General features: G+C 56.9%; 39 protein-coding genes (1 of these 39 cut by a window edge). 13 read left to right on the top strand and 26 right to left on the bottom strand.

Annotated features, from left to right (window positions below):
- Positions 1-318: 318 nt before the first annotated feature.
- Positions 319-1,506: an MFS transporter gene (locus UR504_RS14295; RefSeq protein ID WP_115875869.1), complete on the bottom strand. Its 1,188-nt coding sequence runs from the start codon at positions 1,504-1,506 to the stop codon at positions 319-321.
- 125 nt (positions 1,507-1,631) lie between these two features.
- Complete coding sequence (locus UR504_RS14290) at positions 1,632-1,892, bottom strand: DUF2534 family protein (protein WP_010433451.1); 261 nt, start codon at positions 1,890-1,892, stop codon at positions 1,632-1,634.
- A 209-nt stretch (positions 1,893-2,101) separates the two neighbouring features.
- Here UR504_RS14290 and eco point away from each other — a divergent pair, with 209 nt between their 5' ends.
- On the top strand, positions 2,102-2,605 hold the full coding sequence (gene eco, locus UR504_RS14285; protein WP_302235889.1) for a serine protease inhibitor ecotin: 504 nt from the start codon (positions 2,102-2,104) through the stop codon (positions 2,603-2,605).
- A gap of 93 nt (positions 2,606-2,698) precedes the next feature.
- On the opposite strand, the gene mqo is transcribed toward eco, so the two are convergent.
- Positions 2,699-4,348 carry a malate dehydrogenase (quinone) gene (gene mqo / locus UR504_RS14280; RefSeq protein ID WP_047652540.1) on the bottom strand — a complete coding sequence of 550 codons (1,650 nt, stop codon included), beginning with the start codon at positions 4,346-4,348 and terminating at the stop codon, positions 2,699-2,701.
- Between the two features lie 187 nt (positions 4,349-4,535).
- Between mqo and UR504_RS14275 the strand changes: the two genes are divergently transcribed.
- The gene (locus UR504_RS14275) at positions 4,536-5,825 is read left to right on the top strand and encodes a SulP family inorganic anion transporter (protein ID WP_302235891.1); all 1,290 of its coding nucleotides are present in this window, start codon (positions 4,536-4,538) and stop codon (positions 5,823-5,825) included.
- On the opposite strand, the gene mgtE is transcribed toward UR504_RS14275, so the two are convergent.
- The 6 genes from mgtE to UR504_RS14245 form a co-directional block, all read right to left on the bottom strand.
- Positions 5,788-7,224, bottom strand: coding sequence for a magnesium transporter (mgtE, locus tag UR504_RS14270; protein ID WP_069303099.1), 1,437 nt, complete (start codon positions 7,222-7,224; stop codon positions 5,788-5,790). The genes UR504_RS14275 and mgtE overlap by 38 nt on opposite strands.
- A gap of 148 nt (positions 7,225-7,372) precedes the next feature.
- Positions 7,373-9,016, bottom strand: a complete 1,644-nt coding sequence (locus UR504_RS14265) for a multidrug ABC transporter permease/ATP-binding protein (RefSeq protein WP_302235896.1) — start codon at positions 9,014-9,016, stop codon at positions 7,373-7,375.
- Positions 9,017-9,085: 69 nt separating this feature from the next.
- Positions 9,086-9,742, bottom strand: a complete 657-nt coding sequence (alkB, locus tag UR504_RS14260) for a DNA oxidative demethylase AlkB (protein WP_302235898.1) — start codon at positions 9,740-9,742, stop codon at positions 9,086-9,088.
- A complete protein-coding gene (gene ada / locus UR504_RS14255; RefSeq protein WP_320739825.1) occupies positions 9,742-10,800 on the bottom strand; it encodes a bifunctional DNA-binding transcriptional regulator/O6-methylguanine-DNA methyltransferase Ada in 1,059 nt (352 codons plus the stop codon). The genes alkB and ada overlap by 1 nt, the downstream gene beginning before the upstream one ends.
- A gap of 72 nt (positions 10,801-10,872) precedes the next feature.
- The gene (gene apbE / locus UR504_RS14250; RefSeq protein ID WP_115875874.1) at positions 10,873-11,928 is read right to left on the bottom strand and encodes an FAD:protein FMN transferase ApbE; all 1,056 of its coding nucleotides are present in this window, start codon (positions 11,926-11,928) and stop codon (positions 10,873-10,875) included.
- Between the two features lie 114 nt (positions 11,929-12,042).
- Positions 12,043-13,155 (bottom strand): porin OmpC, encoded by a 1,113-nt coding sequence (locus tag UR504_RS14245; protein ID WP_033146057.1) that lies wholly within the window; start codon positions 13,153-13,155, stop codon positions 12,043-12,045.
- A gap of 743 nt (positions 13,156-13,898) precedes the next feature.
- Between UR504_RS14245 and rcsD the strand changes: the two genes are divergently transcribed.
- Both rcsD and rcsB read left to right on the top strand, forming a co-directional pair.
- Positions 13,899-16,571 carry a phosphotransferase RcsD gene (gene rcsD, locus UR504_RS14240; RefSeq protein WP_111965291.1) on the top strand — a complete coding sequence of 891 codons (2,673 nt, stop codon included), beginning with the start codon at positions 13,899-13,901 and terminating at the stop codon, positions 16,569-16,571.
- Between the two features lie 16 nt (positions 16,572-16,587).
- Complete coding sequence (gene rcsB / locus UR504_RS14235) at positions 16,588-17,238, top strand: response regulator transcription factor RcsB (RefSeq protein WP_003859405.1); 651 nt, start codon at positions 16,588-16,590, stop codon at positions 17,236-17,238.
- A gap of 88 nt (positions 17,239-17,326) precedes the next feature.
- Here rcsB and rcsC read toward each other — a convergent pair whose 3' ends face one another.
- Together rcsC and gyrA are read right to left on the bottom strand one after the other, a co-directional pair.
- Entirely contained in the window at positions 17,327-20,173 is a 2,847-nt protein-coding gene (gene rcsC / locus UR504_RS14230) for a two-component system sensor histidine kinase RcsC (RefSeq protein ID WP_115875876.1), read from the bottom strand.
- A 135-nt stretch (positions 20,174-20,308) separates the two neighbouring features.
- Positions 20,309-22,945, bottom strand: coding sequence for a DNA topoisomerase (ATP-hydrolyzing) subunit A (gyrA, locus tag UR504_RS14225; RefSeq protein ID WP_111965289.1), 2,637 nt, complete (start codon positions 22,943-22,945; stop codon positions 20,309-20,311).
- Between the two features lie 146 nt (positions 22,946-23,091).
- On the opposite strand from gyrA, the gene ubiG reads away from it, so the two are divergent.
- The 4 genes from ubiG (at position 23,092) to yfaE (ending at position 27,887) form a co-directional block, all read left to right on the top strand.
- A complete protein-coding gene (gene ubiG, locus UR504_RS14220; RefSeq protein ID WP_133294841.1) occupies positions 23,092-23,820 on the top strand; it encodes a bifunctional 2-polyprenyl-6-hydroxyphenol methylase/3-demethylubiquinol 3-O-methyltransferase UbiG in 729 nt (242 codons plus the stop codon).
- A 347-nt stretch (positions 23,821-24,167) separates the two neighbouring features.
- A complete protein-coding gene (gene nrdA, locus UR504_RS14215) occupies positions 24,168-26,453 on the top strand; it encodes a class 1a ribonucleoside-diphosphate reductase subunit alpha (RefSeq protein ID WP_045908710.1) in 2,286 nt (761 codons plus the stop codon).
- A gap of 49 nt (positions 26,454-26,502) precedes the next feature.
- On the top strand, positions 26,503-27,633 hold the full coding sequence (nrdB, locus tag UR504_RS14210; protein WP_047074992.1) for a class Ia ribonucleoside-diphosphate reductase subunit beta: 1,131 nt from the start codon (positions 26,503-26,505) through the stop codon (positions 27,631-27,633).
- Complete coding sequence (gene yfaE, locus UR504_RS14205; RefSeq protein WP_008500234.1) at positions 27,633-27,887, top strand: class I ribonucleotide reductase maintenance protein YfaE; 255 nt, start codon at positions 27,633-27,635, stop codon at positions 27,885-27,887. The genes nrdB and yfaE overlap by 1 nt, the downstream gene beginning before the upstream one ends.
- A 24-nt stretch (positions 27,888-27,911) precedes the next feature.
- Here yfaE and glpQ read toward each other — a convergent pair whose 3' ends face one another.
- Both glpQ and glpT read right to left on the bottom strand, forming a co-directional pair.
- Complete coding sequence (gene glpQ, locus UR504_RS14200; RefSeq protein WP_302235908.1) at positions 27,912-28,964, bottom strand: glycerophosphodiester phosphodiesterase; 1,053 nt, start codon at positions 28,962-28,964, stop codon at positions 27,912-27,914.
- Between the two features lie 11 nt (positions 28,965-28,975).
- Entirely contained in the window at positions 28,976-30,328 is a 1,353-nt protein-coding gene (glpT, locus tag UR504_RS14195) for a glycerol-3-phosphate transporter (RefSeq protein WP_045354273.1), read from the bottom strand.
- Between the two features lie 252 nt (positions 30,329-30,580).
- On the opposite strand from glpT, the gene glpA reads away from it, so the two are divergent.
- From glpA to glpC, 3 genes are read left to right on the top strand one after another with little or no spacing between them, the layout of a single operon-like run.
- Positions 30,581-32,209 carry an anaerobic glycerol-3-phosphate dehydrogenase subunit A gene (gene glpA, locus UR504_RS14190; RefSeq protein WP_302235910.1) on the top strand — a complete coding sequence of 543 codons (1,629 nt, stop codon included), beginning with the start codon at positions 30,581-30,583 and terminating at the stop codon, positions 32,207-32,209.
- Positions 32,199-33,416, top strand: coding sequence for a glycerol-3-phosphate dehydrogenase subunit GlpB (gene glpB, locus UR504_RS14185; RefSeq protein WP_302235912.1), 1,218 nt, complete (start codon positions 32,199-32,201; stop codon positions 33,414-33,416). Before glpA ends, glpB begins: the two co-directional genes overlap by 11 nt.
- Entirely contained in the window at positions 33,413-34,603 is a 1,191-nt protein-coding gene (gene glpC / locus UR504_RS14180) for an anaerobic glycerol-3-phosphate dehydrogenase subunit GlpC (RefSeq protein ID WP_302235913.1), read from the top strand. The genes glpB and glpC overlap by 4 nt, the downstream gene beginning before the upstream one ends.
- 33 nt (positions 34,604-34,636) lie before the next feature.
- Here the strand turns inward: glpC and UR504_RS14175 are convergent, their stop codons facing one another.
- The 10 genes from UR504_RS14175 to UR504_RS14130 form a co-directional block, all read right to left on the bottom strand.
- On the bottom strand, positions 34,637-35,836 hold the full coding sequence (locus UR504_RS14175; protein WP_115875882.1) for a nicotinamide mononucleotide deamidase-related protein YfaY: 1,200 nt from the start codon (positions 35,834-35,836) through the stop codon (positions 34,637-34,639).
- Between the two features lie 93 nt (positions 35,837-35,929).
- Positions 35,930-36,469 carry a YfaZ family protein gene (locus tag UR504_RS14170; RefSeq protein WP_257260627.1) on the bottom strand — a complete coding sequence of 180 codons (540 nt, stop codon included), beginning with the start codon at positions 36,467-36,469 and terminating at the stop codon, positions 35,930-35,932.
- A gap of 124 nt (positions 36,470-36,593) precedes the next feature.
- Positions 36,594-37,955: an o-succinylbenzoate--CoA ligase gene (menE, locus tag UR504_RS14165; RefSeq protein WP_302235917.1), complete on the bottom strand. Its 1,362-nt coding sequence runs from the start codon at positions 37,953-37,955 to the stop codon at positions 36,594-36,596.
- Positions 37,952-38,917, bottom strand: coding sequence for an o-succinylbenzoate synthase (menC, locus tag UR504_RS14160; RefSeq protein ID WP_302235919.1), 966 nt, complete (start codon positions 38,915-38,917; stop codon positions 37,952-37,954). Before menC ends, menE begins: the two co-directional genes overlap by 4 nt.
- The gene (gene menB / locus UR504_RS14155; protein ID WP_045402731.1) at positions 38,917-39,774 is read right to left on the bottom strand and encodes a 1,4-dihydroxy-2-naphthoyl-CoA synthase; all 858 of its coding nucleotides are present in this window, start codon (positions 39,772-39,774) and stop codon (positions 38,917-38,919) included. Before menB ends, menC begins: the two co-directional genes overlap by 1 nt.
- On the bottom strand, positions 39,771-40,547 hold the full coding sequence (gene menH, locus UR504_RS14150; protein ID WP_302235921.1) for a 2-succinyl-6-hydroxy-2,4-cyclohexadiene-1-carboxylate synthase: 777 nt from the start codon (positions 40,545-40,547) through the stop codon (positions 39,771-39,773). The genes menB and menH overlap by 4 nt, the downstream gene beginning before the upstream one ends.
- Positions 40,544-42,214 (bottom strand): 2-succinyl-5-enolpyruvyl-6-hydroxy-3-cyclohexene-1-carboxylic-acid synthase, encoded by a 1,671-nt coding sequence (gene menD / locus UR504_RS14145; protein WP_223580040.1) that lies wholly within the window; start codon positions 42,212-42,214, stop codon positions 40,544-40,546. Before menD ends, menH begins: the two co-directional genes overlap by 4 nt.
- A gap of 88 nt (positions 42,215-42,302) precedes the next feature.
- Positions 42,303-43,598 carry an isochorismate synthase MenF gene (menF, locus tag UR504_RS14140; protein WP_320739819.1) on the bottom strand — a complete coding sequence of 432 codons (1,296 nt, stop codon included), beginning with the start codon at positions 43,596-43,598 and terminating at the stop codon, positions 42,303-42,305.
- A gap of 86 nt (positions 43,599-43,684) precedes the next feature.
- Positions 43,685-43,990 carry a stress response protein ElaB gene (gene elaB / locus UR504_RS14135; protein WP_008500219.1) on the bottom strand — a complete coding sequence of 102 codons (306 nt, stop codon included), beginning with the start codon at positions 43,988-43,990 and terminating at the stop codon, positions 43,685-43,687.
- Positions 43,991-44,043: 53 nt separating this feature from the next.
- Positions 44,044-44,505 (bottom strand): GNAT family N-acetyltransferase, encoded by a 462-nt coding sequence (locus UR504_RS14130; RefSeq protein WP_115875889.1) that lies wholly within the window; start codon positions 44,503-44,505, stop codon positions 44,044-44,046.
- Between the two features lie 71 nt (positions 44,506-44,576).
- On the opposite strand from UR504_RS14130, the gene rbn reads away from it, so the two are divergent.
- Complete coding sequence (gene rbn, locus UR504_RS14125; RefSeq protein ID WP_274240389.1) at positions 44,577-45,494, top strand: ribonuclease BN; 918 nt, start codon at positions 44,577-44,579, stop codon at positions 45,492-45,494.
- A 64-nt stretch (positions 45,495-45,558) separates the two neighbouring features.
- Positions 45,559-46,563, top strand: coding sequence for a chemotaxis protein (locus tag UR504_RS14120; protein ID WP_032652809.1), 1,005 nt, complete (start codon positions 45,559-45,561; stop codon positions 46,561-46,563).
- A 104-nt stretch (positions 46,564-46,667) separates the two neighbouring features.
- On the opposite strand, the gene nuoN is transcribed toward UR504_RS14120, so the two are convergent.
- From nuoN to nuoL, 3 genes are all read right to left on the bottom strand, one after another.
- Entirely contained in the window at positions 46,668-48,125 is a 1,458-nt protein-coding gene (gene nuoN, locus UR504_RS14115) for an NADH-quinone oxidoreductase subunit NuoN (protein WP_023312531.1), read from the bottom strand.
- A gap of 6 nt (positions 48,126-48,131) precedes the next feature.
- Entirely contained in the window at positions 48,132-49,661 is a 1,530-nt protein-coding gene (gene nuoM, locus UR504_RS14110; RefSeq protein ID WP_023312532.1) for an NADH-quinone oxidoreductase subunit M, read from the bottom strand.
- A gap of 76 nt (positions 49,662-49,737) precedes the next feature.
- Positions 49,738-51,245: the 3' portion of an NADH-quinone oxidoreductase subunit L gene (gene nuoL, locus UR504_RS14105; RefSeq protein WP_023325763.1), read on the bottom strand. It continues 334 nt past the right edge of the window; the window shows 1,508 of its 1,842 coding nt (coding positions 335-1,842); its start codon lies off the right edge, out of view — the gene reads right to left on this strand; it ends in the stop codon at positions 49,738-49,740.

The following is a 51,245-nucleotide window of genomic DNA, read 5'->3' as shown; positions in this document are numbered from 1 at the left end:
TTTGACTGCTTCAATTTTAAACTCTTCAGGATAACGCTTACCGCTCATGGGCACCTCTCTTTAAGTCATCTTAAATGACTCTGAGGTGTCTGTTAAACCCGTGGCGATTCATACTGCAATCCTTCAGTCAGGTGAAATTTTAGAGTAGCAGTGTTTTTCCTCTATCTAAGATGACTTTACCTTTTAGGCATACGCTTAGGCATACACTGATACAGTGCAATTAAAAAAATCAATTATAATCAATATATTATATTGCTTTATTTAATCCTCTCGTGCCGACCAAAAACATACTGAAAACCAGCCTGATGGCTGGTTTTTTTATTTCGCCTCGTCCGGGGTTTTGCGCAGATACACCAGCGTAGCCAGACAAATCACCGCTCCGGCATAAAACGTATATTCCGCGCCAAACGTTTCCCATATCGCGCCGGCTCCCACGCTGGCGATTAATAATCCCACGCCGCTGACCAGACTAAAAATACCGAAAGCAGTGCCGCGCAGATCGGGCGGTGCGGTTTTAGCGATCATTGCCGCCAGTAATCCCTGGGTCATACCCATATGTACTCCCCAAAACGCGACGCCCAGAAGCATTCCAGCCCAGTGGGTGCTCAGCGCCAGCACAATATCTGCCCCAATCAGCATCACCAGACCCCACTGCAGTAATCGGGTGTGGCTCATCCCGTCCGATAACTTGCCAAACGGATAGGCAGAGAGGAAATAGAGCAGATTCATGGCCACCATCACCAGCGGGATCAGCGCCAGCGGCACCCCCGACTGCTGTGCGCGCAGCACAAGAAATGCTTCACTGAAACGTGCGAGCGTGAAGATGGCCCCCAGGCCAATGACCCACCAGCAGCCTTTCCCGAGACGCCTGAGGTTCTCTTTTTTGATGGGGTTCGTGCGTTTATGTTCGACGGGCGTTTTCGGCTCATGCAGGCCGAAGAAAAGCAGCGCCACGGCGAGCACGCCGGGGATCACCGCGATCCAGAAAATCGTGCGGAAGTCATCGTTCCACAGCAGCATTAATCCTACGGCCAGCAGCGGCCCGAGAAATGCGCCGACGGTGTCCATCGACTGACGCAGCCCAAAGGCCGCGCCGCGAAGTTCCGGCGGCGTAACATCAGCAACCAGCGCATCGCGCGGCGCTCCCCGTATCCCCTTCCCGACCCGGTCGATTAAGCGCGCCCCAAGGATCATGCCGGAAGAAGAGGCGATAGCGAACAACGGTTTACTCAATGCGCCAAGACCGTAGCCCAGAACCGCCAGTCCTTTACGCTTGCCCAGATAGTCACTGATGGCGCCGGAAAACACCTTGATAAACAGCGCCGTAGCTTCAGCCAGACCTTCAATCAAACCAATGAAAATAACGCTGGCGCCCAGCGTCGTCACCATAAACAGCGGCAGCAGGCTGTGGATAATCTCCGAGGAGATATCCATTAACATACTGACGCCGCCCACCACCCAGACTCCTTTCGGGATCCGGCTGAGCGTTGCAAACCGGGATAACATTGCGCATCTCCTGCTTCATGTTGAAATGTCTTGTCTGAAACAGAATATCCTGGAAATGCGAATAAAAATTATTAGACATAAAAAAAGCCACCCCGCAGGATGGCTTCGATATCGCAAATCGGCGTCTAGTGTTTATCACGTCCGCCCAGGAAGAAAATGCCCAGCGGGATGGCCAGCAGAACGGTGAACACCAGGCTGTAGACAAAGATCATCGCCGACTGCAGGACATACATGCTGGTTGTCCAGGCAGAGAGAGGAATGTTGTACTGTTCGATAACGCCAACAATCGTGGCCCGCCCCACGCACGCGGCAGCAATCATAAACACAACCAGCAGCGCCAGGAGGAACTTGCGGCCTTCAGGCGTTTTCAGTTTTGCACGAACCATCTCTCTTCCCTTTTACAGATGAATAACATTATAGAGGGTCTAAAATAACACAAACGCCTGCCGGACTCCACGCCAGTACAAATCTCTACTTAAATGGCAAATATGTGGTTTATTGAGCTATTAATATTGAAAATGTAAGTAAATAACACCAATCATGCATAACTGATATGTTAACCTGTGCAGGATCGTTTTGACATAAAGGAATGACAATGAAAAACGCACCTAAATTTGCCATCGCACTCATCGCCGCCGCATGTGTCAGCACCAGTGCTTTCGCCAGCGAAACACCTAAAGAGCAGCCGCTGGAAAAAGTCGCCCCGTACCCGAAAGCGGATAAAGGGATGAAGCGTCAGGTGATCCAGCTACCGGCACATCAGGATGAAGCGAATTTCAAAGTGGAACTGTTGATTGGCAAGACGCTGGAAGTGGATTGCAACCAGCATCGTCTGGGCGGTCAGCTGGAAAGCAAAACGCTGGAAGGCTGGGGTTATGACTACTACGTCTTTGATAAAGTGACCTCTCCGGTCTCCACCATGATGGCCTGCCCGGACGGCAAGAAAGAGAAGAAATTTGTGACCGCTTATCTGGGCGACAATAGCCTGCTGCGCTACAACAGCAAGTTGCCGATCGTGGTTTATACGCCTGAAAACGTGGAAGTGAAGTATCGCGTGTGGAAGGCTGAAGAGAAGATTGAGCAGGCTGTCGTACGTTGAAATTAAGTCGGGTGGCGGCTTCGCCTTACCCGACCTACAAAACAACACCGAATATAGGCCGGGTAGGCGTCAGCGCCACCCGGCTTTTTTACCTTACAGCGCGATATCCGCAACCGGTTTGTTTTCCGGCTGAGGCTTCAGCTCCGCTTTTGGCGCAGCATCCGCAGCCTGCGGTTTGATGTACTGCAGCTGCAGTACGCGGCTGGTGTATTCCAGCTCCTGCTCCGTCGCGTCCACGTTACCGTTCAGCTTCGTGCCGTAGGATGGAATAATGGTTTTCAGCTTCGCCTGCCATTCCGGACTGGCGACTTTATCTTTAAACACTTTTTCCATCAGGTGCAGCATGATTGGCGCAGCGGTAGACGCACCCGGTGACGCGCCCAGCAGCGCGGCGATTGTGCCATCCTTATCGCTCACCACTTCGGTACCCAGACGCAGCACGCCGCCCTCTTTCGGATCGCGCTTGATAATCTGCACGCGCTGACCCGCCTGCCACAGACGCCAGTCTTCTTTCTTCGCCTGAGGATAGTACTCTTTCAGCGCTTCGAAACGATCGTCGTCAGAGAGCATCACCTGGCTAATCAGGTATTTCACCAGATCGAAGTTATCCAGACCCACGTCCATCATCGGCTTGACGTTAGAGGTGGTGGTTGCGCTCAGCAGATCCCACAGGGAGCCGTTTTTCAGGAATTTAGTGGAGAAGGTCGCGAACGGTCCAAACAGCACCACGCGTTTGCCGTCAAGCATACGGGTGTCGATGTGTGGAACGGACATTGGCGGCGCGCCCACGGAAGCCTGACCATACACTTTTGCCAGATGACGATTCACCACTTCCGGGTTATCGGACACCAGGAACTGACCGCCGACCGGGAAGCCCGCGTAGTCGTCAGCTTCCGGAATACCGGACTCCTGCAGCAGCTTCAGCGCCGCGCCGCCCGCACCGATGAAGACAAACTTCGCCTTGATGACGTGTTCAGCTTCATTGTTTTTCAGATCGGCAACGGTCACGCTCCAGCTATTATCCGCGTTGCGCTTGAAACCGCGCACTTCGGTGCTGAGCTGCAGATTGAAGTTCTCTTTTTTCTTCAGAGACGTCACCAGCTGACGGGTAATTTCACCGTAGTTAACGTCAGTACCAATTTCGGTACGGGTCGCCGCCACTTTCTGGTTCGGGTCACGACCTTCCATGACCAGCGGAGCCCACTCTTTAATCTGCGCGTGGTCTTCAGAGTATTTCATCCCGCGGAACAGCGTGCTCTGCTGCAGAGCGGCGTAGCGCGCGCGCAGGAAGTTGACGTTCTGCTCGCCCCACACAAAGCTCATGTGCGGCACGGTGTTGATGAAGGAGTGCGGGTCGTGCAGCACGCCGCTGTTGACCTGATGAGACCAGAACTGGCGAGAAACCTGGAATGCTTCGTTGATTTCTACTGCCTTCTCGATACTAATGGAACCGTCCTTTTTCTGCGGCGTATAGTTCAGTTCCATGAGTGCCGAATGGCCGGTACCGGCGTTATTCCAGCCGTTCGAACTCTCCTGCGCCACGCCATCAAGGCGCTCGACCATGGTCATAGACCAGTCCGGCTGCAGTTCTTGCAGATAGGTTCCCAGCGTGGCGCTCATGATCCCGCCACCGATTAAAAGGACGTCCGTTTCCTGCTCTTTTGGTGCGTCAGCTTTCGCCGCCATGGAGACGGTGTTAAGCCCCACGGCCAGAGAAAAGAGCATGGCAGTCATTTTTTTCATAATTTATGCCTTAGTGTAAAAGTGCTTGATGCGTGGAAATTGCAGGTGAAAAAAGCTGCGGGGGCACGGTAACAACTTTTAAATATTGTTTAAAGGTTACGAAATTATTGTAATTGTGAAATTTCATGATGGATTGTTTGTGAGGAATTAGCGATGCGTCTGGTAAAGCGCGGTTTTACTGGCTAGTATGTTGCGTTTTGTGATCGCGCGCACGGAAGCCTGCCCTAACCAGCGAACTGTTATGTCCTTACCCCATTCTGCTGTATCCCCCGAAAACCGCGTAGCCAACGTGCTGCGTTCCCCTAAGCAGCTGACGCGCGAAACGCTGGCAGGCGTGATTACCGCCCTGGCGCTGATCCCCGAGGTCATCTCATTTTCGGTGGTGGCGGGCGTTGACCCGAAGGTCAGCCTGATCGCCTCCGTGGTGCTGTGTCTTGCCCTGTCCGTACTCGGTGGTCGTCCGGCGATGGTCACGGCAGCGGCCGGTTCCGTGGCGCTGGTCATTGGCCCGATGGTGCATCAGCACGGCGTGCAGTACATTCTTCCCGCCGTGCTCATGGCTGGCGTGATTCAGATTCTGTTTGGCGTGCTGGGCATGGCAAGGCTAATGCGCTTTATTCCCCAGTCGGTCATGACCGGGTTTGTTAACGCCCTGGGCATTTTGATCTTCTTAGCTCAGGTGCCGCATTTCTGGAGCCGAAGCCCGCTGATTGTGGGCCTGTTCGTGCTGACGCTACTGATCGTGCTGTGGGTGCCGCGCTATATCAAAAACATCCCTTCCCCGCTGATTGCGATTGTGCTGTTAACCTTGTTTACCGTTTCAACCGGGCAAAGCCTGCCGACCGTGGGCGATGAAGGCTCAATGAGCGGCGGTTTGCCGGGACTTAGTGAACTTCTGGTTCCCCTCAATTTACAGACGCTGAGCATTATCTGGCCGTGCGCGTTGAGCATCGCCTTTGTCGGCCTGCTGGAGTCCCTGCTCACGGCAAAGCTGGTGGATGAGCTGACCGCGACACCGTCAAGTAAACGCCGCGAAAGCATTGGATTAGGCGTCGGCAATATTCTGGCCGGATTTTACGGTGGTATTGCAGGCTGCGCGATGATAGGACAAACCATCGTTAACGTGGAGATGGGGAAAGGCCGAAGCCGCATTTCAACCTTCGCTGCGGGCATCGTGCTGCTGATCCTGGTGACGGCACTTAGCGAGGTGATGGCCAACATCCCGATGGCGGTGCTGGCGGGCATTATGGCGATCGTCGCCGTCAAAACCTTCAGCTGGCACAGCCTTCAGCCCGCCACGCTGAAAACGGCCCCGATAGCGGAAACGGTCGTCATGCTGGTCACCGTTGCCGCCACGGTATCAACCGGCAATCTGGCAATTGGCGTGCTGGGCGGGATTCTCGTCATGGCACTCCTCCCCGCCCACATTAAGCGTCGGCTTAAAGAAGAAAAATCGTCGCCAGTCCAAGAAAAATAAAGAAACCGCCGGTATCGGTGATGGCGGTGATCATCACGCTCGACCCCACCGCGGGGTCGCGCCCCAGTTTGGTCATGGTCAACGGGATAATGACGCCCATCATCGATGCCACCAGCAAATTCAGCACCATCGCCAGCATCATCACTCCGCCTAACGCCATATCGTCATACAGCCACCAGGTGATGCCGCCCATAATGCCGCCCCATACCAGGCCGTTGATCAACGCCACACCCATCTCTCTGAAGATCAGAAAGGCGAAGTTGCCGGGCTGAATATTTTCCAGCGCCAGCGCGCGGACAATCATGGTGATGGTCTGGTTTCCGGTGTTGCCGCCAATCCCGGCCACAATCGGCATCAGCGAGGCCAGCGCCACCAGCTGCGAAATAGTGTGTTCAAAGCCGTCAATCACGCGGGAGGCGATAAACGCGGTACACAAGTTAATGGCCAGCCACGCCCAGCGCGTTTTCACCGCCTTGCCGACGGAGGCATGGACGTCATCTTCTGCGCTGATCCCTCCGAGCGCACGCAGATCGTTATCGGTTTCTTCGTAGACCACGTCAACGATCTCGTCGATGGTCAGACGCCCCATCAGTTTGCCGACGGAATCCACGACGGCAGCACTCACGAGGTCGTCACGTTCGAAGGTTCGCGCCGCTTTCTCCGCATCGTCTTCAGGGGAGAAGACCATCGGCTCGTTTTCCATCACCTCGCTCACCTTCCGCTGGGTGCTGTTGAGCAGGATGGTTTTCAGCTCCAGCTCGCCGAGCAGGGTTTTGTCCCGGGAGGTGACAAACAGCTTATCGGTGTTGTCCGGCATTTTGCCCAGGCGACGCAGATAGCGCTGCACGGTACCGAGCGTCACGTCCGGTCGCACCGTGATAACGCCGAACTCCATGATCGCGCCGACGCTGTTTTTCTCGTAGTGCATCACCTGACGCACGCGCGCCCGCTCCTCCGCAGGCAGTGACGCCAGCAGGCGACCGGTCAGGTTTCGCGGCAGGTGCTGAACGAGGTAAATCTGCTCGTCGATATCCAGCGTTTGCAGAGCGTCAAGAATATCCCGGTCGCTCATCTCGTCGATCAGGTCGTCCCAGACGTTTTCGGAGGCCTCAAGCAGAACCTGTCCGCGCTCGTGATCCTGTACCAGACGCCAGAGGGCGTGACGTTCTTCCGAGGGAAGCGCTTCAAGGGTGTCAGCCAGATCCGGCGGGGGTAAGTGAGCAACCAGCGCACCTACCTCAGCAATATCGTCGGCCAGGGTGCCGACATCATATTGCTCAGCCAGGGTGAGTTTGCCTAATAGCGTAGAAGTGACCGCTTTATCGGTCGTGAGAAGCCAGATGAGTCGCGCGCGCTCCTGGTCACGCTGTCTGGCGCTGTTTTTCTTTAATACCGACATCAATCATAAATCCATTAAATGAGTTGGGGTTAAGCATAGCGCGGGGATATGTAAATAAGAATAAACAACGGGCCGGGATGGAGAAAAAAGCGGCATTACGGCCACGATCTCTCCCCTCTCCCTGTGGGAGAGGGTTTGGGTGAGGGCATCAGGCCGTACGCGCCACCGCGTCACGCGATGCCGCATCGCGCTCTTCACCGGTCAGCTCGCTCAGCCTGCCGTCGCGCATCTCCAGCAGGCGGTCAGCATGAATGAAGTAGTGATCGTCGTGGCTGATGGCGAAAATGGTTTTGCCCATCTCCTGCATCAGCGGCAGCAGCACCTGATAAAATTCGCGGCGGAAATGCGGGTCCTGATCCGCTGCCCACTCGTCGAGCAGGATGATGTCACGCTCTTCCGCCAGCGCCAGCAGCAGCGCCACACGCTTTTTCTGCCCTTTGGAAAGCTTCAGGTTGAGGATCTTCCCGTCTTGTAACTCCAGCTTGTGCGACATCTGCAGCTGCGCCAGCCATTTTTCCACCAGCGCCGGATTAGCCTGCTGCCCATCCGGCCCCAGCAGCCGATCGAACAGCCAAACGTCGGTGAATACCGCTGAGAAAAGCTTGCGGTAATCTTCGGGTTTCTCCGCGCTCAGCGCCCTGCCATCCAGCAAAATCTCGCCCGACTGCGGCTGATAAAGCCCGGTGAGCAGCATAGCCAGCGTCGATTTACCGCTGCCGTTGCCGCCAATCAGGAACAACAGCTCGCCGCGTCGGATCGTCAGGTTGACCGGCCCCACGGAGAAGGCGCTGTCCTGATAGCGGAACGTGACGTTACGTAGCTCGAGCGTCTGCCAGTTCGGGAAGGCCTGCGGGCGCGGAAATTCTGCCTGGAACGGCGCGAGATCGAATTTTTTGAGCTTATTAAAGGCCACCTGCGCACTCAGCAAGGTGGGCAACGCGCCGACCGCCGAGAGCAGCGGCGTGCGCAAAAACAGCAGCGTCAGTGAGTATGTTGCCGCTACGTTGGTGTCCGCCCAGCCCAGGCTGTTCGCCATCCAGAATACCAGGCCAATGGCACCCAGCATCATAATGTTTGACCAGTTCACCGCGCTCAGGTGGAAGGTATCGGCGCGAATAATGTGATGCCGATATTCGCGCGCGTCCGGAATATAGAGATTGTTAAAGATATACTCGGCGCGCTCGCGGTTCAGGGTGAGTTCTTTACGCCCTTCCAGTACCGTCTGGTAATCGTTATAGAGCTTATCTTCGGTTTCGCGCAGCACCGCCATGTGTTTATAGACGCGCGACACCAGCATAAAACCGCCCCAGATGGTGATGGCGATCCACAGTGCAGTCACCGCCAGCATTTTGGTGGAGAGCCAGGCGAGATAGGCCGCCGAGCCAAAGGTCAGAATGATCCCCTGCACCAGCTCCGGCAGACGAACGAACGCGATGGTGATGGCGCGCACGTCGCTGGTCAGCCCCGCCAGCAGGGAGGCGCTGCCGAGCTGCTCAACGCGCTCTATTTGGGTGTCCAGGATCCGCTTGATAAACTCACTGCGCAAACGAAAAACGAAATGGTGGCCAAGCGCGGTCAGCGCCAGCTGTGAGCCGAGCGTAACCGCCATCAACAGCAGCAGAAGGCCAAGAAACTCCGGCAATACGGAGAGCGAGGTGTCGACCATTTCTATCAACCGCACGTTAATAAATGCGATCAGGCCAATACCCAGCGCGGCGCTGGCAAGGCTTAACGCCATAACGGCGATGAAGGGCCAGCGATACTGACGCCAGACGAGGAGAAGTAGTTGCATGCAGGCAATCCGGACAATAAAAATCAGCCAGCAGTGTAAACTGCCCTGCGCGGACATCAAGAATAATTCTTATTTTAGTTTATTCATCCCCGCCTGACGGAAGGTCAGATTAAAGCGGTACTCACCCGTGAGGAGGTGGACGCCGGGTTTTAACGGCTGAATGCCGTGATAATAAAGCCGCGATTCCCTGCCCCACACCACCACATCGCCATGTTCCAGCATGATGCGTTTGAGCGGATCGTTGCGGCGTAATCCCCCAAACTGGAAGACGGCGGGCAGACCTAACGATACCGAGACGATAGGCGCGCGCAGATCGGGTTCATCCTTATCCTGATGCAGCGAGAGCTTTGCGCCAACGGCATAGCGGTTAATGAGGCAGGCATCGGGCCGAAAGTCAGGATACTCGGCTGCCACGGCGGCCTCACGGCAAAGCGCCTGAAAAACCGCAGGCATCGGAGGCCAGGGCTGGCCGGTCGCAGGATCGTTCGGGGCATACAGATAGCCCCGCTCGTTCGTCGCCCAGCCCAGTTCGCCGCAGTTGGCCATGGCCACCGACATGGTGTAGCCGCCCGGCGTTACCATATGACGAAACCGTGAAACCGCTGTGACTTCTTCAATTCCGGCAAGCAACGCCTCCGCACGGGAGAGAGCAAAGCGACGCAGGATAACCGCCCCCGGCGCAAGCGGCTCCTGCCAGGGTTCAGCATCCGCAAAAAGATCGAGCATTATCCCTCCTGACGTTTCGCCTCACGTTTCAGTAATAGCGCTTTTCGCGCCGTCCCCCAACGGTAACCCGACAGCGCGCCGTCGTTGCGAACCACGCGATGACAGGGGATCACAATTGCCAGCGTGTTTGCCGCACAGGCTCCGGCAACGGCGCGTACCGCCCTGGGCTGGCCAATCGCCTGCGCCACCTGCTGGTAACTTGCCGTTTCGCCGCAGGGAATGTTGCGAAGTGCCTGCCAGACGCGCTGCTGGAAAGCGGTTCCACGGATATCCAGCGGCAGCGCAAGCGGTACGTCGCGGTTATCAATACTGGCAATAACCAGGCGGATCCGCTGCACAAAGGCGTCGTCCAGCGGCGCGTGCGTAGCTTTTGGAAATTGCGTGGCAAGCTCTGCGGTTACTTCAGCATCGGTGTCACCCAGCAGAATAGCGCAGATCCCCCGCTCGCTTTCGGCGACCAGACAGCGTCCCAACGAACAGTCATCGATGGCATACCGCACGGCCACCTCTCCTTTACGGTACTGCCTCGCCGTCATGCCTAATGCATCGTTGGCTTTACGATAATAGCTACTGCTGTCGGGAAATCCCGCCGCCAGCACGGCGTCGGTAATTTTGTCTCCCTGCGCAAGCGCGGTGCGCAGGCGCTGACCCCGCGCAGCCTGCTGCCAGGCTTTTGGCGTCATGCCCGTCACCGACTTAAACAGGCGGTGGAAATGGAAAGGACTCATGGCTACCTGCTCCGCCAGCTTCTCCAGGGTTAACGCAGGATCCTGCTCCAGAAGCCGGCAGGCATGTTCCACTTTTGCCAGCTTCTGCGCCTGCGGATCGCGTTTATCCGGCATGCAGCGCTTACATGGGCGAAACCCTGCCTGAGCGGCATGCCGGGCATCAGGATAAAAACGAACATTTTTACGCAGCGCGTGGCGGGCGCGACATGACGGACGGCAGAAAATACCCGTTGTCTGCACGGCGAAGACAAACTGATCGTCAGCGAGCGGATCGCGGGCCAGCACGGCCTGCCAGCGATCCTCATCGGTAATTAAGGTTGGGTTTTTCATGATCGGCTCCTCGTATAAGCATATATAGAGCGTGCCTGAGCGCCACCGATAAAAAACCCGCAACCTTGCTTTTTAATTTTTGTCGCTGACCAGGAAACTGTTGAACTGCGGCGAGCTCCAGGTTTTAAACCCGTCGCCCTCTTTAACAATCATATAAACCGCCAGCCCTTCCTGACGGACCACCTCTTTAGCTTTTTCCGGGCCGAGAACCATTAACCCGGTATCCCAGGCATCCGCTTCCAGCGCGGTGGGGGCAATGACCGTCACTGAGACCAGATTATGCATGATGGGGCGCCCGGTCTGCGGATCGATAACATGTGAAATACGCTTCCCGTCAAGCTCGTAATAGTTACGATAGCTTCCGGATGTACTGATGCCATGTCCGTTGATATCCACTATCGCCTGCACGGCATTTTGCCGATCGGTTGGTTTTTGAATCGCTACGCGCCACGGCTTATCGCTGGCGTTCATGCCCCGGCTGACCAACGCGCCGCCAACCGAGACCAGATAACGGGAAATGCCTTCCTGCGCCATCAGTGCAGCAAGATGATCCGCCGCATAGCCTTCCCCGACCGTTGACAGATCGACAAACAGATCGGGAATATCTTTTTGCAGGTACTGCTGCCCGTACTGGTTGATCACCGTCAGATGCTGCAGCCCCGTTCGGGCGCGGGCGTCATCAATGGCCGCCTGTTCAGGCGTCTTCACCGGCTGTTTATTCGGGCCAAATCCCCAGAGGTTCACCAGAGGGCCGACGGTCACATCCATCGCCCCGTTAGTTTTGTAACCCACGCGTATGGATTCAGTCACGATATCGGCCATCGCCTCGCTCACCGGCCACAGAGAGGTACTGGTGGAGAGATTAAAGCGCATCAGCGCCGAGTCATTTTTATAGGTTGAGAGCAGCTGATCGTCGGCGTCCAGCTGCGCCTGAATTTTGCCGTGAAGCTCATCCGTGCGAGTTTTATCGAGGTTCATCACACTGACGCGCCAGAAGGTTCCCATCGTTTTGCCTTCGAGCACCGTCGCGGCGGGTGCGTCGGTTTTCGCCACGGGCGCGGGATCGTCACACGCGGTCAGGAAAAAAAGCATAGCCAGAAAGCTGGCGCGTAAAAAAGTCATGTCCATTCATTATTATCCTCATGCCAGGGCGGCAAGAGTACACCAAAACGGGTGAGTAGTGAGAATCGGGGAAGCACAAAAAAGGGGCCATCAGGCCCCTTACGTCACACGATAAAGCGATTAGAACTGGTAAACCAGGCCCAGCGCTACGATATCGTCAGTACCGATACCCGCCTGACGGGTGAATTCATTTTCATCAACCAGGTTGATTTTGTAATCCACATAGGTGGACATGTTTTTGTTGAAGTAGTAAGTCGCACCAACGTCAACATATTTCAGCAGATCCTGATCGCCGTAACCTTCGATGTCTTTGCCTTTAGACTGCAGGTAGGCCACGGATGGACGCAGACCGAAGTCGAACTGGTACTGAGCAACCACTTCGAAGTTCTGCGCTTTGTTAGCAAAACCGTAAGCGGTAGTCGGGCTGTCGCCATTAGAGGTACCGAAACGGGTTGCGTTGTAGGTCTGGGAGTACTGCGCTGCCAGATAGATGTTGTTGGCATCGTATTTCAGGCCACCAGAATAGACTTCTGCGTTATCGCCATGACCGTAAACGCTTGCACCGTTCTGATCGGCAGTACGTTTGGAGGAGGACATTGCGCCACCTACGCTGAAGCCTTCGCCCAGGTTATAGGTCACGGAAGCACCGTAGCCGTCGCCGTTCTGTTTCAGCAGGCTGCGTCCACCCACGTTTTCACCGCTTACGCTGCCGTTTTTACCCTGATACTGCAGAGCAAAGTTCAGACCATCCACCAGACCAAAGAAGTCCTGGTTACGATAGGTCGCAACGCCGTTTGCACGGGACTGCAGGAAGTTGTCTGCGCCGTAGGTATCGCCACCAAATTCTGGCAGAACGTCAGTCCAGGAGGTTACGTCGTAGATTACGCCGTAGTTACGACCGTAATCGAAAGAACCCGCGTCACCGAATTTCAGACCCGCGAACGCCACACGCGTCCAGGCATCATTTTCGCTTTCGGAGGTGTTGCCCTGGATCTGGTATTCCCACTGGCCGTAGCCGGTCAGCTGATCGTTAACCTGAGTTTCGCCCTTGAATCCGAGACGCATGTAGGTCTGGTCGCCGTCGGCACCCTTGTCGTCAGAGAAATAGTGCAGACCATCAACTTTACCGTACAGATCTAATTTGTTGCCATCTTTGTTATAAATTTCGGCCGCATTTGCTGCGCCTGCCACCAGGAGTGCTGGTACCAGGAGGGACAGTACTTTAACTTTCATTTTATTAACCCTCTGTTATATGCCTTATAATTGCCACTGCTTACTGGTTAACCCTCATTAGCCAGTCGGCAATTTCATTCTCCGCAAAATTACAGAATAATCCAATGCGAATATGATACGAAAACTTTGAAGATGTTTCATTTATCTATCAACATGTTTCAAAATGTAAATATCAAGGAACTTTTACAAAGCACAAATAGCTTAGAAAATTAGCACTTATAATCAAACGAAAAATACACCACATACAAATCAATAGGTTACAATAAAATCCGTTACAGCACTGAATGACAAAACAAGATCGCACCTAATCTCTAAAATAACTCTCGCTATCATCATTAACTTTATTTATTACCGTCATTCAATTTTGAATGTCTGTTTATCCCTAATTGAGCCGAATGCTTCGCATTCGGTTTTTTTTTACCTTTCTTTACGTAACTTCTCATTTTTTGTGCTACCGATCCGAAATTGTAACGACTATTAACTAATTTCTCACCGGCTATCTTTCTCTGGCACGCAAATGATATAGCGCTTAATTTCTTGTTAATTCGTGCTATTTGCTGGCTTAGCGCATTTATTATTTGTACGCGCACGGCGAGTTTGTACACGTTTATTGCTCCATCCACCGCCGATATTGTCCAGTGAAAAAGTCGCCTCTTCCCGGACAGTGGCGCTGGAAATTCAGTTATTACCCTTTATACTGCCCTATCGCCACAGAGCACGACCACAACGGGTTAAAGATATCAATGAGTCAGACTGAAACCACCGCCCCGAGCAAATTCTCCCTCCTTCCCGGGAGCATCACCCGTTTCTTTCTTCTTTTGATCGTTGTGCTGTTAGTGACCATGGGGGTGATGGTACAAAGCGCGGTTAATGCATGGCTGAAGGATAAGAGCTATCAGGTCGTCGATATCACCCACGCCGTCCATAAGCGCATAGATACCTGGCGCTACGCCACATGGCAGATTTACGACAATATCGCGGCCGCGCCTGCCTCCTCGTCCGGAGATGGACTTCAGGAGACGCGGCTTAAGCAGGATGTCTATTACCTCGAAAAACCGCAGCGTAAAACCGAGGCGCTTATTTTTGGCTCTCACGACAGCGCGACGCTTGAGATGACGCAGCGTATTTCGACCTATCTGGATACCCTCTGGGGTGCCGAAACGGTGCCATGGTCGATGTATTATCTGAATGGTCAGGACAACAGCATGATCCTGATCTCTACGCTGCCGTTAAAAGATCTCTCTTCCGGGTTTAAAGAGACCACCGTGGGCAGCATCGTCGATTCCCGCCGGGCAGAGATGCTGCAACAGGCGAATGCGCTTGATGAACGTGAGAGCTTCTCTTCTCTGCGCCGTCTGGCATGGCAAAACGGTCATTATTTTACTCTGCGCACCACGTTCAACCAGCCAGGACATCTGGCGACGGTGGTCGCCTTCGATTTACCGATAAATGATTTAATCCCACCGGACATGCCGCTCGATAGTTTCCGTCTGGAGCCCGACAGCAGCACTCAGAACATGCGTGCGGCATCTGACAAAGAGGCCGCAGAGAGCGTATCGATCTCCTTTAACGGCTCGAAAATCGAAATTGCCTCATCCCTGAACTCGACCGGTATGCGTCTGGTGTGGCAGGTGCCGTTTGGCACGCTGCTGCTGGATACCCTGCAAAATATCCTGCTGCCTCTATTGCTGAATATCGGTCTGCTGGCGCTGGCCCTGTTTGGGTACAGCACCTTCCGTTTCCAGTCGGGGCGTCAAAGCGACGCCTCTGCGGTTCCTGCCGGCACCAGCAATGAGCTGCGCGTATTACGCGCGCTGAATGAAGAGATTGTTTCCGTGCTGCCGCTTGGGGTCTTAGTTCACGACCAGGAAGCGAATCGTACGGTGATGAGCAACAAAATTGCCGACCATCTGCTGCCGCATCTTAACCTGCAGAATATCACCACCATGGCGGATCAGCACCAGGGGGTGATTCAGGCCACCATCAACAATGAACTGTACGAGATCCGCCAGTTCCGCAGCCAGGTGGCTCCACGCACGCAAATCTTCATCATCCGCGATCAGGATCGCGAAGTGCTGGTGAATAAAAAGCTCAAGCAGGCGCAAAGGCTGTATGAGAAAAACCAGCAGGGGCGCGCCGCATTTATGCAGAACATTGGCGATGCCTTCAAGCAGCCGTTAAAAACGCTGGCGACCCAGGCGGCGGCGTTAAATACGTCAGAAAGCCACCAGCTTGCCTGTCAGGCCGACTCGCTGGTCAGAATGGTTGATGAGATCCAGCTGGCGAACATGCTGGAGAATGATTTCTGGAAGGGAACGCCAAGCCTCTTCTCTATTCAGGCTCTGATTGATGAAGTGGTTCCGGAAGTCCTGCCCGTGATTAAGCGCAAAGGGCTGCAGCTGCTGATCAATAACAATCTCCCGGCAAATGACGAACGCCACGGCGATCGTGAAGCGTTGCGCCGCATACTGTTGATGATTATTCAATACGCGGTGACCACCACGCAGATCGGTAAAATCACCCTTGAAGTCAGTACGGAGGAGTCGGCAGAAGACCGCCTGACGTTCCGCATCCTGGACACCGGGGAAGGCGTCACCACGAGTGAAATTGATAATCTGCACTTCCCGTTCCTGAATGACACACAAAGCGATCGCTACGGCAAGGCAAATGCCCTTACCTTCTGGCTATGCGATCAGCTGGCGCGTAAGCTCGGCGGCCATCTCAATATCAAGGCCCGTGAATCCCTCGGCACCCGCTATTCTCTGCACGTGAAAATGGCCGCCAATCCGCAGGAAGAAGATGAAGAACGTCTGCTCGATGATGTCGTGGTGATGGTCGACGTTACGTCGAACGAGATCCGCAATATTGTCGTTCGCCAGTTAGAAAACTGGGGTGCGGCCTGCATCACGCCGGATGAAAGACTTGCAAGTCAAGAATTTGATCTGTTTTTAACTGATAATCCGTCTAATCTTACTGCCTCCGGCTTGCTTTTAAGCGATGATGAGTCAGGCGTGCGGAAAATCGGCCCTGGCCAGCTGCGCGTCAACTTTAATATAAGCAATGCGATGCAGGAAGCTGTACTACAACTAATAGAAGAGCAGCTGGCGCAGGAAGAGATAGCGGAATCCCCGCTTGGCGGTAATGAAAATGCCGAGCTTCACGCCAGCGGATACTATTCACTCTTTGTTGATACAGTACCAGATGATGTTAAGCGGTTGTATACTGAGTCCGCTGCGAATGATTTTGCAGCGCTGGCACAGACAGCACACCGGCTTAAAGGGGTGTTTGCCATGCTTAATCTGGTTCCCGGCAAGCAGTTATGTGAAACGCTGGAACATCTAATTCGTGAGAAAGATGCCTCTGGCATTGAAAAATACATCAGCGACATTGACGCCTACGTCAAAAGCTTGCTGTAGCAAGGTAGCCTTATACATGAACAATATGAACGTAATTATTGCCGATGACCATCCGATTGTACTGTTCGGTATTCGCAAATCACTTGAACAGATCGAGTGGGTGAATGTAGTCGGTGAATTTGAAGACTCTACAGCACTGATCAATAACCTCCCAAAGCTTGATGCACACGTGCTCATTACCGACCTCTCCATGCCTGGAGACAAATACGGTGATGGGATCACGCTCATCAAATATATTAAACGCCACTTCCCGGATATCTCGATCATTGTTCTGACCATGAACAACAACCCGGCGATCCTGAGCGCGGTACTGGATCTGGACATCGAAGGGATTGTGCTGAAACAGGGCGCACCGACCGATCTGCCAAAAGCGCTCGCAGCGCTGCAGAAAGGCAAGAAGTTCACGCCTGAAAGCGTTTCTCGTCTGCTGGAAAAAATCAGCGCGGGTGGCTACGGTGACAAACGCCTGTCTCCGAAAGAGAGTGAAGTTCTGCGCCTGTTCGCAGAAGGCTTCCTGGTGACCGAGATTGCCAAGAAGCTGAACCGCAGTATTAAAACCATCAGCAGCCAGAAGAAATCAGCGATGATGAAGCTGGGCGTGGACAACGATATTGCACTGCTGAACTATCTCTCCTCCGTCACGCTGAGCGCAACGGACAAGGATTGATTCCGACGGGTGTGCGGCCTGATGCCCTCACCCCATCCCTCTTCCCCGGGAGAGGGTAAAAAACATAAAAGGCCCTTGCGGGCCTTTTTTATATTCTGGTTTTTCTCACGCGCTCCGCGTAAATCGACAAGGTCTGCTTAAGCACGTCCAGCGTCACCGGTTTCGACAGACAGCTGTCCATCCCTGACTCCAGACAGCGCTGCTTCTCTTCCGCCAGCGCGTTCGCCGTTACGCCCACCACCGGCAACGTCAGGCCAAGCTGCCGGATGCGCTGCGTCAGACGGTAGCCGTCCATGTTAGGCATGTTGACGTCACTCAGCACGATATCAATATGATTCTTACTCAGCACGTTCAGCGCATCCACGCCGTCATTGGCGGTTTTGCACTGATAGCCCAGCGATCCAAGCTGGTCAGCCAGCAGGCGACGGTTAATTGGATGGTCATCCACCACCAGAATCATCATATCGTCATTCACCGACGCCAGAGACTCCGGTGACGGCAATCCGCCCGCGCCCTCGCTCTCTTCCAGTTCTACTTTGTAGATACGCGCCAGCAGGCTCAACAGCTCGTGCGGGGTTGCGACACTGTGTACCCATTCTCCTGGCGCACGCTCAACCGGGATACCGATGTGGCGACGGCAGAAGAGCACTGACCCTCTCCCCTGCCACGGCAGCTCCAGCATCTCGTCGGCGATCAGCACATCGTCCACGTCCGGCGTTTGACCTTCATAACGGCACACCCTCACGCCGCTGTGGGTAAGCAGCGCCGTCAGATAGTCATTCAGCGAGGCGTTATGCACCGCCAGCCAGCAGCGCTTGTCGCTCAGCCCGTCTACCGTCGCTTTTGCCGGATATTGCGCCGAATAAAGCGGAATGCGGATGGTGAACTGGCTGCCCATGCCGGGCTCGGTATCCACAGAGATATCGCCGTCCATCATGCTGACGAGCTTCTCACAAATCGCCAGCCCCAGTCCGGTTCCCTGGAAGTTACGCTGCACGCCGGTCCCAACCTGGAAGAACGGGTCGAACAGACGAACCACCTCCTTCGCCGGAATGCCGACCCCCGTGTCGCGCACGCGAATGCTCAGGTAATCCCCCGCCCGGCAGACGTGCAACACAATACAGCCGGTATCGGTGAATTTGATGGCGTTGCTGAGCAGGTTGGAGATGACCTGCTGCAGGCGCATCGGATCGCCGTGCAGCGTCAGCGGCACGTCCGGTTCGATAAAGCAGTAGAGCCCCAGCTGTTTACGCACGACCAGCGGCAGATAGTTGGCGCTGATGTGGTTCATCACCTCGCGCGGTGAGAATTCCCGCGGCTCAATTTTCAGCTGCTCAGACTCAATTTTAGAGAAGTCGAGAATATCGCTAATGATTTTCAGCAGCAGGCTGGAGGAGTTGTTCATCGCCGTCACCAGTCTGTCGACTCCTTTCGGCAATTCCTTCGTCTGCAGCAGATCGAGGTTACCGATAATCCCGTACAGCGGCGTGCGCAGCTCGTGGCTTACGGTCGCAAGGAACATGGATTTCGACTGACTCGCCTGCTCTGCGGCCTGCGCCATCTCCTGTAACGACTCTTCCATTTTCACGCGTGCGGAAACATCCACCAGCACGCAAATCGCCACGTTTTCATTGCGATAGCGGGAATGCACGAAGCTGATCTGCAGATTGGTGTGCGTACTGGTCAACACGTCGACGAAGTTAACCTGCTGGCCGCAGATAATTTGCGTCAGCCTCTGCCGGTCTTCATGCGTCAGCATGTTCAGGTAGTTATGCGCCAGTTCATTACTCAGGATGTTGGTTCCGTCCTGGGTACGCAGAATACAGATCCCCACCGGCGCCGAGGCGACAATCTTGCGGTTAAACTGCTCGTGTTCCTCGAGCCGCTGGGCGTCGCTTTCTGCGGGAATAAAGATTTTCCGCTCATACATGCGCGCCAGCGTGAACAGCGCGCCCCCCGCCAGCAGGTTCAGCAGAATCGCATTCATGATAAGAATGCGTATCCGCTCAAGCACCATATCTACCGGCAGCGAATAGACGATACTCAGCGACGAAGGCGGCAGGCTCTTCTTCAGGACCAGCTCGCGGAAACCCGAGGTATAGCCAAACCACGACCGCTCCTGCATCCAGTGCGGTTCGACGTTTAGACGGTTATCGGGCCCGGCAAGGGAGATCAGCTGATGACCATTTTCATCCAGAATGGTCACCCCCATGGGCAGGCTGCCCGGGGTGAAGAAGTTCTCCATGCGAATGGTCTGCTCAATCCCCATCAGCGCCTGCAGGCGATTGCCCAGATAGACCGGCGTCAGGGCGTAAAAATACCCCACGCCCGGGCGCGGGCCCTGGCTAACCCAGAAGATGTTATTCCCGCGCTCGTCCTGCGGCGCATTGCGGTATTTCACAATACGTTCATGCAGGCTTTTCAGCGCATCATCACGCTCAACGGGCACATCGCGCAGGCCAAAGTCAGCCATGCAAAGATTCTCGCTGCCAATCAGGAAGACGCGGTTCAGGTCATAGGCGGCGGAGAAATTGTCGCGCCAGTAGCGCATAAACCACGCAAGGGATTCCAGCGACCCGCGCCAGGTATTGCTCATGGTGGAGCAATCGGAATCCGGGAACAGCGGCTGGAAGTCCGGGACCTCGGTTTTGTCATCACGCCCGCGAAGCGCAAGGATGCCGTTTTCCGCCGTCAGACGATTTTCGGCAATATACTTCAGCTCCTTCATGACGTCAGACGTTCGCTGAATGTAGCGCTGAGCCTGGTCGGAGCTTAAGTTAAACTCCTGGCGGATCTCCGCTTCTTTCTGGTGCAGGGCGTTAACGATGTAAAACACCGAGAACAGGGCCACCAGCAACCAAAGCAGGAGCGCCAGCGCCCGAAACAGATAGCGAGAGACTTTCAGCGTAGTACGAAAGGAGACGAGGTATTTCAAGGGGGCGAGGCTCCGCCGTCGGGGTCAAAAGAATGTGGTTAAGGTAGCGGTAAACGCGCCAGGTCGCAACGTTGACTTATCTGCTAATGCAAAAGAAAAGGGCCGGAATCCGGCCCTTTTTTGCATCAGGAGACATTACTCGTCAGCGTCATCCGCTACGTCATCGTCGGTGTCGGCTTCCGGCGCGATATCATCATCGCCTTCCGCAACGCTGCCGTCGATGGAGTCGAGCTCTTCGTCATCCACCGGCTCGGCAACGCGCTGCAGACCCACCACGTTTTCATCTTCCGCTGTACGGATGAGGATCACGCCCTGGGTGTTACGACCCACCACGCTGATCTCAGACACGCGGGTACGCACCAGCGTACCGGCATCGGTGATCATCATGATCTGGTCCGCATCATCCACCTGCACCGCGCCGACAACGGAACCGTTGCGCTCGGTCACCTTGATGGAGATAACGCCCTGCGTACCGCGAGACTTGGTTGGGTATTCCCCTTCCGCCGTACGTTTACCGTAACCATTCTGCGTCACGGTCAGGATAGCCCCTTCACCGCGCGGAATAATCAGAGAAACAACGCTGTCTTCGCCAGCCAGCTTGATACCACGAACTCCCGTCGCGGTACGGCCCATTGCACGGACGGCGTCTTCTTTGAAGCGCACCACTTTACCGGCCGCAGAGAACAGCATGACTTCATCAGATCCCGAGGTCAGATCCACGCCAATCAGCTCGTCGCCTTCGTTCAGGTTCACGGCGATAATACCGGCAGAACGCGGACGGCTGAATTCGGTCAGCGCGGTTTTCTTCACGGTACCGCTGGCGGTCGCCATAAAGACGTTCACGCCCTCTTCGTACTCGCGTACCGGCAGAATAGCGGTGATACGTTCGTTCGCTTCCAGCGGCAGCAGGTTAACGATTGGACGACCACGCGCGCCACGGCTTGCTTCCGGCAGCTGATAGACTTTCATCCAGTACAGACGACCGCGGCTGGAGAAGCAGAGGATCGTGTCGTGGGTGTTCGCCACCAGCAGGCGGTCAATAAAGTCTTCTTCTTTAATACGTGCTGCAGATTTACCTTTACCGCCACGACGCTGTGCTTCGTAGTCCGTTAACGGCTGATACTTCACGTAGCCCTGGTGAGACAGGGTCACAACAACGTCTTCCTGGTTGATCAGGTCTTCGATGTTGATGTCCGCGCTGTTGGCGGTGATTTCGGTGCGGCGCTCGTCGCCGAACTGATCGCGGACCAGCTCCAGCTCTTCGCGGATCACTTCCATCAGGCGCTCTGCGCTGCCCAGAATGTGCAGCAGCTCAGCAATCTGTTCCAGCAGCTCTTTGTATTCGTCGAGCAGTTTTTCATGCTCAAGGCCGGTCAGTTTCTGCAGACGCAGATCCAGAATCGCCTGGGCCTGCTGTTCAGTCAGGTAGTACTGACCGTCACGTACGCCGAATTCAGGTTCCAGCCACTCAGGACGCGCTGCGTCATCGCCCGCACGTTCCAGCATCGCGGCGACGTTGCCCAGATCCCACGGACGGGAAATCAGCGCAGTTTTCGCTTCTGCCGGGGTTGGCGCACGACGGATCAGTTCGATGATCGGGTCGATGTTGGCCAGCGCAACCGCCAGCGCTTCAAGGATGTGCGCACGATCGCGCGCTTTGCGCAGTTCGAAGATGGTACGACGGGTCACCACTTCACGGCGGTGACGGACGAACGCGCTCAGGATCTCTTTCAGGTTCATGATCTTCGGCTGACCATGGTGCAGCGCAACCATGTTGATACCGAAGGAGACCTGAAGCTGAGTCTGGGAGTACAGGTTGTTCAGGACGACCTCACCCACCGCGTCGCGTTTGATCTCAATCACGATGCGCATACCGTCTTTGTCAGACTCGTCACGCAGCGCGCTGATGCCTTCAACACGTTTTTCTTTTACCAGCTCGGCGATTTTTTCAATCAGACGCGCTTTGTTCACCTGATACGGGATCTCGTGAACAATAATGGTTTCACGGCCGGTTTTAGCATCCGCTTCCACTTCGGCGCGGGCACGGATGTAAATCTTGCCGCGGCCGGTACGGTACGCTTCTTCAATACCGCGACGACCGTTGATGATCGCCGCCGTCGGGAAGTCCGGGCCCGGAATGTGTGTCATCAGCCCTTCAATGCTGATGTCTTCATCGTCGATATAGGCCAGACAGCCGTTGATCACTTCCGTGATGTTGTGCGGCGGAATGTTGGTTGCCATACCGACCGCGATACCGGAAGAACCGTTAACCAACAGGTTCGGGATCTTGGTTGGCATCACATCTGGGATGCGCTCGGTGCCGTCGTAGTTATCGACGAAATCAACGGTCTCTTTTTCCAGGTCGGCCATCAGCTCATGAGCGATTTTCGACATACGGATTTCCGTATAACGCATCGCCGCAGCGGAGTCGCCGTCGACTGAACCAAAGTTACCCTGACCATCTACCAGCATGTAGCGCAAGGAGAATGGCTGCGCCATACGAACGATGGTGTCATAAACGGCGGTATCACCATGCGGGTGATATTTACCGATGACGTCACCGACGACGCGGGCAGATTTTTTATAGGCTTTATTCCAGTCATTGCCCAATACGTTCATGGCGTATAGTACGCGACGGTGTACCGGCTTCAGGCCATCGCGGACGTCCGGCAGCGCGCGGCCAACAATGACCGACATCGCATAGTCCAGATAGGAGCTCTTCAGCTCTTCCTCGATGTTAACCGGTGTAATTTCTCTCGCAAGGTCGCTCATCTAACCGCTATCCCTCTACTGTATCCCGGATTCAAAGGTCGCAAATTATAACACAGCCGAGGTGATTGAGGTAAACCTATACGCTTTATTCACGGGGATTGCCTGATATACTCCTTTGTCTTGCTAAATAAGGAGTAAAAGCGCCCATGAATGCCGAAAAATCCCCGATGGCTCACAACGTTGACCACGAAGAGATTGCCAAATTTGAAGCGGTGGCGTCCCGCTGGTGGGATCTCGAAGGTGAGTTCAAACCGCTGCATCGCATTAATCCGCTGCGTCTGGGCTATATCGCGGAGCGTTCCGGCGGCCTGTTCGGTAAGAAAGTGCTCGACGTCGGCTGCGGCGGCGGCATCCTGGCGGAAAGCATGGCGCGCGAAGGGGCGAACGTCACGGGCCTGGATATGGGCTTTGAACCGCTGCAGGTTGCCCGTCTTCATGCGCTGGAGTCTGGCATACAGGTAGACTACGTGCAGGAAACCGTGGAAGAACACGCGGCAAAACACGCCCATCAGTACGATGTGGTGACCTGCATGGAGATGCTGGAGCACGTACCCGATCCGCAGTCGGTGGTACATGCCTGTGCAAAACTGGTGAAGCCGGGCGGTCAGGTCTTCTTCTCAACCATCAACCGTAACGGTAAAGCGTGGCTGATGGCCGTCGTTGGCGCGGAGTATGTACTGCGCATGGTGCCGAAAGGGACGCACGACGTGAAGAAATTCATCAAGCCTGCAGAGCTGTTAAGCTGGGTTGACCAGACGTGGCTCAAAGAGCAGCACATCACCGGCCTGCACTACAATCCGCTAACCAATAAATTCAAACTCGCACCGGGCGTTGATGTTAACTATATGTTGCACACAACCGCCAAAAACGACTAACGTCATTCGTTATTCTTATAAAGATTGCGCGACATCATGTTGCGCAATTCTGACCTCCCGTTGAAGAAATCAGCACTCGATCAAATTTTGAATTTTTTTTCTTAATTATTGACATGTCTTCCAGGCCTTACGGTACGAGGACTTAGCCTTTTTTACCCTTTCACAACCTCAATTTAACGCCAAAATCAACCCTTGTGCTGAAAAGATTCGATACTAGAATACTCACCATATAGCGTTTTTCTTATCGCAAACCCCCTACATGTAGTATTTATCCACAGAGTTAGTCACAAGACGGATCTGTGGATAAACGGGGGATATTTTTTATTTCACGGACAGGTAAAACCCACATGAATCAGAGTCTGCTGGTGACAAAGCGCGACGGTACTACCGAGCGTATCAATCTGGACAAAATCCATCGAGTTCTCGACTGGGCAGCAGAAGGACTGAACAACGTATCTATCTCCCAGGTTGAACTGCGCTCCCACATTCAGTTCTACGACGGCATCAAAACGTCTGATATCCACGAAACGATCATTAAAGCAGCGGCAGACCTCATCTCCCGCGAAGCACCGGATTATCAGTACCTCGCTGCACGTCTGGCGATTTTCCACCTTCGTAAAAAGGCCTACGGTCAGTTTGAGCCGCCGAAGCTTTACGATCACGTGGTGAAAATGGTTGAGCTGGGCAAATACGACACGCATCTGCTGGAAGACTATACGGAAGAAGAGTTCGAGCAGATGAACGGGTTTATCGATCACTGGCGCGACATGAACTTCTCCTACGCGGCGGTGAAGCAGCTCGAAGGCAAATACCTGGTTCAGAACCGTGTAACCGGTGAGATCTACGAAAGCGCCCAGTTCCTCTACATTCTGGTGGCTGCCTGCCTGTTCTCTAACTACCCGCGTGATACCCGTCTGGATTACGTGAAGCGTTTCTACGATGCGGTCTCCACGTTCAAGATTTCTCTGCCGACGCCGATCATGTCTGGCGTGCGTACCCCAACCCGTCAGTTCAGCTCCTGCGTACTGATCGAGTGTGGTGACAGCCTGGATTCCATCAACGCCACCTCCAGCGCCATCGTGAAATACGTCTCCCAGCGTGCCGGTATCGGCATCAACGCCGGTCGCATCCGTGCGCTGGGCAGCCCGATTCGCGGCGGTGAAGCGTTCCACACCGGCTGTATCCCGTTCTATAAACACTTCCAGACGGCAGTAAAATCCTGCTCTCAGGGCGGCGTGCGCGGCGGTGCTGCGACCCTGTTCTACCCGATGTGGCACCTGGAAGTGGAAAGCCTGCTGGTTCTGAAAAACAACCGTGGCGTGGAAGGCAACCGCGTGCGTCACATGGACTACGGCGTGCAGATCAACAAGCTGATGTACACCCGTCTGCTGAAAGGCGAAGACATCACCCTGTTCAGCCCGTCCGACGTCCCGGGCCTGTATGACGCGTTCTTTGCCGATCAGGACGAGTTCGAGCGTCTGTACACTAAATACGAAAAAGACGACAGCATCCGTAAGCAGCGCGTGAAGGCGGTAGACCTGTTCTCCCTGATGATGCAGGAACGTGCCTCTACCGGCCGTATCTACATCCAGAACGTTGACCACTGCAACACCCACAGCCCGTTCGATCCGGTGGTTGCGCCAGTGCGCCAGTCTAACCTGTGCCTGGAGATCGCCCTGCCGACCAAACCGCTGGAAGACGTGAACGACGAAAACGGCGAAATCGCGCTGTGTACGCTGTCCGCGTTCAACCTGGGCGCGATTAAGAGCCTGGACGAGCTGGAAGAGCTGGCCGTGCTGGCGGTTCGTGCGCTCGACGCCCTTCTGGACTACCAGGATTACCCAATCCCGGCCGCTAAACGCGGTGCGATGGGCCGCCGTACCCTGGGTATCGGCGTGATCAACTTCGCCTACTGGCTGGCGAAAAACGGCAAGCGTTACTCTGACGGCAGCGCCAACAACCTGACGCACCAGACGTTCGAAGCGATTCAGTACTACCTGATGAAAGCGTCCAACGAGCTGGCGAAAGAGCAAGGCGCGTGCCCGTGGTTCAACGAAACCACCTACGCGAAAGGCATTCTGCCAATCGACACCTACAAGAAAGACCTGGATGCGATTGTCAGCGAGCCGCTGCACCTCGACTGGGAAGGCCTGCGCGAGTCCATCAAGACTCACGGCCTGCGTAACTCCACGCTCTCTGCCCTGATGCCGTCTGAGACCTCTTCGCAGATCTCCAATGCCACCAACGGTATTGAGCCGCCGCGCGGCCACGTCAGCATTAAAGCGTCGAAAGACGGCGTGCTGCGTCAGGTGGTACCGGATTACGAGACGCTGGGTGACAACTACGAGCTGCTGTGGGAAATGCCAAACAACGACGGCTACCTGCAGCTGGTGGGTATCATGCAGAAGTTTATCGACCAGTCGATCTCTGCCAATACAAACTATGACCCGACGCGCTTCCCGTCAGGCAAGGTCCCGATGCAGCAGCTGCTGAAAGACCTGCTCACCGCCTACAAATTTGGCGTGAAAACCCTGTACTATCACAACACCCGTGATGGTGCGGAAGACGCGCAGGACGACCTGGTACCGTCAATTCAGGACGATGGCTGCGAAAGCGGCGCATGTAAGATCTAATGAAGGGCGGGGATATCCCCGCCTTTATTTCGTAAGACAGGACACACTCATGGCATATACCACCTTTTCACAGACGAAAAACGACCAGCTCAAAGAGCCGATGTTCTTCGGCCAGCCGGTCAACGTGGCACGCTACGATCAGCAAAAATATGACATCTTCGAAAAGCTGATTGAAAAGCAACTCTCCTTCTTCTGGCGTCCGGAAGAAGTGGACGTATCCCGCGACCGTATTGACTACCAGTCGCTGCCGGATCACGAAAAACATATCTTCATCAGCAACCTGAAGTACCAGACGCTGCTGGACTCCATTCAGGGACGTAGCCCTAACGTGGCGCTGCTGCCGCTGATCTCGATTCCTGAGCTGGAGACCTGGGTGGAAACCTGGGCATTCTCCGAGACCATTCACTCCCGCTCTTACACGCACATTATCCGCAACATCGTGAACGATCCGGCGGTTGTGTTTGACGATATCGTCACCAACGAGCAGATCCAGAAGCGCGCGGAAGGCATTGCTCACTACTACGACGAGCTGATCGAGATGACCAGCTACTGGCACCTGCTGGGCGAAGGCACCCACCACGTGAACGGTAAAACCATCACCGTGAACCTGCGCGCGCTGAAAAAGCAGCTGTACCTGTGCCTGATGAGCGTCAACGCTCTGGAAGCGATCCGCTTCTATGTCAGCTTCGCCTGCTCCTTCGCCTTTGCCGAGCGCAAGCTGATGGAAGGCAACGCCAAAATCATCCGTCTGATTGCCCGTGATGAAGCCCTGCACCTGACCGGCACCCAGCACATGCTGAACCTGCTGCGCAGCGGTACGGACGATCCGGAGATGGCGGAAATCGCTGAAGAGTGCAAGCAGGAGTGCTACGACCTGTTCGTGCTGGCCGCTCAGCAGGAGAAAGAGTGGGCAGACTACCTGTTCCGCGACGGCTCCATGATTGGCCTGAACAAAGACATCCTGTGCCAGTACGTTGAGTACATCACCAACATCCGCATGCAGGCTGTTGGTCTCGACCTTCCGTTCCAGACGCGCTCTAACCCGATTCCGTGGATCAACACCTGGCTGGTGTCCGATAACGTGCAGGTTGCGCCGCAGGAAGTGGAAGTCAGCTCTTATCTGGTCGGTCAGATTGATTCTGAAGTCAACACCGACGACCTGAGCAACTTCCAGCTCTGATGTCACGCGTCACGTTAAGTCTTTCCGGCACTGAGGTACTGTGTCGGGAGGAGCACCCTTCTCTGCTGGTGGCGCTTGAGGCGCATCAGGTAGAAGTAGAGTACCAGTGTCGTTCCGGCTACTGCGGCTCCTGCCGCTGCCGTCTGGTCGCCGGCCAGGTGGACTGGCTGACCGAGCCGCTGGCCTTTATCAACGAAGGGGAAATTTTGCCCTGCTGCTGCCGGGCAAAAGGCGATATAGAGATCGAGATGTAAAAAAGGGCCTTACGGCCCTTTTTTCTATTTTAAGAACGTCACCGCTTTATCCGGGAAATCCGTAAACAGTCCGTCCACGCCCGCCTGCTTATACAACACTTCATAAAGCTGATTCACGTCCGTGGCATATGGCGGCAGCTGGTCTGCACGCACGGTATACGGGTGCACCTGCATCCTGCTGGCGTGCGCCTCTTTCACCATCGCAGTCAGCTTCACGTGACCAGGCGTTGAACCTTCCGCCACCAGCATGTGGTAATCCGGCCCGATGCCGTCGGCGTACTGCGCAATCTGCTTCATCGCGCCCGGCTTAAACATCCAGTCGTAATTGTAATTCACCCACGTTCCGTCCGGCTGCTTCTCCTGGGTTTCATTCCAGTCGGTATAGGCAATCAGCTGCACCAGATTGAGATCCATCCCCATCTTCGGCTCCAGCTCGGTTTTGATGCGCTTCAGCTCGGCGGCATCAAAACACTGCAGGTAAACTTTGTCCTTCTTGCCGGTGTAGCCGTACTGCTTCAGCACCTCGAGCGTCTTCGCGGCAATATCTTTTCCTTCCTGATGGTGGAACCACGGCGCTTTGATTTCCGGGTAGATGCCGATATTTTTACCGGTTGAGTGGTTCAGCCCCTGAACAAACTCAATCTCTTCCTGGAAGGTATGGATCCGGAAGTCAGATTTGCCCATCGGGAAACGTCCCGGATAGACCTGCACCTTCTTGCCGTTTTCAATCTCAAAGCCCTCGGTAAACTTCAGGGAACGGATCTCCGCCAGCGTGAAGTCGATGGCATAGAAGCGGCCATCTTTACGGGCGCGGTCCGGGAAGCGCTCCGCCACGTCCGTCACGCGGTCAAGATAGTGATCATGCAGGACGACCAGCTGGTCGTCCTTCGTCATCACCAGATCCTGCTCCAGGTAATCCGCACCCTGCGCATAGGCCATCGCCTTCGCCGGGAGCGTATGCTCCGGCAGATAGCCGCTGGCGCCGCGGTGGGCAATAACAATTTTATCCGCCGCCAGCGCGGAGCCTGTCATCAGGCCCGCCAGCAGCAGACCGGTTGCAAGTTGGGTTAATTTCATCGCAAAGCTCCTTATTGACGACGCGCCAGCACTTCCGCGTGGTGACGTTTCTCACCGATCATCACAACAATCAGCAGCAGTACCGCCAGCACGCTGCCGCCGATCATCACCATAAAGCCGCCGTCCCAGCCGAAGAAGTCAACGGTGTAGCCCACGATGGCGCTCGCCGCGACCGAACCGCCGAGGTAGCCGAACAGGCCGGTAAAGCCCGCCGCCGTGCCCGCCGCTTTTTTCGGCGCCAACTCCAGGGCATGCAGACCGATCAGCATCACCGGACCGTAAATCAGGAAGCCGATGACGATCATGCAGGCCATATCTACTGATGGGTTGCCCGGCGGGTTGAGCCAGTACACCACGGTAGCAATGGTCACCAGGGTCATAAAGAACACGCCCGTCGCGCCGCGGTTACCTTTAAACACCTTGTCCGACATCCAGCCGCAAAGCAGCGTGCCCGGGATCCCAGCATATTCATACAGGAAATAGGCCCAGGAGGATTTATCCAGCGCGAAGTGCTTCACCTCTTTCAGGTAGGTTGGCGACCAGTCGAGGATGCCGTAGCGCAGCAGGTAAACGAACACGTTCGCGACCGCGATGTACCACAGCAGCTTGTTCGGCAGCACGTACTTCATGAAGATCTGTTTCGCGGTCAGCTCTTCTTCGTGCTCCTTGCTGTAATCATCCGGATAGTCGTTTTTGTACTCTTCAATCGGCGGCAGGCCGCAGGACTGCGGCGTGTCGCGCATCAGGGCGAAGGCAATAATCGCCACCAGAATGGCGCCAAAGGCAGGCATATAAAGCGCCGCATGCCAGTCGTTGAACCAGGCCATCCCCAGCAGGAACAGCAGAGGCGGAATACCGCCGCCCACGTTATGGGCGCAGTTCCACACCGACACGATGCCGCCGCGCTCTTTCTGGGACCACCAGTGCACCATGGTACGCCCGCACGGCGGCCACCCCATCCCCTGGAACCAGCCGCAGAGGAACAGCAGCACGAACATGATGGCAATGCTGGAGGTTGCCCACGGCACAAAGCCCATGAACAGCATGACCGCGGCCGCCAGGATCAGACCGGCGGGCAGGAACACGCGCGGATTCGAGCGATCCGACACGGAACCCATGATGAATTTGGAAAAACCGTAGGCGATGGAGATCCCCGACAGCGCGAACCCCAGATCGCCACGGGAAAAGCCCTGCTCCACCAGATACGGCATGGCGAGTGCGAAGTTTTTACGTACAAGGTAGTACGCCGCGTACCCGAAGAAGATCCCCAGGAAAATTTGCCAACGCAGACGGCGATAGAGCGGATCTATTTCTGCCTCTGGCAGACGCGCCCTGTGCGGCGCAGGTTTGAAGATACTGAGCATAACAGCCTCCGTGGCCTTGAAATGAATGAGCAGGTGGCTCGCACCTGAATTCCAGAGGCGGGGATGTTAAGAAATCACGGTGATTGTTACTGTGAATCAACGCACAGATTGTTACAGAAATATGACAGAATGCGCAAAAAGGCGCATGAAATCACGTTTCACTTTCGAATTCCGCGCGTTTATGTTCGAAATCAAACAAACCACAAAATTAATATGGCTAAATGATAAAAAAACGAACATAGAGGGTAAACAATGACCAGTCACGATCCTCGTTATAGTGATGTGATAATCATTGGTGGTGGCGCGACCGGCGCCGGGATCGCGCGCGATTGCGCCCTTCGCGGCTTAAGCGTCACGCTTCTGGAACGCCATGATATCGCCACGGGCGCAACCGGACGTAACCACGGCCTGCTGCACAGCGGCGCCCGGTATGCGGTCACCGACGCTGAATCCGCGCGCGAATGTATTGCTGAAAACCAGATCCTCAAGCGTATCGCCCGCCACTGCATTGAGCCGACTGACGGCCTGTTTATCACTCTTCCCGAAGATGACCTCACCTTTCAGGACACCTTTATTACCGCCTGCTGTGCAGCGGGCATTCAGGCTGAGGCCATGGATCCGGCTCTGGCGCGGCGGCTGGAACCGTCGGTTAACCCGGCGCTTATCGGCGCGGTCAAAGTGCCTGACGGCACCGTTGACCCCTTCCGCCTGACTGCCGCCAACATGCTGGACGCCCGCGAACATGGCGCTCACATCCTGACCGGACACGAAGTGACCGGGCTTATCCGCGAGGGAAACCGCATCTGCGGCGTACGGATCGTTGATACGCAATATAACGAACACAGCGAGCTGTATGCCGCCGTGGTGGTTAACGCGGCGGGGATATGGGGGCAGCGCATCGCGGAATACGCGGACCTGTCGGTGCGCATGTTCCCGGCGAAAGGCTCGCTGCTGATCCTCGACCACCGCATCAATAACCACGTAATTAACCGCTGCCGCAAACCGTCAGATGCCGATATTCTGGTGCCGGGCGACACCATCTCATTAATCGGTACGACCTCAACCCACGTGGACTATAGCGAGATTGACTACAACCGCGTGACTGCTAAAGAGGTCGACATCCTGCTGCGCGAAGGGGAAAAACTGGCCCCGGTGATGGCGCAGACGCGTATTCTGCGCGCCTACGCAGGCGTGCGTCCGCTGGTCGCCAGCGATAACGATCCGAGCGGGCGTAACGTCAGCCGGGGCATCGTGCTGCTCGATCACGCCGGGCGTGACGGGCTGGACGGGTTTATCACCATCACCGGCGGCAAGCTGATGACCTACCGCCTGATGGCCGAGTGGGCGACCGATGCCGTCTGCCGCAAGCTGGGCAATACCGAACGGTGCGTGACGGCAGAACAACCCCTGCCCGGCTCGCGTCAGTCCAACGAAAAAACGCTGCAAAAAATCATCTCCCTGCCCGCGCCGCTGCGCGGGTCCGCTATTTACCGCCACGGCGACAGAACGCCGCAGTGGCTCGGTGAAGGACGACTGAGCCGCAGCCTGGTGTGCGAGTGCGAAGCCGTCACCGCCGGTGAGGTGCAGTACGCGGTGGAAAATCTGACGGTCAACAGCCTGCTCGATCTTCGCCGCCGCACCCGCGTCGGAATGGGCACCTGTCAGGGCGAGCTGTGCGCCTGTCGTGCCGCCGGTCTGCTGCAGCGTTTTCACACCACCACCGCGACCCAGTCGCTCGATCAGCTCAGCGCGTTTTTAAACGAGCGCTGGAAAGGCATTCAGCCTGTCGCCTGGGGCGATGCCCTGCGCGAAAGCGAATTTACCCGCTGGGTCTACCAGGGGCTTTGCGGTCTTGAGAAGGAGCAACGCGATGAACTTTGATACCGTAATCGTCGGCGGCGGGCTGGCAGGCCTGCTCTGCGGCATCAGGCTCACGAAGCAGGGGCTTCGCTGCGCCATTATCACACGGGGCCAGAGCGCCCTGCACTTCTCGTCGGGCTCGCTGGATCTGGTGGACGAAACGTACCGCGATAAGCTGCCGCCGGAGCACCCCTATCACCTGATTGGCGCGCACAACGTTGACCGCTTTGCGCTGGAAACCGAAGCGCTGCTGGCGGACTGCGGCGCGCGTCTGAAGGGGAGCGCCCGGCTCAATCACCAGCGCGTCACGCCGCTCGGTACCTTACGCTCTGCCTGGCTCAGCCCGGAGGAGGTGCCCGTTGCCCCCTTCAATGCCGCGCGCGTTCGGATCGTGGGTATTAGTGGTTTTCTGGATTTTCAGCCCCATCTCGCGGCGGCGTCGCTCTGCCGCCTTGGCGTTAACGCGGAAACGGCAGAGATAGAGCTACCTGAGCTTGATGTCCTGCGCGATAACCCGAGCGAGTTTCGCGCGGTGAATATCGCCCGATTTCTGGATAACGAGGACAAATGGCCGCTGCTGTATGACGCGCTCAGGCCCCTCAGCGACAGCTGTGACGCCCTGCTGATGCCCGCCTGCTTTGGCTTACGCGACAACCGGCTCTGGCGCTGGCTCTCGGATCGTCTGCCCTGCTCGCTCGGCCTGCTGCCAACGCTGCCTCCGTCCGTACCCGGCATTCGTCTGCATACCCAGCTCCAGCGCCAGTTTGTCGCGCAGGGCGGCGTGTGGATGGCGGGTGATGAGGTGAAAAAAATCACTCTGACCGGCGGCGCGGTGAGCGAAATCTGGACGCGCAACCACGACGATATTCCGCTTCGTGCGCGCTATACGGTGCTGGCAAGCGGCAGCTTCTTCAGCAACGGGCTGCTGAGCAGCCGGGAGGGTATCCGGGAAGCTATTATGGGACTGGATGTTCGCCAGCATGCCTCCCGCGCGGACTGGTATCAAAGTGATTTCTTCTCGCCGCAGCCCTGGCAGCAGTTCGGCGTGATTGTCGATAACCGGTTACACCCGCAGCTTGCCGGTAGACCTGTCAGTAATCTCTTTGCCATCGGCTCGCTGCTGGGCGGGTACGATCCTATTGCTCAGGGGTGCGGTGGCGGCGTCTGCGCCGTCACGGCGCTGTATGTGGCAGAGCAGATTAGCCAGCGCACGGAGGCTGAACAATGAACGATACCCGTTTTGAAAGCTGCATCAAATGCACGGTGTGTACCACCGTCTGCCCGGTCAGCGGCGTGAACCCACGCTATCCCGGACCAAAGCAGGCCGGACCGGACGGCGAGCGTCTGCGCCTGAAGGACGGCAAGCTGTATGATGAAGCGCTGAAATACTGCATCAACTGCAAACGCTGCGAAGTCGCCTGCCCGTCGGATGTGAAAATCGGCGATATTATCCAGCGCGCCCGGGCGCGCTACAGCGCGCAAAAGCCGTCGCTACGGGACGCGATTCTGAGCCACACCGATCTGATGGGCAGCGTCTCTACGCCGTTTGCCCCGCTGGTGAATGCCGCGACCTCTCTCAAACCGGTGCGCCAGCTGCTGGATGCCACGCTGAAGATAGACCATCACCGCAGCCTGCCGAAATATTCTCACGGAACCTTCCGCCGCTGGTATAAATCCGTCGCGGCGAAACAGGCTCAGTACGCCGAGCAGGTGGCCTTTTTCCACGGCTGCTACGTGAACTACAACCACCCGCAGCTGGGTAAAGATCTGCTGAAGGTGCTGAACGCCATGGGAACGGGCGTTCAGCTACTGAATAAAGAGAAGTGCTGCGGCGTACCGCTGATCGCCAACGGGTTTACCGATAAAGCGCGCAGGCAGGCTCAGAGCAATGTCACCTCCCTGCGCGAAGCGATTGTCGATAAAGGTATTCCGGTGCTGGCGACCTCTTCCACCTGTACCTTTACCCTGCGCGATGAGTACCCGCATCTGCTGGACGTAGACAACACCGGACTACGCGAGCACATCGAGCTGGCGACGCGCTTCCTGTGGCGCAAGCTGGACAGCGGACAGACGTTGCCGCTAGGGAAATTACCCCTGAAAGTGGTGTATCACACACCTTGTCATATGGAGAAGATGGGCTGGTCGCTCTATACGCTGGAGCTGCTGCGGTTAATCCCGGGGCTGGAGCTGACGGTGCTGGACTCGCGCTGCTGCGGGATTGCGGGAACCTACGGCTTTAAGCGTGAAAACTACGAAACGTCGCAGGCGATTGGCGCCCCGCTGTTTTGTCAGATTGAGGAGAGCGGCGCGGATATTGTGGTGACGGACTGCGAAACCTGCAAATGGCAGATTGAGATGTCCACCAGCAAGCGCTGCGAACATCCGATTACGCTGCTGGCAAAGGCGCTCGGCTGAACATGGCCGGGGCGAAAGGCCCCGGCACAGGCGTTACTCCACGAACAGCGACTCAACCACGTTAATCCAGCCGTGCTCGCTGGCCACCTCTTTGCCATTCAGCCAGCGGCGCAGCATGTTCAGCGCCATCATGGCGCATACCTCCTGACGCACCGCCAGGCTGTGGCGGGTAATGCTCATTTTCACCCGCAGGGCGTGGGTGCCCTCGGGCGTCGCCAGCGCGAAGTTGAGGTGTTCTTCATCCAGCCCGCCGACGAACAGCGCCAGACCGGCAAAATGCTTCACCCTTCTCTCGGACGCCCAGCGGGCGGTCTGCGCCAGAGTCTCCTGCTGGAACGGCACCACTTCGCTGGCCAGCAGCGGCGCGTTGACGCGCGACAGCTGAAGTGCCAGCAGGCCACCGGTGAACTGCTCGCTTAAGGTCACGCTGAGCTGACGCGCCTGCAGCTGCTTCGCAATCAGCGCGGGCAACCCTTCCGTACCTTCAAAGATCAGGCTTTCGCCAGCCACGCGCTGCACCTCGGGCCACAACGCCAGCATCGCCTCTTTCTGCTCGGCCGGACCTGTCAGCTTAAGTTCAATGATCGGCATGGAGGAGCGATAGCCCATAGACACGCCCGGCGGCAGCAGAAGGTGATCGAGGCTTTGGGCCAGATCGCTTTCCGAGCGGCCAAAGGTGGTCAGACGCAGACACAGCGGCGGTTCCGGCAGGGTAAAACGATCGCGAAGGCGCGGCAGGATCTGCTGCTCGACCATCACTTTAAATTCTGAGGGCACGCCCGGCGTGAAGAACATCAGGCAGCGGTTCAGCTGCATGGCAAATCCGCACGCGGTACCCACCGGGTTATCAACCAGCTCGGCGCTGGCGGGAATTTCAGCCTGTTTGCGATTGCTGGGGGCCATGACGCGGCCACGTTCGGAGAAAAAGCGCTCCATCTGCGAAAGCCACGCCTCGTGCAGCACAAGCCCTTCGCCTTTTGCGGTCGCGGCGGCCAGCGCGCTGAGATCGTCACTGGTAGGGCCGAGCCCACCGTTCACAATCAGCACGTCACAGTGCTCACTGCGTTCACGCAGAATAGAGACCAGTGACTCAAGATTGTCGCCCACCGTATTGCGGCGCGTTAACGGTAATCCTTGCTCAAAGAAAAGATCGGCAAGCCAGGCTGCATTGGTATCAATAATTTGTCCATGCAGCACTTCGTCGCCGGTGGATAACATCTCCACGTTAATCATTATGTTCTCCCGCTTATTTGGTCAAAACACTATAACGCAAACGCGGGGTGGATAAGAGAGAAACTGGCGCGACAGAATGCCGCGCCGGAGTGATTAAAAGCCTGCGCTGACGCCCACGTACGGGCCGTCGGCCAGCGCGTTGTCGCGGTTGCCGTCTTTACCGGCCAGGTTCAGATAACGATAGCCCGCTTCGATGGTAATCGGACGCATGATGGTCCAGCGCGCGCCAGCGTTGGCCTCTTCATAGCTTTCGATACCGCTTGAGAGGGAATCCGGCGAATAGTAGTACTCACCAAACAGGCCGAAGCTGTCGCCAATTTTCCACTGCAGGCCGCCGCCCACTGCCGCCGCGTACCCTTCGTCACCGTCATTTGGGTTGGTATAGATACCTTTACCGCCGACGGTCGCCAGGAACGGGCCAAGAGGAACGTTGAGACCCAGGCCGAGGCTGGCCGCGTCGCCGTCGTCATCGTTATGCGTCCAGCCGCCGGTCATCGCCAGACCGGAAGTCTCGGTCCCCATGCCAAAGCCCAGGTGGGTATAATCCTGACCCGCCGAGCCGTTAATGCTGATGGCGTTAGCCGCCGCAGATACAACCATCAGGCCGAGGCCCAGTAATGCCACTTTTTTCATTGTCGTGATCCCGCACAATTATTATAAAGAAGTCCCAAAACCGCGAGATTTTAACCGGAGTATCCCGGGGATCAAGCACTCTGCGTGCGGCAGAACGGTAGATTGTAACTATTTGAAACGGCTATTATCCCTTCAGCGATGCGTTCACCCACTCCTGCAACGCGCGGCGCGAGACTTTAATGCCGCCATTTTTGAGTTCGGTCGGCAACAGCAGCCAGCGGACGGGTTGCTCAAAACGCGCCACCTTATCCCGCACCCAGTCAGGTAAACAGGTGATATCCGTTCCCGGCTCACACTCCACCACCGCCACCGGACGCTGCCCAAACTCGGCGTCGTCCAGCGGAACAATAAATACCTGGTTAACTTGCGGGTGCGTGGCGATAACGCGTTCCAGCGATTCCGGCTGGATCCCTTCTCCGCCGCTAAAAAAGAGGTTGTCCATGCGGCCCAGGATCGTCAGACGGCCGTTATGCCATTCGCCGCTATCGCGTGTGGCGAACCATCCCTGCGCATTGGTCAGCGGAATCAGTTCGCCATCCCGCCAGTAGCCTGAGGCCATGCTTTGCGCCCTGATCCAGACTTCCCCGTTAACCACCTGAACCTCTCTGCCCGGCAGCGCATAGCCCACGTCCGGCTCGCCGTCCGCCTCTTTCGCGCAGACGGTAGAGGCAAACTCGGTCAGGCCGTAGCCGCAGAAGGTGCGTATATCCTGTTCTCGCGCCTGTTCGGTCAATTCAACAGGGATGGCCGCCCCGCCCAGCAGCACCGCTTTCAGTGCAACATGCTGGTGTGCATTAAGCAGACGCCAGAGTTGGGTTGGCACCAGCGAGGCGTGGGTACAGCCTTGCAACGCCTCCGCCAGCGGCTGTTTCTCGCGCACGGTTAACCGCGCGCCGGCCTGCAGCCAGCGCCATAAAATCCCCTGGCCGGAAACGTGAAACAGCGGCAGCGAAAGCAGCCAGTCGTCGTCTTCACCGTAGGGCATCAGCGACAAAACGCCGCGCGCGCTGGCAAGATGGGCCTCGCAGGTATGGACCGCCGCTTTCGGCAGCCCGGTGGAGCCGGAGGTCAGCGTCATGGACGCCAGCCGCGCCGGTTGCCACGCAGTGCAATACGCATCGGCGGTCTCGCGCATGCTTAGGGCAGGAAGACCGTCGTAGCTGCCATCCAGCACCAGCGCAAAGCGCAGCGTCATCTGCGGGAGCAGCACGTCCAGCAGCGGGCGCGGCAGTTGCGGATTCACGGGAAGAATACGCGCCCCGCACTGGAGCAGCGCCAGCCACGCCAGCAGGGTGTGCGGATGATTATGGGCCAGCAGCAGCACGCCGTCGCCCTCCTCCACGCCCTGACGGTGAAAGCCCGCCGCAAGGCGGTCAATGCGCGCGCACAGCTGTTGCCAGCTGAGCACCTCGTCGTTCAGACTCAGGGCCGGTTTATCGGCAAACTGCGCACACCAGTGCCGCCACGGCCAGTCGGTAAAACTCATTGCAGCGGCTCCAGCGCCGTAACGTCGAGGCACGGCAGCGCGCTGTCCGGCCACGGGCGGAGAAGCTGAGCCTGCATCAGGTTCAGCGTGTCGAGACCAGGGACCGTGTCAGGCGTTAACCAGGAGGCAATGCGCGCCAGCTGGGTTAGCCCAAGGCTGGACTCAATCGACGAGCTGATGACCGCTGTCAGCCCTAAGGCGTGCGCCGCCGCGACCTGCTCGCGCACTTTCGCCAGGCTGCCGGTCAGCGTTGGTTTAATCACCACCGCGCTGACGCCGGGTTCGACGACAAATTCAAAATCGGCCTCGCGCAGGCTTTCATCCCAGGCGATGGCAATCCCCGTTTCGCGGGCAAACGCACGCGAATCCTCCCGCGTCTTGCACGGTTCTTCGAGGAAGGCAATGCGGCTGCGGTACGCCGGATTGACGTACTTCGCAAACTGCTGCGCCTTAAGCGGCGTCCAGGCGCGGTTGGCGTCCAGACGCAGATGAAGGTCGGGGATCGCCTCCAGCAGCAGGTTGGCGACCATGCCGTCGCGAACCGCCTCATAGAGCCCAACTTTGATTTTCGCGACCTTCTCGCCCGGCATAGCGGAGAGCAGCGCGAAGAGTTCGTCCGGATCGCCCGTACAGAGCGGTGCCGCGCGGTAATTCCCCGCTTCCGGCAGGCTGCCGTCCAGCTCCGCGAGCGCGCAGCTGATACCAAAAGCTGCGGAAGGCACATCCGGCAATGCCGGATCCGCGCCCTCACGCCACGCATCTGTCCAGGTCAGCAATACTGACTGCGCGTCTTCCAGCGACTCGAGGCTAAAGCCCGGCAGCGGTGAAATCTCGCCCCAGCCTTCCCGCTCGTCCTGCTGCAGATGCACGAAGAAGCCGTCACGGGTTTTTAACCGCCGTTCACGCAGCACCACGCCCGCGTCCATCGGTATCTGCCAGCGGTAAACCTGCGCGCGACGCATTACGGGTTCCGTTTGTATTTGCTGAAGTCCGGCTGGCGTTTTTCGTTAAACGCGTTGCGCCCTTCCTGACCCTCTTCGGTCATGTAGAACAGCATGGTGGCGTTGCCCGCCAGCTCCTGCAGACCCGCCTGACCGTCACAGTCGGCGTTAAGTGCCGCTTTCAGGCAGCGCAGCGCCATCGGGCTGTTTTGCAGCATTTCACGGCACCAGCGCACGGTCTCTTTTTCGAGATCGGCAAGCGGCACCACGGTGTTCACCAGGCCCATATCCAGCGCTTCCTGCGCGTTGTACTGGCGGCACAGGAACCAGATTTCGCGGGCCTTTTTCTGCCCGACGATGCGCGCCATGTAGGAGGCACCCCAGCCGCCGTCGAAGGATCCCACTTTCGGGCCCGTCTGGCCGAAGATGGCGTTCTCGGCGGCAATAGTCAGGTCACACATCATGTGCAGCACGTGGCCGCCGCCGATGGAGTAGCCCGCCACCATCGCCACCACCGGTTTTGGACAGGTGCGGATCTGACGCTGGAAATCGAGGACGTTCAGGTGGTGCGTACCCGCGTCGTCCTGGTATCCGCCGTAGTCACCGCGCACTTTCTGATCGCCGCCGGAGCAGAACGCTTTATCGCCTTCGCCGGTCAGGACAATCACGCCGATGTTATCGTCGTAGCGCGCATCCGCCAGGGCCTGAATCATCTCTTTCACGGTCAGCGGACGGAAGGCATTACGTACCTGCGGACGGTTAATGGTGATTTTAGCAATGCCGTCGGTGGATTTGTGGTAACGAATGTCGGTGTAGCCTTCGGAGCAGTCTTGCCATTCAACCGGTGCATAGAGCATGTTTTCATCAGGGTAGATCATAGAGTGTCCTTTATGCGAAGACGCAGTATCTGAGCCAGACTCGCGGTAACCGCATCGGGATTTTCCCGGTGGGCGTTGTGTCCGGCGTTGGGAATTGCATGGAGAACAGCGTTCAGCTCGGCGGCCAGGGCCGCAAACTTCTCATCACGTTCGCCAAAGAGATAATCAAAAGTGAAATCGCGTGCGCTAAGCGCGACACGCAAATCGGGCTGCACGGCCAGCGACGTCGCCTCGAGCATCATCGCCAGCGTCGCGCCGCTGTTCTGGCTGCGCAGGGTAATCAGCGCATCGCGCTGGGCGTCCGTAAGGGAGGCGAAAACGGGCTGTTGGTACCAGTCAGCGAACGCTTTCTCCAGCGGTTCGGTACGAAAACGCGTTGCCCAGCGGCGGTCGGATGCCAGCCGCGCATTTCGCGCATCGTCATCCTGCAGGCCCGGATGCCCTCCCTCCACCACCACGCCCTGCAGCCCCTTCGGCTGCTGGCAGGCATGGAACATTGCAATGCGGCCGCCGAGGGAGTACCCGACAAGCCAGAATTTAAGTATGTTGTAACTAAGCAGGGTTCGGGTGAGCAACGCGCTCATCTCGTCAAACCCCTTCACACCCAGATTCCGGGATCCACCGTGCCCCGGCAGATCCAGATATAGCCTGGGATAATCGCTAAGTCCTGCACCGACCCTCTGCCACTCGCGACAGTCACCCGAAAAACCGTGCAAAAAGACCAGCCAGGGATAGCCTGGTTTTCCGGCCTGCAGCACGCCCGAAAGGATCACAGCTGGCTCACCTGCGCCAGCAGGCTTTGCAGGGCCTGCGCACCGTCAGCATCGTTCACCACAAGCTCAATCAGCGTCGCGCCCGGCTGTTTCCATGCGCTGTTTAACGCCGCGTCCAGCTGTTCCCAGCTTTCCGGGCGATGGTATTTCAGGCTAAACATCGCCGCGGCGTGTTCGAACTGCACGTTCTGCGGCATCAGATAGAAACGCTCGCGCTCGCTCTGGGGCGTAGGCAGCAGGGAGAAAATCTGCCCACCGTTGTTGTTGACCACAATCAGCACAAACGGGGCTGACGCCTGACGCAGCAGCGCCAGCGCGTTGAGATCGTAGAGCGCGGAGAGATCGCCCACGATCGCCAGCGTCGATTTCGCGCTGGCGCGCTGCACGCCCGCCGCCGTGGAGATCAGCCCGTCGATGCCGCTGGCGCCACGGTTGCTGTATACCGGGTAGCCCGCGGGCAGCTTCGAAAAAGCATCAATCAGCCGCACGACCAGGCTGTTGCCGACAAACAGCTGCCCCTGCTCGGGCAGGTACTGGCGAATACGGTGCGCCAGCCCGGCTTCGCTAAACGCTTCACAGTGCGCTTTGGTTAGTTCCCACGCCTGGCGCGAAAGGTCCGGAATGGCCACCGCCCAGGGCTTGCGTTTTTCAGCGGGATGGAGCGCCAGCCAGGCGTCGATAGAGCTGACGAGACGACGACCGCGGTGGTGCGCCGGGTCAAGCCGCCCTTCCAGCGCGTCCACCAGCCAGTACTCGTCCGGTGTGCAGGTCGCCTGCCACTGCAGTAACCGTTTGCCGGTCAAGCTCGATCCAAGCTGGACCACAATCTGCGCCTGCGCCAGTTCGGTGACCGCTTTGGCATTACCCAACCAGAGATCGGCGCACGGCAGCGGCTGACCGGTCTGGGAAAGCACGTCGCCTATCAGCGGCCAGCCCAGGGTTTGCGCCCATTCGGCAACCAGCTTGCCTTCAGAGGCGCTCATGCGCCCGGCGATAACCACGCCGCGCTTCTGCCGCCAGAAGAACCAGTCGCGCTGTTTCGCGCTCTCAAGGTGCGTCTGCTCGCGCAGCCACGGTTTTTCACTCTCCCACCAGTCGCCGAGGGTCTGCTGCCAGTCAAGACCCGTGTCGTCCAGCTCACCGTACAGCGGCTCGGCAAACGGGCAGTTGATATGCAACGATCCGCTACGCAACGTCTCCATGGCGTGATCGACGGTGGAGACCAGCCAGCTTGCCGGAATATCCTGGGTGGGACGGGGCAGCGAAATCGTCTGCGAAGGATGCGAAGAAAAGAGTCCCGGCTGGCGAATGGCCTGATTGGCGCCGCAGTCGATAAGCTCAGGGGGACGATCGGCCGTCAGTAAAATCAATTTTTCACCGGTTAACCCGGCTTCAATCAGTGCCGGATAGAGGTTCGCCACGGCGGTACCGGAAGTGACAATCACCGCCACGGGTTCTTTGCTGACCTTCGCCAGACCCAGCGCAAGATGGCCGAGGCCGCGCTCATCAAAGTGGGTGTGGTGAATTAACGCCCGGTTTTCGGCGGCCGCCAGCGTCAGCGGCGTTGAGCGAGAACCCGGTGCAATACACACGTGCCTGACGCCATGGCGCGTCAGGGCTTCAAGGATCACCGCCGCCCAGCGTCGGTTAAAAGAACTTACTGACATGAGATTGTCCGGTATCAAGAATGCGACACAGTATAAATAATAGAAAAAATTGGAATTTTGATATGAATCGGGATTGCGCGAATCTGTATTAATCCCTTAGGAGCAGAGAGCGCAATCCGGCGGCTTTGTTTTCAATCTCCTGCCACTCCTGCTCCGGGTCAGACCCGCTGACGATACCGGCGCCGGCGTAGAGCCGCAGGGAGTCCTCCTGAACGCGCGCGGAGCGCAGCGCCACGCAGAACTCACTCTGCTCGGGGGATAAATACCCGGCCGAACCGGCGTACCATTCGCGGTTAAAGGGTTCAACCTTCTGAATAAACTCGCGCGCAGGCTGTCGGGGTAATCCGGCAACGGCCGCGGTCGGCTGCAACATGAGCAGACACTGCTCGTCATCAGCCTGTTTAAGCTCGGTCCAGATACAGCGGCGCAAATGCTGCACTTTACGCAGGCGTACCACCTGGGGGGGCAGTACCTCGAGCGTCTGCGTGGAGTGCTGAAGACGCTGACAGATATCCTCCACAACCAGCATATTTTCACGCTGGTTTTTATCATCGTTCAGCAGCCACTCGCCGAGACGCTGCGCCTGGCTATCATCGCTATGGCTGGCGACGGTGCCCGCCAGCGCTTCCGTACGCAGCAGCGTGCCGCGCCGCCGCCACAGACGCTCGGGGGTCGAGCCGAGAAACGCGTTGCTGGCGTCGAAAATCATGCAGAAATGGTAGCAATGTAAATTGAGGGCCCGGCTGGCTGCCATCAGCGCGACGGGGTTTACGCGCTGTGTAAAACGAATATCGGTTGCCCGGGCGAGAACCACTTTTTCAAATTCACCGCACGCAATGGTCTCTGTCGCCCTGCGGATAAGCGTCAGCCATTCGGCCTGCTGCGGCAGATGGGTTTCGTGCTCTACCTGAACGGACAGCGGGCGGATAGGCCTTGCAGGACGGAGCTGCTGTAAAAAATCCAGCGCGGCGCGGGCATCTTCCTGAAGAGAATAATTGCTCCACAGCTGCAGGCGCAGCGTGGCGTTGCCGGCGGTACGTCGCCAGAGCAGCCTCGGTAAAAAGAGGCTCCCCTGCTCCGGATTAAAAGCGTTCAGGCCGCAGATACGGGTATCTTGTGCCGCATTTTGCTCGCGCAAAAACTGCGTGGCTAACGCCAGAGAGGAAAATTGGGTAACCGCCCCCAGCGCAGCCAGCTCTTCATCGCCGTTACGCTGTTGCCAGTAAAACTGCGGATAGCACTGCTGAGCTCCAAGCCAGGCGAGAGGGTCGAAGGCGTAGTTTAACGGGAAAGAGACGTCGAAATGACGTAAGCCGGGTGTTGCGGGTAACGCTTGCGAAAGCTGGGTACGCAATTGCTCCAGCGCGAGGAAAATCGAATTCACGCGAACCTCTCCCTGTTAAAACCTCGTATTATACGGGGTACTGACGATAAATAGCAGTACCCACGTATAGGGAGTGGTTAAGCGGTTTAGCGACGGGCCAGCAGCAGCCCCAGCACCAGCCCTACGGCAGCCCCCACGCCAATACCCTGCCACGGTTTTTCATGCACGTAATCATCGGCACGATACACTGCTTTTTTGGCCCGGTAGTAGTAGGTATCAGACGCATGGCTGACGCGGTTTTTCACTTCATGCAGCGCCTGCTCGGCGCGGGCTTTTAGCTCAATATATTTCTGATCGGCAGGGTCGCCCGAGGAACGTAACACCTCTTCCAGCGTTTCGCTCAATAAAGCCAGGTCGTCGTCGATACGGGTATCCCAGGATTGAAATGACATATTTTTCTCCATGTTAGTACACCAGTCCGCTAACTATAGCCAACGACTCGCTATTACGCCTGCTTCGCTTCTCGCGCCATGCCGACGTGGGGAATGCCATCTTCATCGTACACATCGGTGACCGGCACGAAACCAAAGTGGCCGTAGAAGGACTGCAGGTGTGCCTGCGCGCCCAGGTATAACGCCTTGTCAGGCCACTGTTTCCGGCACGCCTCCAGCGTTTTTTCCATCAGCTGATAGCCCAGCTTTTCGCCGCGCGCCTTACCGCTGATGATGACGCGGCCAATGACGACAGGCTCAAAATCGTCTTCGCTTTTCAGAATCCTCGCATACGCCACCAGCTCGTTATTCCGCCAGCCGAGGATATGGCGGTTCTCGCCGACGAGATCGTCGCCGTCGATGTCCTGATACGGGCAGGTCTGTTCAACCACGAACACTTCACAGCGCAGTTTCAGCACGGCGTAAAGTGAATGAACGGTGAGGTCACTATGGTGTAAATCTTGCCACTGGATCATGTCAGTCTCCTTCCTGGGGTTCATCACGTTATACTAAACCCCTCCCCGTTCGGCAAAGGGCTGATTGCGTTATGGAACTGATTTTTCTGGGTACGTCCGCTGGCGTGCCAACCCGCTCACGGAACGTGACGGCGATCCTTCTGGATCTTAAACATCCCACCCGCGGCGGGCTGTGGCTATTTGACTGTGGTGAAGGAACGCAGCATCAGCTGTTACACACCGCTTATCACCCCGGCAAGCTGGATAAAATTTTTATCACCCATCTGCATGGTGACCATCTGTTTGGCCTTCCCGGCCTGCTGTGCAGCCGCTCGATGGCCGGTAACGCCAACTCGCTGACGATTTACGGGCCTGCGGGTATTCGTGAATTTGTTGAAACCACGCTGCGCCTTAGCGGGTCATGGACGGATTATCCGCTGGAGGTCGTTGAAATTAGCGAAGCCCTGGTTTTCGATGACGGCGAATATAAGGTGAGCGCTCAGCCGCTCAATCACCCTGTCGAGTGCTATGGATACCGCATTGAAGCGCATGACAAACCCGGCGCGCTGGACGCCGCCGCGCTGATGGCCGATGGCGTCAAACCCGGACCGCTGTTCCAGCGCCTGAAGCACGGTGAGACCGTCACGCTGGAGGACGGACGCGTCATCAACGGCCAGGATTATCTTGCCGCACCGCAGCCCGGCAAAAAGCTGGCAATATTTGGCGACACGGCCCCGTGCCCGGCAGCGCTTCAGCTTGCCCAGGGCGTGGATGTGATGGTGCATGAAGCAACGCTTGAAACAGCGATGGAAGAAAAAGCCAACGGCCGGGGCCATAGCTCTACGCGTCAGGCGGCGCAGCTTGCCCGTGACGCGGGCGTCGGGAGGCTCATCGTCACCCACGTCAGCTCGCGCTACGACGCGCGGGGCTGTGAAAAGCTGCTGGCAGAGTGTCGCGCGCTGTTCCCGGAATGTGAGCTGGCCGAAGATTTCGCTCAGGTCAGCGTTTAGTCCTTCATTTTTCCCTCAGGATGCCGATAACGATTAAAAGGTCAGCATTTCTCTCGAGGGTAGAATGGATAATTTCCAGAAAGATATTGATGACAGGGCGAATCTGACCCTGTCGAACCGTTTTGAACTGTTGCTGTTCCGTCTTGGCACCTCTCTTAACGAAAATAAATCTGAGCTGTTTGGCATTAACGTCTTTAAGCTGCGTGAAATTGTGCCGATGCCGGAGTTCACGAAACCCGCCGGGATGAAATCACCGCTGATGGGAATGGTGAATATTCGCGATCAGGTGATCCCGGTGATCGACCTCGCCGCCGTGGCGGGCTGTAAGCCCACCACCGGGCTGAATATCCTGCTGATCACCGAATACGCGCGCAGCGTGCAGGCGTTTGCCGTGGAGTCGGTTGAGAACATCATGCGTCTGGACTGGAAGCAGGTGCACGCGGCGGAAACTGCCGTCAGCGGTCGCTACATCACCAGCATTGCGTGTCTTGACGAGAAGAGCGATACCAACGATCTGGCGATGGTGCTGGACGTTGAGCAGATCCTGTATGACATCACTCCGGCCAATCACGATCTGCACGCCACCAATCTGAAGACCACCAAATTCCATATTAAGCCTGGCGCAGTCGCCATCGTCGCAGAAGATTCGAAAGTCGCGCGCTCGATGCTGGAGAAAGGTCTGCAGGCGATGGAGATCCCGGCACAGCTGCATATCACCGGCAAAGAGGCGTGGGAGAAAATTGGGGTTCTGGCCGCACAGGCGCAGGCTGAGGGAGTTCCCATCACCGACAAGATCGCGCTTGTGCTGACCGATCTTGAAATGCCGGAGATGGACGGCTTTACGCTGACGCGCAAAATCAAAACCGACCCGGTATTAAAGGACATTCCGGTGGTGATCCACTCTTCCCTTTCCGGCAACGCCAACGAAGATCATATTCGTAAGGTGAAAGCGGACGGGTATGTGGCGAAGTTTGAGCTAAACGAGCTGTCGTCGGTGATTGAGGAAGTGCTGGACCGCTCGATGAAGAAGATTGACGGGCCGTTGATTAGCCGGAAGCAGCTGGCTTAGTCGGGTGGTGCTACGCTTACCCGACCTACAAAACCCGTAGGCCCTGCAAGCGTAGCGCCGCTGGGCAAACCATAAAAAAACCCGCCGAGGCGGGTTTTTTGTTTTTACATCAGCGGCATCGCTCGCTGCACGATATCAATCAGCGGCTGCGGATAGATACCGAAGATCAGCACCAGCAGCGCCGAGATAAGCACGACGATACCACCGGCGCTGTACTGCCAGTTGGTTGGGGCATCACGGTTGAGCTGCTGAGGCGCACTCAGGTACAGGCTCACGGCCACGCGCAGGTAGTAGTAGAGACCAATCGCGGAACCGATCACCACGCCCGCAGTCAGCCACCACAGGTGCGCCTGCACACCGACGGCCAGCACGTAGAATTTACCGATAAAGCCAAGCGTCATCGGGATACCTGCCAGAGAGAGCATCATCACGGTCATCACCGCAGACAGGATCGGACGGTGCCAGAACAGCCCACGGTAGGAGAACAGTGAATCGGCATCCGGACCACGGTACGGGCTGGACATCAGGCTCACCACGCCGAAGGCGCCGAGACTGCTGAACAGGTAACCGGCCAGATACACGCCCACGGTTTCCATCGACATCTCGCCGCTCTGCAGCGCAATCAGCGCCACCATCAGGTAGCCCAGATGAGAGATAGACGAGTAGCCCAGCAGACGCTTGATGTTGGTCTGGCTCAGCGCCATCAGGTTACCGAAGATGATGGAGACGAACGCGATAATGCCCAGCACCACGCGAACCGCTTCGCTGTCACCTACCGGCGCGTACAGGAACAGACGCATGACCACACCGAAGATAGCGATTTTGCTCGCCGTCGCCAGGAAGGTCGACACCGGAGCCGGAGCGCCCTGGTATACGTCTGGCGTCCACAGGTGGAACGGCACCAGAGAGAGTTTGAAGCCAAGGCCAACAATCATCATGCCCAGACCCGCCAGCAGCAGCGGCTCATGCAGCATGCCGTCGCCGAGGCTCTTGCCGAGCGCCATGAAGGAGAGATTACCGGACTGTGCGTACAGCAGCGCAATACCAAACAGCAGGAACGAGGATGCAGCAGCAGACAGAATAGTGTACTTGATGCTTGCTTCCAGGGAGCGCTTCTGACGGAAGGCGTAACCAATCAGGCCGAACAGCGGCAGAGATATCAGCTCAATGCCGAGGAACAGCGCGGCCAGGTGGTTCGCATTCGCCAGCAGAATGCCGCCCAGCGCGGCAATCAGAACCAGCAGGTAAAACTCTTCTTTATTGTCGTTGTAGCCTTCGAGCCACGGGTACGCAAAGGTACAGGTTGCCAGGCTTGCCAGCAGCACCAGTCCGGTATACAGCATGGCGTAACCGTCAACGCGCATCAGCGGGGTGACGTCCATCGCCCCACCCTGACCAACAAACCAGAGAGAGACTAACGCGGCGTTCAGGCCGATGACCGACAGCGTGGCATTCAGGAAGTGATTGCGTCGCCACGCAATGGAGAGCATCACAACCACCACCGTCAATCCGACGATCAGCAGCGGTAGCAGCGCGATCAGTTGTTGTGGAGTTATTGTCATGGCGAATTACGGCCTTGTAGTAGAAGCAGAATTAACAAACCACTGCTGGATGTTACCCATCGCGCTATGCGAGGTATCCAGAATCGGCTGCGGGAAGAAGCCCAGCAGCACCAGCAGTACGACCAGCAGCAGGATGATGAACAGCTCACGCAGCGACATCCCCGGCAGTTCTTGTGCAGCAATTTCGCTCTTCGCTTTACCGAAGTAAGCGCGGTGCAGCATCGCCAGCGAGTATACGGAAGCGAACACCAGACCAAACGTGGAGATCACGGTAATCACCGGTACCACTTTGAAGCTGCCGAACAGAATCATAAATTCGCCGACGAAGTTACCGGTACCCGGCATCCCCAGGGTAGCCACCGCGAAGAACATGGAAAGCGCTGGCAGCCACTTAATTTTGCTCCACAGACCGCCCATCATACGCATGTCGCGGGTATGCAGACGTTCGTACAGCTGACCGCACAGGATGAAGAGGCCGGCTGCAGACAGACCGTGCGCAATCATCTGGATCACCGCGCCCTGGTACGCCAGCTGGCTGCCGGTGTAGATAGCAATCAGCACGAAGCCCATGTGGGAAACGGAGGTGTAGGCAATCAGTCGCTTGATGTCGTACTGGGTGAAAGCCATCCAGGCACCGTAGAAGATACCGATCACACCAAGCCACATGGCAATCGGTGCGAACTCTGCGGAGGCGTTCGGGAACAGCGGCAGAGCGAAACGCAGCAGGCCGTAGGCCGCCGTTTTCAGCAAGATGCCCGCCAGGTCAACGGAACCCGCCGTTGGTGCCTGAGAGTGCGCGTCTGGCAGCCAGCCGTGCAGCGGAACGACCGGCATTTTCACCGCGAACGCGATGAAGAAGCCCAGCATCAGCAGATATTCCACGCCGTGCGACATTGGGGTCTTCAGCAGGTCTTCGTAGTTGAAGGTCCAGGTGCCGGTCGCATTGTGGTGAACAAACACCAGCGCCAGAATGGCAATCAACATCACCAGACCACTCGCCTGGGTATAGATGAAGAACTTGGTTGCCGCCGTGATACGCGTTTTACCGTCGGACGCCTTGTGGCCCCACAGCGCGATCAGGAAGTACATCGGCACCAGCATCATCTCCCAGAAGAAGAAGAACAGGAACATGTCGATGGCAAGGAACACGCCGATTACGCCGCCCAGGATCCACATCAGGTTCAGGTGGAAGAAGCCCTGGTATTTTTCGATTTCTCGCCAGGAGCAGAGTACCGCCAGAACGCCGAGCAGACCGGTCAGCACCACCATCAGGAGAGACAGACCGTCAATCGCCAGGTGGATCGTAATGCCGAAACGCGGGATCCACGGCAGGATGAACTCAGACTGCCACTGCGGAATGCCCGCAGACTGGGTCAGTGAGTAACCGCCCTGCAACCACAGTTGCAGGCCAAGCGCGAGCGTCAATCCCATGGTGATCAGCGCGATCCAGCGCGGCATCTTCACGCCAAAGCGTTCAGTCTGCCAGCACAGGAAGCCGCCGATGAAGGGAATTAATATTAGCCAGGGTAGTAACATGGCGATTTACATTCCTTTTTAAGGCCCCCAGCAGGGGCCTGATTTTCAACGAATTCGAATAAAATTCACTTAACGATCAACGCAACACCATCAGCAGCGCCAGCACGACAACCGCACCGATGCTCATGGACGCCACATACCAGCGCAGGTAACCGTTCTCGCTGTACAGCAGGCCTTTACCTGCAAAGCGGGAAAGGATCGCCGGGATGTTCATCAAGCTGTTCAGCGGGTCGCGCTTCAGCAGCCACGCGATGCCCAGGAACGGCTTAACGAAGATCATGTCGTACAGCCAGTCGAAGCCCCACGCGTTGTACCACCAGGTGCCCAGCAGGCGGCCCGGCGCACTGTTGGCCACGGCAGTGACCAGCGTACGTTTGCCCAGCCACAGCCATGCTGCGATCAGGATGCCCGCGATAGCGACCACACCGGAGGTGATTTCAAGCGTCAGAACGCGACCGTGCTCAAGCTCGGTGGTGTCCGGCAGTACGCCCTGCAGCGGAGGCACAATCATCGCGCCAACGAAGGTGGACAGTACCAGCAGCACAATCAGCGGCAGGTGATGGGTAATCCCCTTCCCTGCGTGAGCGTGAATTTGTTCTTTACCGTGGAATACGATGAAAATCATACGGAAGGTATACAGGGAGGTCATGAACGCGCCGACCAGACCCGCAACCATCAGATTGATATGACCATTCGCCATGGCACCCGCAAGGATTTCGTCCTTACTGAAGAAGCCCGCGGTGATCAGCGGCAGTGCCGCCAGCGCCGCGCCGCCCACCAGGAAGCAGACATAAACCAGCGGAATGGACTTACGCAGTCCGCCCATCTTGAAGATGTTCTGCTCGTGGTGGCAGGCCAGAATCACGGAACCGGATGAGAGGAACAGCAGCGCTTTAAAGAACGCGTGCGTCATCAGGTGGAAAATGGCCGCGTCCCACGCCTGAACGCCCAGCGCCAGGAACATGTAACCAATCTGGCTCATGGTGGAATACGCGAGAACGCGTTTGATGTCGGTCTGCACCAGCGCGGCAAAGCCTGCCAGCACCAGCGTGACCGCACCGACGATACCCACCAGATGCAGAATTTCCGGGGTCATCAGGAACAGGCCATGGGTACGCGCAATCAGGTAAACACCGGCGGTTACCATGGTCGCAGCGTGGATCAGCGCGGAGACAGGGGTTGGACCCGCCATCGCGTCGGCCAGCCACGTCTGCAACGGCAGCTGCGCGGATTTACCCACGGCACCACCCAGCAGCATCAGCGTTGCCCACCACAGCATGTTGTTGCCTGCCGCGAAGTGCGCCGGCGCTAGTTCCACCATTTCGCGGAAGTTCAGCGTGCCCAGTTCGTTGTAAAGAATGAACAGCGCGAAAGCGAGGAAGACGTCACCCACTCGGGTCACGACGAATGCTTTCATGGCCGCTGCGCCATTCTTCGGATCGGTATAGTAGAAACCGATCAGCAGGTAAGAACACAGACCTACGCCTTCCCAGCCCAGATACATCAGCAGCAGGTTATCGGCCAGCACCAGAACCACCATGCTGGCGATAAACAGGTTGGTGTAGGCGAAGAAGCGGGAGTACC

This window comes from Enterobacter sp. 241F3, assembly GCF_034106785.1.
GTDB classification, from domain to species: Bacteria; Pseudomonadota; Gammaproteobacteria; order Enterobacterales; family Enterobacteriaceae; genus Enterobacter; species Enterobacter vonholyi.
This window is presented reverse-complemented; position numbering and strand designations above follow the sequence as displayed.

Coding starts and splice junctions, on each gene's coding strand:
- UR504_RS14175 (WP_115875882.1), bottom strand. CDS start 35,836: ATGATTAACGTGGAGATGTTATCCACCGGCGACGAAGTGCTGCATGGA.
- ubiG (WP_133294841.1), top strand. CDS start 23,092: ATGAATGCCGAAAAATCCCCGATGGCTCACAACGTTGACCACGAAGAG.
- mgtE (WP_069303099.1), bottom strand. CDS start 7,224: ATGTCGGTATTAAAGAAAAACAGCGCCAGACAGCGTGACCAGGAGCGC.
- nrdA (WP_045908710.1), top strand. CDS start 24,168: ATGAATCAGAGTCTGCTGGTGACAAAGCGCGACGGTACTACCGAGCGT.
- nuoN (WP_023312531.1), bottom strand. CDS start 48,125: ATGACAATAACTCCACAACAACTGATCGCGCTGCTACCGCTGCTGATC.
- glpQ (WP_302235908.1), bottom strand. CDS start 28,964: ATGAAATTAACCCAACTTGCAACCGGTCTGCTGCTGGCGGGCCTGATG.
- yfaE (WP_008500234.1), top strand. CDS start 27,633: ATGTCACGCGTCACGTTAAGTCTTTCCGGCACTGAGGTACTGTGTCGG.
- UR504_RS14290 (WP_010433451.1), bottom strand. CDS start 1,892: ATGGTTCGTGCAAAACTGAAAACGCCTGAAGGCCGCAAGTTCCTCCTG.
- UR504_RS14130 (WP_115875889.1), bottom strand. CDS start 44,505: ATGATCCAGTGGCAAGATTTACACCATAGTGACCTCACCGTTCATTCA.
- ada (WP_320739825.1), bottom strand. CDS start 10,800: ATGAAAAACCCAACCTTAATTACCGATGAGGATCGCTGGCAGGCCGTG.
- rcsB (WP_003859405.1), top strand. CDS start 16,588: ATGAACAATATGAACGTAATTATTGCCGATGACCATCCGATTGTACTG.
- mqo (WP_047652540.1), bottom strand. CDS start 4,348: ATGAAAAAAATGACTGCCATGCTCTTTTCTCTGGCCGTGGGGCTTAAC.
- UR504_RS14170 (WP_257260627.1), bottom strand. CDS start 36,469: ATGAAAAAAGTGGCATTACTGGGCCTCGGCCTGATGGTTGTATCTGCG.
- menE (WP_302235917.1), bottom strand. CDS start 37,955: ATGAGTTTTACCGACTGGCCGTGGCGGCACTGGTGTGCGCAGTTTGCC.
- nuoM (WP_023312532.1), bottom strand. CDS start 49,661: ATGTTACTACCCTGGCTAATATTAATTCCCTTCATCGGCGGCTTCCTG.
- elaB (WP_008500219.1), bottom strand. CDS start 43,990: ATGTCATTTCAATCCTGGGATACCCGTATCGACGACGACCTGGCTTTA.
- UR504_RS14245 (WP_033146057.1), bottom strand. CDS start 13,155: ATGAAAGTTAAAGTACTGTCCCTCCTGGTACCAGCACTCCTGGTGGCA.
- gyrA (WP_111965289.1), bottom strand. CDS start 22,945: ATGAGCGACCTTGCGAGAGAAATTACACCGGTTAACATCGAGGAAGAG.
- UR504_RS14120 (WP_032652809.1), top strand. CDS start 45,559: ATGGATAATTTCCAGAAAGATATTGATGACAGGGCGAATCTGACCCTG.
- glpA (WP_302235910.1), top strand. CDS start 30,581: ATGACCAGTCACGATCCTCGTTATAGTGATGTGATAATCATTGGTGGT.
- menD (WP_223580040.1), bottom strand. CDS start 42,214: ATGTCAGTAAGTTCTTTTAACCGACGCTGGGCGGCGGTGATCCTTGAA.
- glpB (WP_302235912.1), top strand. CDS start 32,199: ATGAACTTTGATACCGTAATCGTCGGCGGCGGGCTGGCAGGCCTGCTC.
- alkB (WP_302235898.1), bottom strand. CDS start 9,742: ATGCTCGATCTTTTTGCGGATGCTGAACCCTGGCAGGAGCCGCTTGCG.
- menC (WP_302235919.1), bottom strand. CDS start 38,917: ATGCGTCGCGCGCAGGTTTACCGCTGGCAGATACCGATGGACGCGGGC.
- UR504_RS14265 (WP_302235896.1), bottom strand. CDS start 9,016: ATGCAACTACTTCTCCTCGTCTGGCGTCAGTATCGCTGGCCCTTCATC.
- glpT (WP_045354273.1), bottom strand. CDS start 30,328: ATGCTCAGTATCTTCAAACCTGCGCCGCACAGGGCGCGTCTGCCAGAG.
- UR504_RS14275 (WP_302235891.1), top strand. CDS start 4,536: ATGTTGCGTTTTGTGATCGCGCGCACGGAAGCCTGCCCTAACCAGCGA.
- apbE (WP_115875874.1), bottom strand. CDS start 11,928: ATGGACATGACTTTTTTACGCGCCAGCTTTCTGGCTATGCTTTTTTTC.
- UR504_RS14295 (WP_115875869.1), bottom strand. CDS start 1,506: ATGTTATCCCGGTTTGCAACGCTCAGCCGGATCCCGAAAGGAGTCTGG.
- rcsD (WP_111965291.1), top strand. CDS start 13,899: ATGAGTCAGACTGAAACCACCGCCCCGAGCAAATTCTCCCTCCTTCCC.
- eco (WP_302235889.1), top strand. CDS start 2,102: ATGAAAAACGCACCTAAATTTGCCATCGCACTCATCGCCGCCGCATGT.
- nrdB (WP_047074992.1), top strand. CDS start 26,503: ATGGCATATACCACCTTTTCACAGACGAAAAACGACCAGCTCAAAGAG.
- menB (WP_045402731.1), bottom strand. CDS start 39,774: ATGATCTACCCTGATGAAAACATGCTCTATGCACCGGTTGAATGGCAA.
- rbn (WP_274240389.1), top strand. CDS start 44,577: ATGGAACTGATTTTTCTGGGTACGTCCGCTGGCGTGCCAACCCGCTCA.
- glpC (WP_302235913.1), top strand. CDS start 33,413: ATGAACGATACCCGTTTTGAAAGCTGCATCAAATGCACGGTGTGTACC.